The sequence below is a fragment of the Rhizobium mesosinicum genome (assembly GCF_019511345.1).
In the GTDB taxonomy this organism is placed as follows: Bacteria; Pseudomonadota; Alphaproteobacteria; order Rhizobiales; family Rhizobiaceae; genus Rhizobium; species Rhizobium mesosinicum.
The window spans coordinates 1-56,667 of the sequence record NZ_JAEUAK010000016.1 but is presented as its reverse complement, the minus strand read 5'-3'; the positions used below and the strand labels follow the sequence as shown (position 1 = coordinate 56,667).

The 56,667-nt window shown below is 60.3% G+C and carries 50 protein-coding genes and 3 pseudogenes (1 of these 53 only partly in view); 33 read left to right on the top strand and 20 right to left on the bottom strand.

Translation table 11 applies throughout. The features are described 5' to 3' along the window. From JNB85_RS28350 to JNB85_RS28315, 8 genes are all read left to right on the top strand, one after another. A protein-coding gene (locus JNB85_RS28350; protein ID WP_220337736.1) for a LysR family transcriptional regulator crosses the window boundary here: on the top strand, positions 1-680 show its 3' portion. 316 nt of this gene lie to the left of the window's left edge; 680 of the gene's 996 nt are visible here — the last part of the coding sequence; its start codon lies off the left edge, out of view; it ends in the stop codon at positions 678-680. Positions 681-716: 36 nt separating this feature from the next. Further along, positions 717-2,342: an ABC transporter substrate-binding protein gene (locus JNB85_RS28345; protein ID WP_220337735.1), complete on the top strand. Its 1,626-nt coding sequence runs from the start codon at positions 717-719 to the stop codon at positions 2,340-2,342. Positions 2,343-2,392: 50 nt separating this feature from the next. Then, positions 2,393-3,352, top strand: coding sequence for an ABC transporter permease (locus JNB85_RS28340; protein ID WP_220337734.1), 960 nt, complete (start codon positions 2,393-2,395; stop codon positions 3,350-3,352). A 7-nt stretch (positions 3,353-3,359) separates the two neighbouring features. After that, positions 3,360-4,205, top strand: coding sequence for an ABC transporter permease (locus JNB85_RS28335; protein WP_220337733.1), 846 nt, complete (start codon positions 3,360-3,362; stop codon positions 4,203-4,205). Then, positions 4,202-5,791, top strand: a complete 1,590-nt coding sequence (locus tag JNB85_RS28330) for a dipeptide ABC transporter ATP-binding protein (RefSeq protein ID WP_220337732.1) — start codon at positions 4,202-4,204, stop codon at positions 5,789-5,791. The genes JNB85_RS28335 and JNB85_RS28330 overlap by 4 nt, the downstream gene beginning before the upstream one ends. Before the next feature lie 96 nt (positions 5,792-5,887). Continuing rightward, positions 5,888-7,306, top strand: coding sequence for an aldehyde dehydrogenase family protein (locus JNB85_RS28325; protein WP_223216638.1), 1,419 nt, complete (start codon positions 5,888-5,890; stop codon positions 7,304-7,306). An 11-nt stretch (positions 7,307-7,317) separates the two neighbouring features. After that, positions 7,318-8,535 carry a mandelate racemase/muconate lactonizing enzyme family protein gene (locus JNB85_RS28320; RefSeq protein WP_220337730.1) on the top strand — a complete coding sequence of 406 codons (1,218 nt, stop codon included), beginning with the start codon at positions 7,318-7,320 and terminating at the stop codon, positions 8,533-8,535. 8 nt (positions 8,536-8,543) lie between these two features. Beyond that, positions 8,544-10,157 carry a GMC family oxidoreductase gene (locus JNB85_RS28315; RefSeq protein ID WP_220337729.1) on the top strand — a complete coding sequence of 538 codons (1,614 nt, stop codon included), beginning with the start codon at positions 8,544-8,546 and terminating at the stop codon, positions 10,155-10,157. A 10-nt stretch (positions 10,158-10,167) separates the two neighbouring features. Here JNB85_RS28315 and JNB85_RS28310 read toward each other — a convergent pair whose 3' ends face one another. Further along, positions 10,168-10,644: a cupin domain-containing protein gene (locus tag JNB85_RS28310; protein ID WP_220337728.1), complete on the bottom strand. Its 477-nt coding sequence runs from the start codon at positions 10,642-10,644 to the stop codon at positions 10,168-10,170. 450 nt (positions 10,645-11,094) lie between these two features. Then, a pseudogene (locus JNB85_RS28305) lies at positions 11,095-11,300 on the bottom strand (TIM barrel protein); the annotation flags it as partial. A gap of 180 nt (positions 11,301-11,480) precedes the next feature. Between JNB85_RS28305 and JNB85_RS28300 the strand changes: the two are divergent. Further along, positions 11,481-12,269, top strand: a complete 789-nt coding sequence (locus tag JNB85_RS28300) for an SDR family NAD(P)-dependent oxidoreductase (protein ID WP_220337727.1) — start codon at positions 11,481-11,483, stop codon at positions 12,267-12,269. 210 nt (positions 12,270-12,479) lie between these two features. Further along, positions 12,480-12,941, top strand: a complete 462-nt coding sequence (locus JNB85_RS28295) for an RrF2 family transcriptional regulator (protein WP_220337726.1) — start codon at positions 12,480-12,482, stop codon at positions 12,939-12,941. Positions 12,942-13,002: 61 nt separating this feature from the next. On the opposite strand, the gene JNB85_RS28290 is transcribed toward JNB85_RS28295, so the two are convergent. Continuing rightward, the gene (locus JNB85_RS28290) at positions 13,003-14,127 is read right to left on the bottom strand and encodes an acyl-CoA dehydrogenase family protein (protein WP_220337725.1); all 1,125 of its coding nucleotides are present in this window, start codon (positions 14,125-14,127) and stop codon (positions 13,003-13,005) included. Between the two features lie 162 nt (positions 14,128-14,289). Here JNB85_RS28290 and JNB85_RS28285 point away from each other — a divergent pair, with 162 nt between their 5' ends. Beyond that, positions 14,290-15,066: a metallophosphoesterase gene (locus JNB85_RS28285; RefSeq protein ID WP_220337724.1), complete on the top strand. Its 777-nt coding sequence runs from the start codon at positions 14,290-14,292 to the stop codon at positions 15,064-15,066. Positions 15,067-15,163: 97 nt separating this feature from the next. On the opposite strand, the gene JNB85_RS28280 is transcribed toward JNB85_RS28285, so the two are convergent. Both JNB85_RS28280 and JNB85_RS28275 read right to left on the bottom strand, forming a co-directional pair. Next, positions 15,164-18,343, bottom strand: a complete 3,180-nt coding sequence (locus JNB85_RS28280; protein WP_220337723.1) for an efflux RND transporter permease subunit — start codon at positions 18,341-18,343, stop codon at positions 15,164-15,166. Beyond that, a complete protein-coding gene (locus JNB85_RS28275; RefSeq protein WP_220337722.1) occupies positions 18,340-19,515 on the bottom strand; it encodes an efflux RND transporter periplasmic adaptor subunit in 1,176 nt (391 codons plus the stop codon). Before JNB85_RS28275 ends, JNB85_RS28280 begins: the two co-directional genes overlap by 4 nt. A gap of 490 nt (positions 19,516-20,005) precedes the next feature. On the opposite strand from JNB85_RS28275, the gene JNB85_RS28270 reads away from it, so the two are divergent. Genes JNB85_RS28270 through JNB85_RS28260 form a run of 3 tightly spaced genes read left to right on the top strand, consistent with a single transcriptional unit; the run spans position 20,006 to position 23,233 of the window. Then, complete coding sequence (locus tag JNB85_RS28270; protein ID WP_220337721.1) at positions 20,006-20,470, top strand: MarR family winged helix-turn-helix transcriptional regulator; 465 nt, start codon at positions 20,006-20,008, stop codon at positions 20,468-20,470. Then, positions 20,463-21,686 (top strand): HlyD family secretion protein, encoded by a 1,224-nt coding sequence (locus JNB85_RS28265; RefSeq protein WP_220337720.1) that lies wholly within the window; start codon positions 20,463-20,465, stop codon positions 21,684-21,686. Before JNB85_RS28270 ends, JNB85_RS28265 begins: the two co-directional genes overlap by 8 nt. A 5-nt stretch (positions 21,687-21,691) precedes the next feature. After that, on the top strand, positions 21,692-23,233 hold the full coding sequence (locus JNB85_RS28260) for a DHA2 family efflux MFS transporter permease subunit (protein WP_220337719.1): 1,542 nt from the start codon (positions 21,692-21,694) through the stop codon (positions 23,231-23,233). Positions 23,234-23,248: 15 nt separating this feature from the next. On the opposite strand, the gene JNB85_RS28255 is transcribed toward JNB85_RS28260, so the two are convergent. The 3 genes from JNB85_RS28255 to JNB85_RS28245 form a co-directional block, all read right to left on the bottom strand. Beyond that, entirely contained in the window at positions 23,249-23,845 is a 597-nt protein-coding gene (locus tag JNB85_RS28255; protein ID WP_420852301.1) for a DNA-3-methyladenine glycosylase, read from the bottom strand. 87 nt (positions 23,846-23,932) lie between these two features. Beyond that, positions 23,933-24,247 (bottom strand): hypothetical protein, encoded by a 315-nt coding sequence (locus tag JNB85_RS28250; RefSeq protein WP_220337718.1) that lies wholly within the window; start codon positions 24,245-24,247, stop codon positions 23,933-23,935. A gap of 19 nt (positions 24,248-24,266) precedes the next feature. After that, positions 24,267-25,181 carry a LysR family transcriptional regulator gene (locus JNB85_RS28245; RefSeq protein WP_220337717.1) on the bottom strand — a complete coding sequence of 305 codons (915 nt, stop codon included), beginning with the start codon at positions 25,179-25,181 and terminating at the stop codon, positions 24,267-24,269. 119 nt (positions 25,182-25,300) lie between these two features. On the opposite strand from JNB85_RS28245, the gene JNB85_RS28240 reads away from it, so the two are divergent. Together JNB85_RS28240 and JNB85_RS28235 are read left to right on the top strand one after the other, a co-directional pair. Next, a complete protein-coding gene (locus tag JNB85_RS28240; RefSeq protein ID WP_220337716.1) occupies positions 25,301-26,041 on the top strand; it encodes an SDR family oxidoreductase in 741 nt (246 codons plus the stop codon). A 101-nt stretch (positions 26,042-26,142) separates the two neighbouring features. Next, on the top strand, positions 26,143-27,045 hold the full coding sequence (locus JNB85_RS28235) for an SDR family oxidoreductase (protein WP_220337715.1): 903 nt from the start codon (positions 26,143-26,145) through the stop codon (positions 27,043-27,045). 240 nt (positions 27,046-27,285) lie between these two features. Here JNB85_RS28235 and JNB85_RS28230 read toward each other — a convergent pair whose 3' ends face one another. Continuing rightward, positions 27,286-28,197 carry a LysR family transcriptional regulator gene (locus tag JNB85_RS28230; protein WP_220337714.1) on the bottom strand — a complete coding sequence of 304 codons (912 nt, stop codon included), beginning with the start codon at positions 28,195-28,197 and terminating at the stop codon, positions 27,286-27,288. A gap of 164 nt (positions 28,198-28,361) precedes the next feature. Between JNB85_RS28230 and JNB85_RS28225 the strand changes: the two genes are divergently transcribed. The 5 genes and pseudogenes from JNB85_RS28225 to JNB85_RS28205 all read left to right on the top strand — a co-directional run bounded on the left by JNB85_RS28225 (position 28,362) and on the right by JNB85_RS28205 (position 37,648). Continuing rightward, positions 28,362-29,174 carry an alpha/beta hydrolase fold domain-containing protein gene (locus JNB85_RS28225; RefSeq protein WP_220337713.1) on the top strand — a complete coding sequence of 271 codons (813 nt, stop codon included), beginning with the start codon at positions 28,362-28,364 and terminating at the stop codon, positions 29,172-29,174. Between the two features lie 47 nt (positions 29,175-29,221). After that, on the top strand, positions 29,222-30,412 hold the full coding sequence (locus tag JNB85_RS28220; protein ID WP_220337712.1) for an efflux RND transporter periplasmic adaptor subunit: 1,191 nt from the start codon (positions 29,222-29,224) through the stop codon (positions 30,410-30,412). Positions 30,413-30,533: 121 nt separating this feature from the next. Continuing rightward, entirely contained in the window at positions 30,534-33,731 is a 3,198-nt protein-coding gene (locus JNB85_RS28215) for an efflux RND transporter permease subunit (protein WP_220337711.1), read from the top strand. Positions 33,732-33,902: 171 nt separating this feature from the next. After that, positions 33,903-35,687: an IlvD/Edd family dehydratase gene (locus JNB85_RS28210; protein WP_220337710.1), complete on the top strand. Its 1,785-nt coding sequence runs from the start codon at positions 33,903-33,905 to the stop codon at positions 35,685-35,687. 114 nt (positions 35,688-35,801) lie between these two features. Continuing rightward, positions 35,802-37,648 (top strand): annotated as a pseudogene (locus tag JNB85_RS28205) (putative bifunctional diguanylate cyclase/phosphodiesterase). A gap of 66 nt (positions 37,649-37,714) precedes the next feature. On the opposite strand, the gene JNB85_RS28200 reads toward JNB85_RS28205, so the two are convergent. The 3 genes from JNB85_RS28200 to JNB85_RS28190 form a co-directional block, all read right to left on the bottom strand. Further along, the gene (locus JNB85_RS28200; protein ID WP_112562863.1) at positions 37,715-37,915 is read right to left on the bottom strand and encodes a KTSC domain-containing protein; all 201 of its coding nucleotides are present in this window, start codon (positions 37,913-37,915) and stop codon (positions 37,715-37,717) included. A gap of 298 nt (positions 37,916-38,213) precedes the next feature. Then, complete coding sequence (locus tag JNB85_RS28195) at positions 38,214-39,053, bottom strand: DUF6030 family protein (protein WP_220337709.1); 840 nt, start codon at positions 39,051-39,053, stop codon at positions 38,214-38,216. A 126-nt stretch (positions 39,054-39,179) separates the two neighbouring features. After that, positions 39,180-39,389 (bottom strand): KTSC domain-containing protein, encoded by a 210-nt coding sequence (locus JNB85_RS28190; RefSeq protein ID WP_220337708.1) that lies wholly within the window; start codon positions 39,387-39,389, stop codon positions 39,180-39,182. A 264-nt stretch (positions 39,390-39,653) separates the two neighbouring features. Here JNB85_RS28190 and JNB85_RS28185 point away from each other — a divergent pair, with 264 nt between their 5' ends. Further along, positions 39,654-39,992, top strand: a complete 339-nt coding sequence (locus JNB85_RS28185) for a hypothetical protein (RefSeq protein ID WP_220337707.1) — start codon at positions 39,654-39,656, stop codon at positions 39,990-39,992. A gap of 267 nt (positions 39,993-40,259) precedes the next feature. Continuing rightward, positions 40,260-41,108 carry a GNAT family N-acetyltransferase gene (locus JNB85_RS28180; RefSeq protein ID WP_220337706.1) on the top strand — a complete coding sequence of 283 codons (849 nt, stop codon included), beginning with the start codon at positions 40,260-40,262 and terminating at the stop codon, positions 41,106-41,108. Here the strand turns inward: JNB85_RS28180 and JNB85_RS28175 are convergent. Then, positions 41,105-42,022, bottom strand: coding sequence for a DMT family transporter (locus JNB85_RS28175; RefSeq protein ID WP_220337705.1), 918 nt, complete (start codon positions 42,020-42,022; stop codon positions 41,105-41,107). The two genes, JNB85_RS28180 and JNB85_RS28175, sit on opposite strands and share 4 nt — an antisense overlap. Before the next feature lie 188 nt (positions 42,023-42,210). Here JNB85_RS28175 and JNB85_RS28170 point away from each other — a divergent pair, with 188 nt between their 5' ends. Then, positions 42,211-43,509 (top strand): adenylosuccinate synthase, encoded by a 1,299-nt coding sequence (locus JNB85_RS28170; protein WP_220337704.1) that lies wholly within the window; start codon positions 42,211-42,213, stop codon positions 43,507-43,509. A 60-nt stretch (positions 43,510-43,569) separates the two neighbouring features. Next, on the top strand, positions 43,570-45,936 hold the full coding sequence (locus JNB85_RS28165) for a hypothetical protein (protein ID WP_220337703.1): 2,367 nt from the start codon (positions 43,570-43,572) through the stop codon (positions 45,934-45,936). A gap of 84 nt (positions 45,937-46,020) precedes the next feature. On the opposite strand, the gene rpoH is transcribed toward JNB85_RS28165, so the two are convergent. Continuing rightward, positions 46,021-46,929: an RNA polymerase sigma factor RpoH gene (gene rpoH / locus JNB85_RS28160; protein ID WP_183741582.1), complete on the bottom strand. Its 909-nt coding sequence runs from the start codon at positions 46,927-46,929 to the stop codon at positions 46,021-46,023. A 270-nt stretch (positions 46,930-47,199) separates the two neighbouring features. Between rpoH and JNB85_RS28155 the strand changes: the two genes are divergently transcribed. After that, positions 47,200-47,361 (top strand): entericidin, encoded by a 162-nt coding sequence (locus JNB85_RS28155; protein WP_220337702.1) that lies wholly within the window; start codon positions 47,200-47,202, stop codon positions 47,359-47,361. Positions 47,362-47,373: 12 nt separating this feature from the next. Here the strand turns inward: JNB85_RS28155 and JNB85_RS28150 are convergent, their stop codons facing one another. After that, a complete protein-coding gene (locus JNB85_RS28150) occupies positions 47,374-48,399 on the bottom strand; it encodes an RluA family pseudouridine synthase (RefSeq protein ID WP_220337701.1) in 1,026 nt (341 codons plus the stop codon). Between the two features lie 42 nt (positions 48,400-48,441). On the opposite strand from JNB85_RS28150, the gene JNB85_RS28145 reads away from it, so the two are divergent. Then, positions 48,442-48,834 (top strand): hypothetical protein, encoded by a 393-nt coding sequence (locus tag JNB85_RS28145; RefSeq protein ID WP_220337700.1) that lies wholly within the window; start codon positions 48,442-48,444, stop codon positions 48,832-48,834. Positions 48,835-48,841: 7 nt separating this feature from the next. After that, a complete protein-coding gene (locus tag JNB85_RS28140; protein WP_220337699.1) occupies positions 48,842-49,666 on the top strand; it encodes a TrmH family RNA methyltransferase in 825 nt (274 codons plus the stop codon). A gap of 6 nt (positions 49,667-49,672) precedes the next feature. On the opposite strand, the gene JNB85_RS28135 is transcribed toward JNB85_RS28140, so the two are convergent. Then, a complete protein-coding gene (locus tag JNB85_RS28135) occupies positions 49,673-50,833 on the bottom strand; it encodes a coiled-coil domain-containing protein (RefSeq protein WP_220337698.1) in 1,161 nt (386 codons plus the stop codon). Between the two features lie 129 nt (positions 50,834-50,962). Continuing rightward, on the bottom strand, positions 50,963-51,553 hold the full coding sequence (locus JNB85_RS28130; RefSeq protein ID WP_183741570.1) for a DUF1134 domain-containing protein: 591 nt from the start codon (positions 51,551-51,553) through the stop codon (positions 50,963-50,965). 181 nt (positions 51,554-51,734) lie between these two features. Between JNB85_RS28130 and chpT the strand changes: the two genes are divergently transcribed. Together chpT and JNB85_RS28120 are read left to right on the top strand one after the other, a co-directional pair. After that, entirely contained in the window at positions 51,735-52,382 is a 648-nt protein-coding gene (gene chpT, locus JNB85_RS28125; protein WP_220337697.1) for a histidine phosphotransferase ChpT, read from the top strand. Between the two features lie 111 nt (positions 52,383-52,493). Beyond that, positions 52,494-52,856: a response regulator gene (locus JNB85_RS28120; protein WP_112562834.1), complete on the top strand. Its 363-nt coding sequence runs from the start codon at positions 52,494-52,496 to the stop codon at positions 52,854-52,856. A 124-nt stretch (positions 52,857-52,980) separates the two neighbouring features. Here JNB85_RS28120 and ctrA read toward each other — a convergent pair whose 3' ends face one another. Further along, a complete protein-coding gene (gene ctrA, locus JNB85_RS28115) occupies positions 52,981-53,682 on the bottom strand; it encodes a response regulator transcription factor CtrA (RefSeq protein WP_007815188.1) in 702 nt (233 codons plus the stop codon). A gap of 435 nt (positions 53,683-54,117) precedes the next feature. On the opposite strand from ctrA, the gene JNB85_RS28110 reads away from it, so the two are divergent. Next, complete coding sequence (locus JNB85_RS28110) at positions 54,118-54,468, top strand: hypothetical protein (RefSeq protein ID WP_007815190.1); 351 nt, start codon at positions 54,118-54,120, stop codon at positions 54,466-54,468. 116 nt (positions 54,469-54,584) lie between these two features. On the opposite strand, the gene JNB85_RS28105 is transcribed toward JNB85_RS28110, so the two are convergent. Further along, complete coding sequence (locus JNB85_RS28105; RefSeq protein ID WP_220337696.1) at positions 54,585-54,863, bottom strand: GNAT family N-acetyltransferase; 279 nt, start codon at positions 54,861-54,863, stop codon at positions 54,585-54,587. Between the two features lie 102 nt (positions 54,864-54,965). On the opposite strand from JNB85_RS28105, the pseudogene JNB85_RS30855 reads away from it, so the two are divergent. After that, positions 54,966-55,385, top strand: a pseudogene (locus JNB85_RS30855) (paraquat-inducible protein A). A 20-nt stretch (positions 55,386-55,405) separates the two neighbouring features. Here JNB85_RS30855 and sciP read toward each other — a convergent pair. Then, a complete protein-coding gene (gene sciP / locus JNB85_RS28100; protein WP_007533628.1) occupies positions 55,406-55,681 on the bottom strand; it encodes a CtrA inhibitor SciP in 276 nt (91 codons plus the stop codon). A 399-nt stretch (positions 55,682-56,080) separates the two neighbouring features. Between sciP and JNB85_RS28095 the strand changes: the two genes are divergently transcribed. Continuing rightward, positions 56,081-56,667, top strand: a 587-nt coding sequence (locus JNB85_RS28095; protein ID WP_220337695.1) for an autoinducer binding domain-containing protein, incomplete at its 3' end; no start/stop codon positions are given.

Sequence of the window (56,667 nt, the reverse complement as noted above, 5' to 3'; positions counted from 1 at the left end):
AGCAGCGCCAGCGCAGGCTGCGCATAAATCTGCCGCCGAGCTTTGCGATGAAGCTCACCGTGCCGCTGCTCACCGATTTCCGGCGCAGCTTCCCGGACGTGTTGCTGGAGGTTTCGACGCCCTACGGGGTGCCGGACAGCGAATTCGATGTAGCGGTCGTCTATACGCGGCCGGCCGTGGATGAATGGATCACCGACCTTCTCTGGGAGGAGCGGCCGACGATCCTGTGCCATCCCCATCTGGTCCGGGGAGGGGTTTCGGATATTGCACCTTTCATCGCCGCAAACGAAATCATCCACATCAAGATCGTCGATATGCAGCCCTACCTGACCTGGCAGCGCTTCCTTGTGCAGAACGGCCTCGGAGGGGTTTCCGTGGCGCGGGGCGTGACATTCGACAGCGCCAGTCTTGGGGTTCAGTACGCCTTGTCGGGGCAGGGCCTGGTGCTGGCGGACCCAGCGCTGTTTCGAGAGGAAATAGAAAGCGGACGCCTGGTTGCGCCTGTCACCGCACATTATTACGAAGGCTTCGGCTATTACCTGAAGACCGATGCGGAAGGGCTGGTGGATCCTCTGATAGCAGGATTTCGATCCTGGATCATCAGTCGCTTCAGCAATCGTATGGTGAACGAGGGTGAAAAGCCCGCCCTGCGCATCGTGTCTGGCACAGAGGGTGTCTGATAGCGACCATACTGCCATTCAAGGAGGAGGCAGATCATGACCGAATTGAAAACCAACAGCGGCAATCCGCTGCATCCCTCGGTGCCGGAACTGTGCGAACAGGTTCGTGCCGGCAAGATCGATCGCCGCGGTTTCCTGCGTGCCGTCGCATGGCTTGGTGTGACGGCGGCCTCCGCCAGCGCCTTCCTTGGTGAGAGCAAGCCGGCACTTGCCGAGGAAACGCCCGCGGATGGCGGCACGCTGCGTTTCGGCTGCCAGATCCAGGAACTGACCGATCCGATGATGACCAGCTGGATCGAGGCCTCGAACCTCTATCGCAACAGCCTGGAATTCCTGACTTTCGTCGATGCCGACAATGTCACCCATCCCTATCTCGCCAAGAGCTGGACACCGTCTGTCGATCTCAAGACCTGGGATTTCGAGCTCGACGAACGCGCCAAGTGGTCGAACGGCGATGCCTTCACACCTGAGGACGTGATCTTCAACATCCAGCGCTGGATCGCGCCTGACTCCCAGTCTTCCAACAAGACCGCCTTCTCGGCCGTCGAGAAGGTCGAAAAGACCGGCGACCATGCGGTTCGCATCACGCTGTCGCGCGCCGTTTCCTCGCTGCCCGAACAGCTTTATTCCTACACCTGCCCGATGCTGCATCGTGACTTCGTCAAGGGAGGCGCCAACTGGCCGGCCAATCCTGTTGGTACCGGTCCCTTCAAGCTGGACGCTTATGAAGTCGGCCGTCAGGCCGTCTTTTCCAAGCGCGCCGATTACTGGGGCACACCTGCTCATCTCGACGGCATCCAGTACATCGACCTCGGCACCGATATCACCACGCATCTCGCTGCCCTTTCGAGCGGCCAGATTGATATCATCTATCGCGCAACAATCGCCGAATACGATCTCATGAAGTCGCTGCCGAATATCCAGATCCTGACCGGCAAGGCCGCGCACACGCTCGTCATGCGCATGCAGTCCGACCAGAAGCCGTTCGACGATATTCGCGTGCGCAAGGCCGTGCAGCTTGCCGCCGACAACAAGCAGATGCTCGACGTCGCCTATCGCGGTGAGGGCGAAGTTGGCGCCAACTTCCACGTCTCTCCGGTTCAGCCCGATTACTACGCGCTGCCGGCGGTTGGTCGCGATGTCGAGAAGGCCAAGGCCCTGCTCGCCGAAGCCGGCCACCAGGATGGTCTCGATCTCGAACTGACGCTCGGCAATACCCAGGGTGCCTGGGAACAGGACACCGCACAGGTGCTGCAGCAGAACCTTGCCGAAGCCGGCATCCGTCTGAAGCTCAACGTGCTGCCAGCCTCGCAGTACTGGCCGATCTGGGACAAGGTTCCTTTCGGCCTCACCTATTGGGCGCATCGACCGCTCGGTGCCATGACGCTCGATCTGGCCTATCGCTCCGGCGGTGCCTGGAACGAGAGCCATCTTGCCAGCAAGGAGTTCGACGCGGCGCTCGACAAGGCGCTGGCCGTCGTCGATCCGGGCAAACGTCCCGAAGCCATGAAGGATGTGCAGCAGATCCTGCAGGATTCCGCCGTCATCATTCAACCCTACTGGCCGAACCGCTTCAGCGCCGCAGCCACCACCGTCCGCGGCTTCCAGCTTCATCCGGCGGATTATTTCCGCATGGACGGCGTCTGGCTCGCCAAGGCTTGATCTTCGGCGGGGCCGCCAGGCGCGGCCCCGCCCCGGAAAAGAGGTGGTTCGTGACCGTTTTCCTTTTCATTCTTCGTAAACTGGTAAGCGCACTTGCGGTGATGTTCACCGTGTCGCTGCTCGTTTACCTGGCGCTGGAGGTCAATGTCGGCGATGTCGCCGTCAAGGTCCTTGGCCAGTTCTCGACACCGGCCCAGCGCGCCCAGTGGCTGACGGCCAACGGTTACGACGATCCTTTCATCATCCGTTACGGTCGCTGGCTCTGGTCCTTCGTGACCGGCGACTGGGGCATGTCCACATACTATCGTGCGCCAGTTTCGCAGCTGATCCCGAATCGCCTTGCTGCCTCTGGCATACTTGCGGGTGGTGCGTTGTTGTTCATCGTGCCTATCGGCCTGTTTGCGGGCATAATTGCTGGCATGCGGCCGGGTTCGCTGCTTGATCGCGTTGTCTCCTTCATAGCGATTGCCACGACCTCTATCCCGGATTTTGCCTCCGCTGTGTTCTTCTCGGCCGTCTTCGTGTTCTGGCTGCACTGGCTGCCTGGCGCCAGCACTATGCTGACCGGTTTTTCGCTGCAGCAGATCATTCTGCCGATTCTGGTGCTCGGCTTCTATTCGACCGGCTATCTGGCGCGCGTCACCCGCGCCTCGATGATCGAAGTCATGGGAACGCATTACGTTCGCACGGCACGGCTGAAGGGTGCGAGCACAGCGCGGATCGTCTGGCGCCATGCACTGCGCAATGCGCTGATCACGCCAGTTACGGTGATCATGCTGCAGTTTCCCTGGCTTCTGTCCGGCGTCATCGTCGTAGAGGTCTTCTATGCCTATAAAGGCTTCGGCACGCTTCTCTATGACGCCGCGCTCAACAGCGACATCCGCCTCGTCGAAGCTTGCGCAATGGTGAGCGTCGTGGTCGTCGTTGCCACACAGATCCTCTCCGACCTAGCCTATGGCTGGCTCAATCCCCGCGTCTCGCTGCTCGATGCAGCCAAGGGGCGGAAGTGAGGGCGCCATGCGGAAGGTTGTAAAACCCTATCTCTCCAATCCGGTCATCGTGATCGGCGGGTTCCTGACGATCGGCTGGCTGCTGGTGGCGATCTTCGCGCCGCTGCTCGCGCCCTTCGATCCGATCCGTACGCTGCTGCCGCTGGCAAAGCCGGGTACAGCGGCTCCAACGGGTGGCGTGTTCTGGCTTGGAACCGACAAGCTTGGTCGTGATATTCTCTCTCGCCTCATCTACGGCGCACGCACGGTCGTCATGTTCTCGACGCTTGCGACAGTCACGGCCTATGTGGTCGGTGTGGTGCTCGGGCTTGCCGCCGGCTATTGGCGCGGTTGGGGCGATGCGGTGCTGTCCTACGTTGCCAATGTGGTGCTCTCCTTCCCGGTACTGGTGCTCTATATCGTTATCATCGTCGTGGTCGGTTCATCGCCTTTCAATATCGTGCTTGCTGTGACTTTCGGCAGTGCGCCGGCGATCTTCCGTATCGTGCGTGGCATCACTATCGATGTGGCGAGCCGCGATTATGTGGCGGCGGCAGTGACGCAGGGCGAAAGCACCTGGCGCATCATGCTCTTCGATATCCTGCCTAACGCCAGCGGGCCGCTTGCAGTCGATTTCTGCCTGCGTCTCGGCTACACGGCGATCACCATCGGCACGCTCGGCTTCCTCGGCCTCGGCCTGCCGCCACCGACGCCGGATTGGGGCACGATGGTGAATGAAGGCCGCGCCATGGCGATCGCCTTCCCGCATCTCGTCATTTTCCCGTGCCTTGCGATCTCGTCGCTGATGCTGGGCTTGAGCCTGCTGGCGGACGGATTGCGGGAAGTCTCGGAAGCGCAGGGGAGGCGCGCATGAGCAGCAACGAAAACCAGCCGATCCTCCGGGTCGAAAATCTGAGCGTCGCCCTGCCGAAAGGCGCCGACCGGCCCTATGCCGTGAAAGCCGCAAGTTTCGATCTGAAGCCGCGGGAGATCCTCTGCATCGTCGGCGAGTCCGGTTCGGGCAAGTCGGTGCTGTCGAGTGCGCTGATGGGCGCGGTGCCCGAGGGTCTGAAGATTGCCGACGGCAAAGTGGTGCTCGGTGATACCAATCTCGTCGGCCTCTCCGAGCGGGCGTTTCGCGCTATCAGGGGGAGCGACATTGCGATGATCTTTCAGGAGCCGATTGCCTCGCTCAATCCGGCGATGACAGTTTCCGCGCAGGTCGAGGAAGTCTTTGAACTGCATTCGGATTTCGATGCCGCCGAGCGCAAGAGACGCGCTCTCGCACTGGTCGAATCCATGCATCTGCCGAACCCCGATCGTATCCTGCAAGCCTATCCGCATGAGCTTTCCGGCGGTCAGTGCCAGCGTGTCGTCATCGCCATGGCGCTTGCGATGAACCCGCGCGTGCTGATCGCCGACGAGCCGACGACCGCACTCGACGTGACGACGCAGGCGCAGGTTCTGAAGCTGATGCGTGAACTGCGCGATGTGCACGGTCATGGTATCATCTTTATCACCCATGACTTCGGTGTGGTTGCCGATATTGCCGACCGCGTGGCGGTTATGCGCCATGGCGAAATCGTCGAGATCGGCGAGGCAAAGCAGGTGCTGACGGCTCCAAACCATCCCTACACCAAGGAGCTTATCGCTGCCGTTCCGAGCCTGACGCCGTATGGCCGTCCGGCGGTGCAGACCGGCGAGCTGCCGGTGCTTGCGGTGCACGATCTACAGCATTCCTACGGCAGCGTTCAGGTCTTGAAGCATGTGGAGCTCAGCCTGTTGCCGGGCCGTGTGGTCTCCATCGTCGGCGAATCCGGTTGCGGCAAGTCAACGCTTGCCAAGGCGATGATCCGGCTGATCGAGCCGAAGGGCGGCCGGGTGGAAGTCGCGGGTGCGGATCTTCTCGGCCTTTCGCCGGCGCCGTTGCGTGCGCGGCGGCGGTCGATCCAGATGATTTTCCAGGATCCGTTCGGTTCGCTCAATCCGCGCCGCCGCGTCGGGCCGATGATCGCCCGTTCCGCCATGCTTGCAGGTGTCGAGGCAGGGGAGGCACGCCGCCGCGCGGAAGAGCTGCTTAATCTGGTCGGTCTGCAGAAGAGCGCCTATTGGCGCAAGCCGTCTGCGTTCTCAGGCGGTCAGCGCCAGCGCATCGGTATTGCCCGGGCGCTTGCGATGCGGCCGGATGTGCTGATCGCGGATGAGAGCGTTTCGGCGCTCGACGTCTCCGTGCAGGCGCAGGTGCTGAAACTGCTTCGCGAGCTGCAGGAGAAGCTTCAGCTCGCCATCGTCTTCATCACCCACGACCTGCGTGTCGCCGCCCAGATTAGCGACGAGATCGTGGTGATGCAGAAGGGGGAGATCGTCGAGCGGGGCAGTGCGGCCCAGGTGCTGCAGGCGCCGACGCACCCCTATACGAGAACACTTCTCGACGCGGCGCCGGGCCGCAGCACGTTCTAGCCGCCGCTTTCGGGCGTCGGCACCCCGTTTCGTTTCAACGCATGGCCGACTTGAGCCGGCATGTGTGGAGTGAGCTATTGTCCAGAGGATGTCGTCATGACGGATTATCGCAATTTTATCGCCGGAGAATTCCGGTCTTCCGGCCCGCTGGTGCCGGTGCTCAATCCAGCAACCGAAGTCGCTTTTGCTAAGGTGCCGTCGGCGACTGCTGCTGAAGCGATCGAGGCTGTCGAGGCAGCAGCGAAGGCGCAGAAGGAATGGCGGGCGCTGCCGGCAATTGCGCGCGGAGACGCGTTGCGCAAGCTCGCTGCCGCCATCGAACGGCGCGCTGAAAAGATCGGTGCAGCGCTCGCGCAGGAATCCGGAAAGAGCCTTGCCGATGCGACCGGCGAGGCGATCTATGGCGCAGAGCTGATGCGTTATCACGCCGAATGGGCGCGGCGTATCGAGGGCGAAATCATTCCGAGCGACAATGCCAACGAGACGCTGCTCCTGAAGCGCGAAGCGATCGGTGTCGTCGCCTGCCTGATCCCCTTCAACTTCCCGATCTACACGCTGGTGCGCAAGATCGCGCCGGCGCTCATCGCGGGCAATGCCGTGGTCGTGCGTCCCAGCAATTCGACGCCGACATCGGCCTTCGCGATTGCCGAAGCCGTGGCTGAGGCAGGGTTGCCTGCTGGGCTCATCAATATCCTCACCATGTCGCATGAAGTCGCGGCGACGCTCTGCACCCATCCTAAGGTCGGGATGATCACGCTGACCGGCAGCCTGCAGGCTGGCCGCGTCGTGCTCGACTATTGCAAGGCGAACATCGCGAAGCCGTCGCTGGAACTCGGCGGCAAGACGCCTGTCATAATCGAGCCGGATGCGGACCTCGATGCCGTTGCCGCACAGCTTGTCGCCGCCAAGACCAATCATTGCGGCCAGCTCTGCACCGCGCCGGAGCGCGTCTATGTGCATCGTTCGATCCATGACGCGCTGCTTGACAAGCTGAAGGCGGGTTTTGCCGCACGGGCCTTCGGCGACCGCTCGGTCGATGCGTCACGCGTCGGGCCGCTCGCCACGAAGTCTGCGCAGACGAATGTGCACAAGGCCGTCCTGAAGGCGGCGGAGCAGGACGCACGCATCGAGGCCGGCGGCATCCTGCCCGAAGGTCCCGGCTTCTTCTATCCGCCGACGCTGCTATCCAATTGCCGTCAGGACATGGAGATCATCGCCGAGGAGATCTTTGGGCCGGTGATGCCGATCGTCGCTTACGATAAGACCGAGGAGGCGCTCGCGCTCGCCAATGATCACCAGTTTGGCCTGAGCTCGGTGCTCTTCACCGACAATCACCGCACGATCATGCGGTTTTCCGATGCGATCGAGGCCGGCGAATTCTACGTCAACCGTTTCCCGGCCGATCCCTATCAGGGCTATCACGCCGGCTGGAAGCGCTCCGGTCTCGGCGGCGATGACGGTAAACACGGCATGCTCGAATTCACCCAGACGCGCCTCGTCATACTCAAGCATTGAGGATCACGGCCATGCAGATCGCTTCGCTTTCCACCCATGTCGTCGCCGTCCCGCCGCCGCATATCGGCGGCATGTACTGGATCTTTGTGCGGCTAACAACGGCTGACGGTATAGAGGGCGTCGGAGAGGTCTATTCGACCGCCTTCCATCCGCAGGCGCTCGTGCCGCTGATCGAGGATGTCTTCCAGCGTTACCTGCTCGGCCATGATCCGCACGACGTAGAGCGCTTCTGGCGGCTTGCCTATTCGAGCGGTTTTACCCAGCGGCCGGATCCGACGATGATGGGTATCGTCTCCGGCCTGGAGATCGCCTGCTGGGACATTATCGGCAAGGCCGCGGGCAAGCCGGTGCACAAGCTGATCGGCGGGCGGGTTCACGAGAAGCTGCGCGCCTATACCTATCTCTATCCGAAAAATGCTGCCGGCGAGTACGATTATAACGATCCGGATCTCGCCGCCGAATGCGCGGTGAAAATGGTCGAAATGGGCTTTACCGCCGTGAAGTTCGATCCGGCCGGTCCCTATACGGCCTATTCCGGTCATCAGCTTTCGCTCGGCGTCATGGACCGCTGCGAGGAATTCTGCGCCAGGATTCGTGCGGCTGTCGGCAGCAGCGCCGATCTGCTCTTCGGCACGCATGGGCAGATGGTGCCGTCCTCGGCGATCCGGCTGGCGCAGCGGCTGGAGAAATATGATCCGCTCTGGTTCGAAGAGCCGGTGCCTCCCGGCCAGGAAGAGGCGATGGCAGAGGTCGCCCGCAAGACCTCGATCCCGATTTCGACGGGCGAAAGGCTGACGACGAAATACGAGTTCCAGCGTGTGCTGGAAACGGGTGCGGCCTCGATCCTGCAGATGAACGTGGCGCGTGCCGGCGGTATTCTGGAATCCAAGAAGATCGCCGGCATGGCCGAAGCGCATTACGCGCAGATCGCGCCACATCTCTACAATGGTCCGATCGGCGCTGCGGCCAGCATCCAGCTCGCCGCATCTTCGCCGAATTTCCTGATCCACGAAGCGATTGTCGATTTCTCGGGCTTCTATGCCGAAATCCTGAAGACGCCGCTGCGCTTCGATGACGGTTATCTGATCCCGTCAAATGAACCGGGACTGGGCGTGGAGATCAACCTCGATGTCGTCGCAAAACACTCGCCTTACGAAGGGCAGCGACTGCATCTGCAAATGGATGACAAGCCCGCCGACGTGAAGGCATTCGCGCCGGCCCGCGGCTGAGAACGAAGATGACGACATACGATTACATCATCGTCGGCGCCGGCTCGGCCGGCTGCATTCTCGCCGCACGCCTTAGCGAGAGCGGCAGGCACAACGTGCTGCTGATCGAAGCCGGCGGCAATGACAGCTCCCCGTGGTTCCGCGTACCGGTTGGCTATGCGCGTTCCTATTACGATCCGAAGGTCAACTGGATGTATTGGAGCGAGCCGGAGGCTGCGCTCAATGGCCGGCGCATCTACGCGCCGCGCGGCAAGGTGCAGGGCGGTTCCGGCTCTATCAATGCGATGATCTTCGTGCGCGGTGCGGCCGACGATTTCGACGACTGGAAGGCTGCCGGCAATCTCGGCTGGGGCTATGACGACGTGCTGCCCTTCTTCCGCAAGCTGGAGACGCATGCGGGCGGCGAGAGCAAATATCACGGCGGTGGTGGGCCGATCCATGTGACGCCGATGCGCGGCCAATCGCATGCGATTACTGACCGTTTCCTTGAGGCGTGTGCCGAGCTGCAGCTGCCGCTGAATGCGGATTTCAATGGTGAGAGCATCGAGGGCGCCGGCATCTATGACATCAATACGCGAAAAGGCGTGCGCTCGTCCTCTTCGCTTGCCTATCTGCGGCCGGCGCTCGGGCGGCCCAATCTTGCGATCCTGCGCAATAGCCGGGTGCGCCGGGTGATTGTCGATACGGAAGCTCGGGCGACCGGGGTCGAGGTGATCGGGCCGGGTGGCGTCACCGGCTATTCGGTGCGGCAGGAGGTCATCCTCTCGGCCGGCGCTGTCGATACACCGAAGCTGCTGCAGCTTTCTGGCATTGGCGACGGCGCGCATCTGCAGTCTCTCGGCATTCCGCTCGTCAGGCATCTGCCGGCGGTCGGCGAGAATCTGCAGGATCATCTCTGCGCCAGCTTCTATTACCGCTCCGCCGTGCCGACGCTGAATGACGAACTCGGCACGATCTTCGGGCAGGCGCGGCAGGCCTTGCGTTATATCCTGACGCGACGGGGGCCGCTGGCGCTCAGCGTCAATCAGGCGGGCGCTTTCCTGCGCGGCAGCCCGGAGGAGGAGCGGCCGAATATCCAACTGTACTTCAACCCGCTCTCCTACCGCATTCCGACCGATCCCAAGGCTGGGCTGAAGCCGGAGCCCTATTCGGGCTTCCTGCTGGCCTTCAATTCCTGCCGGCCGACGAGCCGCGGCAGTGTCAGCATCGTCTCGCCCGAGTTGACGGATGTGCCGCAAATCCGGCCGAACTATCTCGGCACCGTCCATGACGAGGAAGAGGTCATTCAGGGCAGCCGGCTGGTGCGCCGGATCATGGAAGCGCCGGCTCTGCGGTCGATCACCAAAGCCGAGATGCCGCCTTCGGCAGAGGCTCGCACGGACGAGGAGTTGCTGACCTACTTCCGCGGCAATTCCGGTTCGATCTATCACCTCTGCGGATCGGCTGCGATGGGTCCGGATGCCACGACGTCGGTGGTCGATGCGTCGCTAAAGGTGCATGGCATAAGTGGGTTGCGGATCGTCGATGCCTCGGTCTTCCCGAATATCACGGCGGGCAATATCAATGCGCCGACGATGATGGTGGCGGAGAAGGGTGCGGCGATGATCCTTGCCGCTGCATGAGAACTTGAACCTAGTGGCGGTGAATCGGGTCGATCCAGGCCACGTTTTCGGGTTTCTCGATCGGTTCGATATCGAGATTCACGACGACCGGTTCCTGGCCTGAGCGCACGACCACGCATTCCAGCGTCTCGTCGCGGTTGGCGTTGATTTCCTGATGCGGCACGAAGGGTGGCACATAGATGAAATCGCCGGGGCCGGCTTCGGCGGTGAATTCCAGGTTTTCGCCCCAGCGCATGCGGGCCTTGCCTTTCACCACGTAGATGATGCTCTCGAGATCGCCGTGGTGATGGGCGCCGGTCTTGGCGTTGGCGTTAATCGTTACCGTGCCGGCCCAGATCTTTTCGGCGCCGGCGCGCGCGTTGTTGATGGCGGTTGCTCGGCTCATGCCCGGGGTCTGCGCCGTATTCGGATCAAGCGCATTGCCGGGGATGACCTTCACGCCATGTTCGCGCCAGTCGATATGCTTGTGGTCGTGATCGTCGCTCATGCCGCTCCTCCTGCTTTCGAACTCAATCTAGGCAAGGGGGGACCGGTGGCCAAGGGTCGCCTCTCGGATTCGTTGCCGGCAATGGCCCGCTTCCCTTGGGGTAGGCAGTAGCGAGCCTTCCTCGAAGCGCGGTCCGAAGCTGGAGAAAACATAATGTTTGCCGAAGCCGATTGCGGTCCGCAGGGATGAAGAGCCAATCGGAGCCGGCGGCATTTCAAGCTGCGCCTGCCATTCAAGCTGGCTCTGAGGCGAAAGGTGGCGTTGGCACGGTTTCAATGCCACGAAGGTGGGTGACAGCAAGTCTCCGATAGCGAAGATGCGCTATTACGCCATTGGCTTCGTAGGCGCTCCGTATAGAGCCAACATTTCGAGACGATTGGCATCATAGCCGTATTCCGCCAGCCGGGCCGGCCAACAACCGGAGTTCGGAGCGACGGCTTCATGTCACGCTCAGGTCCGATAGGGTTTCATCCAGCCAAGCCCTTCGCTGGTGCCGGCCTTGGGTTTGTATTCGCAGCCGACCCAGCCGTCGTAGCCGAGACGGTCGAGTTCGGAGAGGATGAAGCCGTAATTGATCTCACCCGTGCCGGGCTCGTTGCGGCCGGGATTGTCGGCGATCTGCACAGGGCAATCCGGTCCTTCAACCTTATGAAGGTCGAATAAAAAAGCATGAAAACTCCTCCGCTATGCCTCCAGGCATGGGACAGATCGCGACCTGCGGCAAGAGGGATCAGCTAACGGCACCGATGATTTTCCGCCACGGCTTGACGGGCAGAACCAATGCCGGGAGAGTTGGCGGATCGGCCGGAGCTAAAGGCCGCATTCGGGAGGATTTCATGGATCTGGGATTGAAGGGAAAGACCGCCGTCATCACCGGTGGTTCGGTCGGTATCGGACTTGCCATCGCCGAAGGGCTGGCAGCGGAGGGCGCCAACCTGATTTTATCTGCGCGTGGACGCGAGCGGCTCGATGCTGAAGCTGTGCGCATCGCTGCAAAATATGGTGTCAGCGCCACTGCGGTCGAAAGCGATGTGGCGACCGTCGAAGGCACGGAGGCGATCATCGCGGCGGCAGCCGAACGTGGTGGAGCCGATATTCTCATCAACAATGCCGGCACCGGCTCCAACGAGACGGTCATGGAGGCGCCCGACGAGAAGTGGCAGGCGTATTTTGATCTGCATGTGATGGCCGCCGTGCGCCTTGCGCGAGGAATTGCGCCGCAGATGAAGAAGCGTGGCGGCGGCGTCATCCTTCACAACGCCTCGATCTGTGCTGTCCAGCCACTGTGGTACGAGCCGATTTACAATGTCACCAAGGCGGCGCTCATGATGTTTTCCAAGACGCTCTCCACCGAACTCGTCAAGGACAAGATTCGCGTCAACTGCGTCAACGCCGGCCTTATCCTGACGCCTGACTGGATCAAGACCGCCAAGCAACTCACGGCCGCAACCGGCGGCGACTGGGAGGGTTATCTGCAGAGCGTGGCGGATGAACATGCCTCGTCCAAGCGTTTCGGCACGCCGGAGGAGTTGGCGAATTTCTTCGTCTTCCTCTGCTCCGACCGGTCCAGCTATAGCATCGGCTCTACCTATTTCGTCGATGGCGGTATGCTGAAGACGGTCTAAATGCGATTTAACGGTTCTACGCCGTGGTCTGTGCGGGGCTGGCTCATTGCGGCTGCCAGACAGCGGAAGACTTGATCGGCGCGGTTTTCAGGCAACATAGAAGACCGAAATAACCTACTAAAAATGGTTATTTTGTTGTTTCTTCATGGTTCTGACTTTATTTCCCTGTTATTACGAAAGCATAGTGCCGCAAAGTGCAGGGCGATCCAGATGTTGACGAAAAAGGGAAAATACGGACTGAAGGCGCTGGTCGATCTGGCGCGGCTGGCGCCGGGCGAGACCGCCTTCATCAACGATATCGCTTCGCGCAACAATATCCCAAAGAAGTTCCTCGATACGATCCTGCTCGAACTGCGCAATGTCGGCATCCTGCGGTCGAAGAAGGGGCCGGGCGGCGGCTACTCACTTTCGCGGCCTGCGTCGGATATACGCATCGGTCACGTCATCCGTACGCTGGATGGGCCGCTTGCGCCGATCCGGTGTGCCAGTCGGACGGCTTATGAAGCCTGCGATGACTGCGCCGATCCGGAGACCTGTCAGGTGCGGCGCTCGATGACCGAGGTCCGGGACGCGATCGCCGCCATTCTCGACAACATGACGCTCGAACAGTTCGTTGCCGGCGGCGGCATCGAGACGGTCGAGGAAAAGCTTCCGATTTCCGCCGCGAGCTGATCCGGCTCCTGTTGTTTTCACACACTCCGCTCCAGCACAGCATATTGCTGCTGGGACTGCTTCAGCTTTCCCTGATTTTCAGAACATGGGCACCTGCCGCATCGAGCAGCGCCGCACGTAGGATTGCCATGTCGTGAATGCGGGCGTTGCGCCAGTGGCGGTCGAGGTTGAGTACGAGGCTGCCTGTCACGCTGCCTGCCAGTTCGAAGAGGGCATTCGCCGTATCCAACGCCACTTCGGTCGCGGCAAGGCAGACAGATGAGGCCGAGAAATAGGCTTCCGTCATGGCAGTTTCGGCGGGGCTGACCTGCGCGACATCGAGCTTGCGGCCTGCCTGTTCAAGCGCGCCTGTCGCGGTTTCAATGCGGATGGCGCGCTCGCCGATTTTGCCGAGGAGGCCATGGGAGGCCTTCGCCATGACGAGCAGGTCGGCAAAGGCGGCGCGGGCGATGCCGAGGCTGACGGCCGCCTGCAGCAGAAGTCCCAGGGATTTTTCCGTGGCGTAATCGTCAGACAAGGCGGCGGCAACAGTCCCGGCATTCACATGCAGCTTGCCAGCAACCAGCGTCGCCGTGCCGTTGGTGCGCAGGCCGAAGGCGTCCCAATCGTCTACCGCCTGCAGTTCATCGCTGTCGTGCTGAAGATAGAGAATTGCTCTGTGGCGGTCGGGATCGGTCGCTGCTGCGGCAATCCAGTCGGCGAAAAGAATGGCAGCTGCCTGTTCCGACCGGCCTGTCAGGCGAAAGCCGGAGCCCTCGGCAACGAGGCTTGCCTGATCGGCAAAACGGGTAGCAGCAAAACGGTCACCATCCAGCGCGCGGGTGAAAAGGGTGATCTTCAGCTCTTCCGAAGGCTGGCTGCGCAGCCCTTCCAGCACCCGGAAGTGAGATGCCAGCACGTTGCCGATCGAGGCGTCGCTTTCGGCGATGATGGCGACGATCTCAGCGAGCAAGATGTTTGAGATATCGATCCCGGTATATTCGGGGGGAACGGTGATTGCGGTAAGGCCGGATTGCGAGAGCATGTCGAGTTCGGCGTTCGGCATGAGGCGGGTGATATCCCGCTCGCTTGCCTGCTGGCGAAAGGCGGTGGCAAGCTCGCGGGCCGCGGAGACGGCTTCCTCCTCAGTCTCGATGCGGTGCGCCGGAGGACGCATATTGTCGCGCAGTTGCGATACGGTGCCCATCTGCCACTCTTTCCTAATGCTAAAAAAGTGCGTGATTGCATTGGCTTGCGTAAGGCCGCTTTTTCCACAAAAGCCCGGCTGGGCGAATTTTCTTACCAACTTGATCGCCTTGCCGTATGCTCTACTTATGGTTAAGGGACGGCGAACCGATCAGGAATAATGATGAGCGATTCTCTTGCACGAAGCCGCGAGGGTTCGAAGGCTGGACGTCAGCCGCGTCCGCGCGTGAGCATGGATATAGCTGACATCCCGACCTATGCCATCGGCGACGTGCATGGGCGTCTCGACCTGCTGCAGAAAGCGGAAGAGGCGATCGTACGCGACGCCGAGCATTTGCCGGGAACGAAACTCATCGTCATGCTCGGCGACTATATCGACCGTGGTCCGCAATCCGCACATGTCATCAGCCATCTCATGGATCCAGCGCCCGAAGGATTCGAACGCATCTGTCTTGCCGGCAACCATGAGATCGTCATGCTCGACTATATCGACGGCTGGGCATCCTATGACGACTGGATGACCATGGGTGCTGCTGAGCTTCTGCGATCCTACGGCCTCGATCCCGATCATCTGCCTCTCGTCTTCCGCTCGGGTGCGCAGCTCGACGCCTTTATCCGCCAGTCGCTGCCGCATACGCATATAGACTTCATCCGCTCTTTGCCGATCATGCTCGATACGCCCAACGTCGTCTTCGTGCATGCGGGCATCGACCCCCGCGTGCCGCTCGACGAGCAGGCCGACGACGACCTGGCCTTTATCCGCCAGCGCTTCCTGGAAAGTCCGCTGCCGCTGCCTAAGCTCGTTGTGCATGGTCACACGCCCGGCGACCAGCCGGATGTGCAACCGATGCGGCTGAACCTCGACACCCGCGCCTTCAAGAGCGGCAGGCTCTCCGTCGCCCGCTTCTGGCAGGGACAGGTTTATCTCTTCTCCACCTGAGCCTTAGAGTATCGGTTCCTTCGAAACACGAAATACTCTCTATTTGCTTCACGCAATTCCGGACGCAAAACCGGAATGCACTTCTGCTGGAATTGCTCTAGGCAGCATTCTCTTCTGCATCGACGCGAGCCTGGGCTTCCGCCGGCTTTTTACGCCAGCGGCGCAGCACGACGTAAAAGACCGGCGTCAGGAACAGGCCGAAGACTGTCACGCCCAGCATACCCGAGAACACGGCCGTGCCGAGCGATTGACGCATTTCGGCACCTGGGCCGGTGGCGATGGCAAGCGGTAGAACGCCGAAGATGAAGGCGAAGGCCGTCATCAGGATCGGGCGCAGGCGCAGATGACTCGCCTCGATTGCAGCATCAACGACGCTTTTTCCTTCTTCCTCCGCTTGTCTTGCAAATTCGACGATCAGGATCGCGTTCTTCGCCGCAAGGCCAATCAGGACGATCAGGCCGATCTGTGTCAGGACATTGTTGTCCATTCCCCTGAGCCACACGCCGATCAACGCGGCGAGCACCGCGAGCGGGACAATAAGGATGATCGCCAGAGGCAGGACCCAGCTTTCATATTGTGCCGCAAGCGCAAGGAAGACGAAAATGACAGACAGGGCGAAGATGTAGACGGCGGTATTCCCGGTGTGGGTTTCCTGATAGGCAAGCTCCGTCCATTCGAAGGTCGTGCCTGGCGGCAGGATCTCCCCCGCCAGCGCTTCCATCTTCTTGATCGCGTCGCCTGTCGATGTGCCGGGCGTCGGATTGCCCTGAAGCGGTACCGAGACATACATGTTGTAGCGCTGGACAAGTGCCGGACCGCTGGAATCCTGAATATCCATCAGAGTGCCAAGCGGAACCAGCGCGCCGGTTGCCGATCGAACCTTCAGTGCCAGGATGTCGTCCCTGTCCATGCGATATTGCCGGTCAGCCTGGGCGCGAACCTGATAAACGCGCCCGAACGCATTGAAGTCGTTCACATAGGCCACACCGAGATTAATGGAGAGCGCGTTGAAGATATTGGGGATCGGCACGTTCAGGAAACGTGCCTTGTCGCGGTCGATCGCCAGGAAATATTGTGGGCTTGCATCCGAAAATGTCGTGAAGACGCCTGTCAGACCCGGGGTCGTGGCCGCGGCACCCATCATCTGGCGGGCCAAACCAAGGACGCGCGTCATGTCAGCGTTTTCAAGATCCAAAATCTGCATCTTGAAGCCGCCGGAATTGCCGACGCCGCGCACCGATGGAGGCGGGATGGCAATGATGAAGGCTTCCTGTATGCTCTGCAGCTTGCCATAGAGCTCGCCGATGATCTTGTTGGCGGTTTCGCCGCCTTCCTCACGCTCGGCAAAGGATTTGAACGGGACGAAGACGACCCCGGCATTCGAGGCATTGGTGAAGGTCGCCCCGCTGAAACCGGCGAATTGCACGGCATTGCCGACGCCGGGTACCGTGCGGGCGATCTCGCCTACCTGTTTGACGACGGCATCGGTACGCGCCAGCGAGGCGCCGTCCGGAAGCTGGATGACGACGATCGCATAACCCTGGTCCATGGTCGGGATGAAACCGGAGGGAACCTTCTGGCCCATGTACCAGGTTGCGCCCAACAGGCCGGCGAAGACAATAAGCGAAGCTGTCAATCCTACCCAACTGCTGACGAGGTGCCGGACGATCCAGGAATAGCCCGAGCTCATTCGATCAAATCCGCCGTTGAAGCCGTTCGCAAGCCCGCTTCCCACCTGGGAAAAGATATTCTTGCGCTTGGCTTCGTGGTCATGGCTTTTCAGCAATATGCCTGCTAGCGCAGGCGAAAGGGTCAGCGAGTTCAATGCGGAAATCGCCGTCGTGACCGAGATCGTCACCGCGAACTGTTTATAGAATTGTCCGGAAATGCCGGGAATGAAGGCCGTCGGCACGAACACCGCGATCAAGACCAGCGAGATGGCGACGACGGCGGTTCCGACTTCGTCCATCGTGACGTGCGAGGCCTGTTTCGGGGTCATGCCGCGCGCCAGGTTTCGTTCGACGTTTTCCACCACCACGATCGCGTCGTCGACGACGATACCGATCGCCAGCACGAGACCGAACAAGGTGAGCATGTTGAGCGAGAAGCCGAAGGCGAGCAGGACGGCGAAAGTGCCGATCAGCGATACGGGGATGGCGATGATCGGAATGATCGCCGTTCGCCAGGATTGCAGGAAGACGAGGACGACGATCGCCACGAGGATCGCCGCTTCGGCGATGGTTCTGTAGACTTCATAGATCGAATCCGAGATGAATTCGGTCGTATCGTAGATGATACGGTACTCCAGACCCGGCGGGAAATTTTGAGACAGGTCCTTCATGATACCCTGGATCTGATGGGCCGTATCCAGCGCGTTGGTCCCCGGTCGAGCGAAGATGCCGAGAGCAACTGCGGGGTCGTTGTTGAGATAGCTGTTGGTGACGTAATCCTGTGCGCCGAGCTCGATACGGGCGACATCCTGCAAGTTTACAAGCCGGCCGCCGGCTGTCGATTTCACAATGACGTAGCGAAACTGGCGCACGTCCGAGAAGCGTCCGTCCGTGCGCACCGTATATTCAAAAGCATTCTTGCCGGTCACGGGCGGGGCGCCGATCTTGCCGCCTGACACCTGGACGTTCTGGTCTCTCAAGGCAGCAACGACGTCATCGGATGTCATTCCGTAGGCGGAGAGCTTTTCCGGATCCAGCCAGATTCTCATCGAATACTGGCGCTCGCCGAAGAGTTGCACATCGCCGACGCCGTCAAGGCGCACGAGAACGTCGCGTATGCGGTTACGAGCGTAGTTGGAGACATAGAGCTGGTCATAGCGGTGCGACGGGGACAAGAGGTGCACCACCATCATCAGGTCAGGCGAGCTCTTGTCGGTGGTCACGCCGAGCCGCTGGACTTCCTCGGGAAGACGGGGCAGGGCGATGGAAACGCGGTTCTGCACAAGAACCTGAACCTTGTCGAGATCGGTGCCGAGCTTGAAGGTAATCGTCAGCGACATGGCGCCGTCGGCGCTGGAATAGGAAGACATATACAGCATGTCTTCGACGCCGTTGATCTGCTGTTCGAGCGGGGTCGAAACCGTGTCGGCGATCGTCTGCGGATCGGCGCCCGGATAGGAGGTGCGCACGACGATAGTCGGAGGCGCGATCTCAGGATATTGGGAGACCGGCAATTGCGTATAGGCGATACTGCCGACCACGAGGAGAACGATGGAGATGACGGCCGCAAAGATCGGCCGGTCTACGAAGAAATGAGCAAATCTCATTGGCTGCTCTCCGCGCCGGCAGCTTCCGGCGGAGCATCTGTCCGCTCCTTCGGCAATTCGGTCATCTGGGGCGTGACCTTACCGCCGGGTCGGGCGCGTATCAGGCCATTGACGATGATCGTCTCGGTACCGTCGAGGCCTTCACGAATGACACGGTAGCCGTAGAGCCGCGGACCGGGCCTCACGGGCTTGGTCGAGACCGTGCCGTCTGCACCGACGACATAGACGACGCGCTCGTTCTGGTCCGAGCCTATTGCCTCGTCAGGGACGAGAATGGCTTGATAGGTGTTGGAGGCAGCGACCTGTATACGGCCGAAGAGGCCTGGCTGAAGGACGAGATCGGGATTGGGGAAGCGGGCGCGCAGACGAATGGTGCCGCTCTCATTGTCGATCCGGTTCTCGGCGAAATCGAGCTTTCCCTTGAACGGCTTGGCTGTGGGATCAGAGATCGTGACCGTGACGTCCAGTCCGCCGCCGCCCAGTTGGAGATCCTTGCCGAGTTTACGGGCCGTGTCGGCGAAATTCAGCAGCCGTCGCTCGTCGACGTCGAAATAGAAATCGATCGGGTCGAGGGAAACGATCGTCGTCAGCACGGTCTGGTCTGTCTGCACGAGGTTGCCGGCGGAGATCAGGCGCCGATCGATACGGCCACTCAGGGGCGCAACGATTTCGGTATATTCCATGTCGAGAGCTGCGCGATCGGCTGCGGCCTGCGCTCCGCGGACATTGGCCTCGGCCGAATCGAATTCGCGGCGGCGGTCGTCCAATGTCTGCGCCGACTGACTGCCGCTCGAAGCAAGGGACTGGGCGCGTTTATACTGGGCGTCGGCGAAGACCAGTGCCGATTTCGCCGCTTCGAGTGCCGCATTGGCCTGATTGAGGGCGGTTACGAACGGCCGCTGATCGATGACGAAGAGACGGTCCCCCTTCTTCACCAGAGCGCCGTCCGTAAAGTCGATTTCCTGCAGGTAGCCACCGACACGCGAGCGGACGGAGACCTCGTCGACAGGCTCGAAGCGGCCGATGAATTCGTCATTATCGACTACATCACGCACGACGGGTTTGGCGACCGTGACGGGCGGGGGAGCGGGTGCCTGCTGCGCCTCAGCGATAAGAGGTAAAAGAGCCGCAAAGCAGCCGAGCGCCAGTGTCTGTCGAAGCGAATAAGCCATTCCGGTCCCCCTTGCGGGCGGCCGAATGCAGCCGCCTGAACCTATGCTTGAGATAAGCTATTCATGTCTGCTGGAACGAAGGCATGAGCTTCGTCCTGAATCTGAATTCTACCCATGCTTGGCTGCCGGGAGATGACAGGTGAACGCCAGCACCTCGAAATCAACCGGAGGGAGAAAATTCTGCTTCCCCCTAACTCCATGAAGGCAGACTATAAACGGGAGAATCCAAAAATTGCAAATGCCAATTATCTGCATGGATTTGGAGTCCCTCAGACCCCGACGCTTGCGCTGATATGTCGCTTTACAGCGTTGCTGAGGCGAGTTTCGGCCACCACTGAACTTTTCGAAAAGCCGGATCGAAGGCTCTCCAGCGGGCTGCGGCATTTTGGCCGCAGATGCGGAATCTTGAGATTGCGTCTCTTGTGCTCTGCGCATGCTCAATATATGTATTTACATCATAAGGATGCTTATTACTAGCCGGCGAAGGTATATGACCAACAATCCAACACTCGGTTTTCTTCTGCACGACGTTGCCCGTCTGCTACGCAAGCGGTTCGAGCAGCGCGCAAAGGACCTTGGGCTGACGCGGTCTCAGTGGCAGACGCTTGCCTATCTCGCCAATAATGAGGGCATCCATCAGAGCGGGCTTGCCGAAATCCTCGAAATCGAGCCGATCACGCTGGTCCGCATCCTGGACAAGCTCGCCGAGCGCGGCCTGATCGAGCGCCGCCAGCACCCGACCGACCGACGCATCTGGCTGCTCTACATGCGTGAAGCAGCCCATCCGATTCTCGCCGAAATGCGAAAGATCGGCGATGTGACCCGCGGCGAGGCGCTGGAAAGCATAACACCCGAAGAGCGCGAGCAGCTTTTCCGTATCCTGTCCGTAATGAAGACGAACCTGGTGCAGGCGTGCCGGTCCCCGGTCGCCGAGAATGAGACGAAACATGGCTGATCAATCCCCGCTGCGCGTCGTCTCCGACGCGAATGCCAAGAACCCTCTCGAAGAAAAAGACATTCCCCAACAACCGGAAACGGTGGCAGAGGCGCCTTCATCCAATTCAGCGCCCGCGGCTGCCGCGGTGGCTGCGCCTGGCGGCAACAAGGTCCGCCGCCGGCGCAGCTTCACCCGACCCGTCCTCTTTGCCCTGCTGCCCGTGGCGCTCGTCGTCGGCGGCTACTACTATGTCAATGGCGGTCAGATCGTGTCGACCGACAATGCCTATATCCAGGCGGACATGGTGGGCATCACGACCGACGTTTCCGGTATCGTCGACAAGATCAACGTACATGAGAACGAGCAGGTCAAGGCGGGGCAGGTGCTTTTCAGCCTGCAGTCGGACGCCTTCAGGATAGCTCTCGATGGCGCCAAGGCACAGCTCGGGGCGCAGCGCAACCAGATCATGAACCTCAAGGCCAGCTACCAGCAGTCGCTCGCCGAGATCACGCAAGCTGAAGCCGATCTGCCCTATTACCAGGACCAGTTCGACCGGCAGCAGAACCTCGTCAACAACGGCAGCGCCACGCAGTCGGCCTATGACGAGGCCAAGCACAATCTCGAGGCCGCGCAGCAGAAGGTTTCCGTCGCCAAGGCGGAGGCAGCAACGACGCTTGCCCAGCTCGGCGGCAATGCCGACCAGCCGGTCGAAGAAAACCCGCTCTATCTGCAGGCCAAGTCGCAGGTCGACAACGCCCAACGCGAGCTCGATCACAGCATCGTCAAGGCGCCCTTCGACGGCATCGTGACCAACGTCAACGCGCTGCAGGTCGGCTCTTATCTTCAGGCTTCGCAGCAGGCCTTCTCGCTGGTTTCGACCTCGCATCTGTGGATCGCCGCAAGTCCGAAGGAAACCGAGCTTACTTACGTCAAGCCCGGCCAGTCGGTCGATATCTACGTCGACACCTATCCGGGCGTCCTATGGAAGGGCAAAGTCGAAAGCATCAGCCCGGCGTCGGGTTCTTCCTTCTCGCTGCTGCCGGCACAGAATACGACCGGCAACTGGGTAAAGGTCGTGCAGCGCATTCCGATGCGCGTCAGCATCGACGACTCTCAGGGCAAGCCGCCGCTTCGCGTCGGCATGAGCACGGTCGTCGATGTCGATACCGGCCACGCGCGCGGCCTGCCTGATTTCGTCAACAACCTTCTGGGCCACGGCAAAAGCCACGAGTAACGGCCATGAGTACTGCCCCTGCACCATCGGCAACGCCGGTTGCCAATCGCGGCGCGATCACGGCCTGCGTTATTCTCGCCGTCATCATGCAGGCGCTCGATACGACGATCGCCAATGTGGCGCTGCCCTATATTCAGGGCAGCGTTTCGGCTTCCGCCGACCAGATCAATTGGGTTTTGACCTCTTACATCGTCGCGGCGGCGATCATGACACCGCCATCGGGCTTCCTTGCCGCCAAGTTCGGCCGCAAGCGCGTGCTGCTGACGGCAATCGTCGGTTTCGTCGTCGCCTCCGTGCTTTGCGGTCTGGCGCAGTCGCTGCCGCAGATCGTTGCCTTCCGCCTGCTGCAGGGCCTGTTCGGGGCCTCGCTGGTTCCGCTTTCCCAGGGCATCCTCCTCGACATCTACTCGGTCGAGGAGCGCGGCTCGGCCATGGCCCTGTTCGGCGTCTCGGTCATGGTCGGGCCGGTTCTGGGTCCCGTCATCGGCGGCTGGCTGACCGACAATATCAGCTGGCGCTGGGTCTTCTACATCAACATTCCGATCGGTGCGCTCGCCTTTGCCGGCATCGTCATATTCGTCTCGGAGACGAAGAGGGATGCGCTCGCCAAGCTCGACTGGTTCGGTTTCGGGATGATGAGCCTGTTCATTGCCGCGCTCCAGCTCTTCCTCGACCGCGGCGAGCAGCTCGACTGGTTTTCTTCAGGTGAAATCATGATCGAAGCGATCGTCTGCGCCGCGGCTTTCTATCTGCTCCTGGTGCATACGCTGACGGCGGAGAAATCCTTCGTCAATCCGCGGCTGTTCCTCGACCAGAATTTCACCGTCAGCATGATCTTCATCTTCGTGATCGGCATCACCTATCTCGCCTCGCTGGCGCTGATGACACCCTATCTGCAGACGTTGATGGGCTACCCGGTCATCACGGCGGGCATCGTCATGGGACCGCGCGGCCTCGGCACCATGCTTTGCATGTTCATCGTCGGCCGGCTGATCGGCAAGGTGGATACGCGTTGGCTGCTGTTGCTCGGTCTCGGCCTGACGGCCTGGGCGATGTATGACATGACCGGCTGGACGCCCGACGTTTCGCAGTGGACGATCATCTCGGTCGGCTTCATCCAGGGCGCCGGCCTCGGCTTTCTCTTCGTGCCGCTGACGACGATCGCCTTTGCGACGCTGCCGGCACAGATGCGCGGTGATGGGACCGGCCTCTATAACCTGTCACGCAACATCGGGTCCTCGGTCGGCATCTCGATCGTCTCGGCACTGATCGTCGAAAACACGCAGAGCAATCATGAGTCGATCGCGGTCTATGTGACGCCGTTTAACAGAGCCTTCGATGCGACGGCAGCGCAGGGTCTCAGCCCGCTGACGGCGGTCGGCCGCGCGGCGCTTAACGACGTCATCACGTTGCAGTCGACAATCATTGCCTATATGGACGACTTCAAATTGCTGATGCTGATGTCGCTTGCCGTCATGCCGCTGGTCCTGCTGCTGCGCAAGCCGAAGGCTGCGCCCGCCATGGACCATAGCGCCGTCATGGAATGAGGTTGAAGGCTCCCATTAGCGGAACGGCTTGCTCAGATATCGCGATCCCTGAATGCCGAAGCGCCATGGTGCTTCGGCATTTTTCGTAATGCCGATCCGCTTGCCTGAGACGATGGGCACAGGAGCGGAGGGCGAGATCGCATAGGGTGGCCGGTCGAGCGTCCGGTCGTTGACGGAGATGTCGATGTCGAGTGCCTGGCAGAGTTTGCCTGGGCCGCTGCAGAGCTGGGTCAGCACATCGGTGCCGCGCCGCTCCATCATAGCCGGCAGGCCGTTTTCCGGCTCCAGCGCACGGATCAGCACCGCCGAGCCTGGTGTGCAGACGAAGTTCAGACACCAGTACATGCCATAGATGCGGTAGATATAGACATTACCTGGGCGGCCATACATGGCGCCGTTGCGCTTCGTCGGGCCGCGGAAACTGTGCGAGGCCTCGTCATCGGGGCAATAGGCCTCCGTCTCTGTGATCCGTCCGCCCGTGCCATTGACCGTCAGATGGCAACCGAGCAGGTCGCGGGCGACCTCGATCGCATCACGTTCGAAGAAATGGCGCAGGCTTTCCCCGGCAAGCGGGCCGGCGCCGAGCGCGCCATTGATCGTCTCTATGCTCATGGAGATTGGCGATAGCATTCCCATCGACGATCTGTCACCCGAACAATGTGCGTCTCATGATCTCGACAGTATCATTTTGGCACGGATTCAGTGGCCGGCATTGGGGTCGCGCATCGGAATGGAGGATACGGTGACGGAGACCGGATCGCTTGCCGGGAAGGAATCTTCGAGACCTTCGTTTAGTTCTTCCTCCAGCAGAGCGGCATCCTTGCCGCGGACGCTGTCGCCGTGCACGGTTTCGAGTGCCGAGCTCAAAATCGCCTTGGCTTTGGCGATGGCGTTGTCGTTCGTGAGCTCGGGGGCTTCGCGCAGCGTGACGGCAATCCGGTCCTCACCCTCTCCGCCGAACTCGACAACAAAGCCCTCGTCAGTCTGGTAGACCATGATATCGCTGAGTGGCATGACCGTTCCTCCGAAAGCGCTAATATGAGTGAACCGCGTTTTCGGCACTTTGTCGAGCGAAGACCTTTACCAGCCAGTCGATGAAGACACGGACGCGCGGCGAAAGCTGGCGGTTGCGCGGATAGAGCAGCGAGACCGGCGTCGGCGTGAGGGGAAAACCCGCAAGCACTTGGACGAGAGTCCCTGCAGCCAGATCCTGCTCGGCGTGGTAGCGTGGGATCTGGATCATGCCGAGACCCATGCGGGCAGCGGAAATGTAGCTTTCGGCGGCGTTGACGGTAACCGTCGCGGGAATGGTAATGTTGCGGATGCTTCCGTCAACGATGAATTCCAGGGGTATTGGGCCGGTGCTGCCGGTCGTGCGGAAGCCGACCATGCGATGCGAAGCCAGCCTGTCGGGATGTTCGGGCAGACCGAAAGCGGCGATATAGGACGGCGAGGCAAGGGTGATCTCTTCCAGCATGGTGACGCGCCGGGCGACCATGTCGCTGTCCTGCGGAGTACCGACACGCAGAACGCAATCGATGCCCTCGCGCACCAGATCCACCAGCCGGTCGCCCTCACTCATATAGAACTCTATATCAGGGTAGGCTTCCAGAAAGGACGGCAGGCTCGGCAGCACGAAATGGCGGGCGAGCGTGCCGTGTACGTCTACCCTCAGCAGGCCTTTCGGTTTGGCACCGGCAAAGGCACCCTCCGCGTCTTCGATATCGGCGAGGATCGACAGGCAACGCTGGTAGTATGCCTCGCCGTCGAGTGTCGGACTGACATGACGGGTGGTGCGCTGGAGCAGGCGCACGCCAAGACGCGCCTCAAGCTGCCTGACCGCGTCCGTAACGGTCGAGCGCGGGAGGCCGGTATCTTCGGCGGCAAGCGTGAAGCTGCGGCGCTCCACGACGCGAGAAAAGACCCGCATGGCATCGAATCTATCCATCTAATTTGTTCGTACTTCCCGGATAGTGATGCCGGATAATGGCTGATTATCCGCCAGACATAAAGGGGCATCTTCTCCTCATCGAAAGGCGCTGCGGCGCCGAAGCAAAGGAGAAGAAAATGTCTGCCAATCAAAACAAGGTCGCTCTCGTAACCGGCGCTTCCCGCGGCATCGGTGCTTCGATTGCTGAACGTCTCGCCAAGGACGGTTTCACCGTCGTCATCAACTATGCCGGCAACGCTGACCTTGCCGAAGAACTTGCCCAGAAGATCGAGAAGGCCGGCGGCAAGGCGCTGACAGCACAGGGCGATGTCGCCGATGCCGAGGCTGTGCGCCGCATGTTCGACGCTGCAGAGGCAGCCTTCGGCGGTGTCGACGTCCTCGTCAACAATGCCGGCATCATGCTGCTTTCCCGTCTCGCCGATGTCGATAACGCTACCTTCGATCGCCAGATCAACGTCAACCTCAGGGGCACGTTCAATACGCTGCGCGAGGCTGCCAAGCGCCTGCGTGACGGTGGCCGGGTCATCAACTTCTCAAGCTCGGTCGTCGGCCTGAAGCCGGAAACCTACAGTGTCTATGCCGCGACCAAGGCGGCCGTCGAGACGATGGGCGCCATCCTGTCAAAGGAGATGCGAGGCCGCCAGATCACCGTCAATACCGTCGCTCCCGGGCCGACGGCCACCGACCTCTTCCTCACCGGCAAGTCGGATGAACTGATCGACCGCCTTGCCAAGGCCAACCCGCTCGAGCGCCTCGGTACGCCGGAGGATATTGCCGGTGTCGTCGCCTTCCTCGCTGGCCCGGACGGTGCCTGGATCAACGGCCAGGTGCTGCGCGCCAACGGCGGCATGGTCTGACGCAAACGCGTGGTGGTGCCGTGCCGCCACGCTCCTCCCTCACATTCTTTCCATCAACCCCATTCGAATAGCCAGCCCCCCCGAATAGAAGGAATAGGATCATGAGCAAGCAAGTCATCGTCATCACCGGTGCTTCCAGCGGTTTCGGCGCCCTTTCCGCCCGCGCGCTCGCCAAGGAAGGCCACATCGTCTACGCATCGATGCGTGAAACCGAAGGCCGCAACCGGCCGCAGGTCGAGGCCGTCGAAGCCTTCTCCAAAGAAAACGGCGTCGATCTCAAGGCTGTCGAACTGGATGTCGCGTCCGATGCTTCGGTCGAAGCAGGCGTTGCCAAGGTAATTTCCGCCGAGGGGCACATCGATACGATTATCCATAACGCGGGTCATATGTCCTTCGGTCCGGCCGAGGCCTTCACGCCGGAGCAATATGCCGAGCTTTTCGATATCAACGTGTTGTCGACCCAGCGTGTGAACCGTGCTGTGTTGCCGCACTTGCGCAAACAGGGCAGGGGCCTCGTCGTCTGGGTTTCCTCCTCGAGCACCCGCGGCGGTACACCTCCCTACCTTGCTCCCTATTTCGCCGCCAAGGCTGCCATGGACTCGCTTGCCGTCTCCTATGCGAGTGAACTGACCCGTTGGGGTATCGAAACCGCAATCATCGTTCCCGGCGCCTTCACCACGGGCACAAACCACTTCGCCCATTCCGGTTCACCGGCCGATACGGCGCGCGCCGCCGAATATAATGAAGGTCCTTACAAGGGCCTCCCGGAACAGGCGCTGAAGGGTCTTGCTTCGCTCGAACCTCAGGATGCGGATGCCGCCGCCGTCGCGACGGCCATCGCCGATGTGGTGAACATGCCCTTCGGCAAGCGGCCGTTCCGCACCCATATCGATCCGTCGGAAGATGGGGCTGAGATCGTCAACGGCGTTGCCGACCGCGTTCGTGCCGAGCTCTTCCGCCGCATCGGCCTCCAGGATCTGCTGAAGCCCGTTGTCAGGAAATAACCGTCTGTAGCAAACTTGTGAACGGTCTGTTGGGTCCACCCCCTTATTATCTGGCGGAGCGCACCTATATCAAAATGGACGGAGGCGGACGGTATCTGCCGTCAGCCTCCCGACCTCCACTCCAGGCCTGCCGCGCCTTTTCCTGCGGCGCGTCAGGCCTCAAGTTTCAGACATCAGATCAAGGCCCGTGACGGTTATCCCTCCCATCACGGGCCGCTTTCTTTTGCGAATGATCCTTTGTCAGCGGGCATTCAGTTTCGCGTCCGCCAGCAGTTTCACCAGCCAGTCAACGAAGACGCGAACCTTGTTGCTGAGGTGCCGGTTCGGCGGGTAGACGACGTAGAGCGGCAGCGACTCGCGCGTCCACTCCGTCAGGGTCTGAACCAGCTCGCCCTTCGCAATTGGTTCACGCGCCATGAACACGGGGATTTGGGCAAGGCCGAGACCTGCGAGCGCTGCGGTCATGTAGGTACGGCTGTCGTTGACCGAGAGAATGTAGCGCGGATTGACCTCGACAACCTCGTTACCCTTGCGGAATTCGAACGGTACCGTACGATTGTTCTGAGCGCGGAAATAACTGACGGAATAATGTTCGGTTTCAAGCTCTTCCGGCCGCTGCGGCAGGCCAAATTTTTCCACATAGAGAGGCGCGGCGCAGGTGATCATCTCGATCTCCGAGACGCGCCTTGCAATGAGCGACTGATCGGCCGGCGTGCCAGCTCGCAGCGCGCAGTCGACGTTTTCAGCGAGATAATCGACGGTGCGGTCACCGACGCCGAGGTCTATGCGGATATCGGGATAGCGCTGATAGAAATCACAAAGCGCCGGCACCAGAATGGAATCGGCAAAGGCACCCGCCATCTCGACGCGCAGTCTGCCCGTGGGCAGGCTCTGTGAGTTTGAAAGACTGCCGTCCAATTCCTCGAGTTCTGAAATGATCTGCGCGGCGCGTTCGTAATAAAGAGCGCCATCGGTCGTCACCATGACTCGGCGTGTCGTGCGGTTGAGGAGCTTGGTGCGCAGGTGCGCTTCCAGCCCCTGAATGAGATTGGTCACCGTAGCCTTGGGCATGGCGAGCATGTCGGCGGCGCGGGTGAAATTGCCGGTCTCCACCACGCGGATGAAGACGCGCATAGCCGAGAGCTGATCCATCGGTTCAATTCCGCAGTTTGCGTTGCAACATTGTTCGGGATTTGGAATAGTGTTATCGCGATATCGCTTCTTATTCCCCACTTTGAATAACAATATCTTTTTGGTTCAAAATGCAAGAGGCGGGCGTTGCCCGTCGATCGCTAAGCAGCGAAGAGATAGAGACGATGGTGCCCGAGATCAAAGAGATGGTGCTGGAAAAGGTGGCCGCTGGCCCCGTTTCTGCGCGCGTCTATATGGGCGCCGATTTCGGCAAAGGGCCGCCGATCGTGCTCTATCTGCACGGCGGTGCGTTTCTCGACAGCGACCCCAAAGCCGATCGCCCGATCGCAAGCAGCCTCGCAAAGGCGGGTGCGATTGTCGTTTCCGCCGACTACAGTACTCTTTCGGGCAATGTCTTTCCCAAAGCGCTCGAAGTTTCCTTCTCGATCTTTTCCTACCTTGCCCTCAAGAAGGCCGGTCTCGGCGACCGTAAGTCGTTGCTTTTCGTTGCCGGCGAAGAGGCGGGTGGTAACGTCGCTGCCGGTGTTGCGTTGAAAGCGCGTGACCAGATGCCGGATGTGCTCGACGGCCAGATCCTGCTTTCTCCTCTTCTCGATCCTTTCATGGGTACGTCTTCGATCCGCAAGGCGGACAAAATCGGCATGCGCCAGCGCTGGACGGAAGGCTGGAGCCATTACCTGAGCGGCGGCGGCTGTCATCCCTATGCTGCGCCTTGTCTTTGCTCGCGGATTTCGGGCGTTGCACCGGCTCTGATTTTTACGGCGGAGGACGATCCGCTGCACGACGAAACCATCGGTTACGCCGCGCGCCTGAAGAAGGCAGGCGTTGGCGTGCGCCAGCATGTTCTTCCCGCCGGGACAGGCTGGCCTTCCATTTATGGCGGAAAATCTGAGGGAACTTCGACCTGGCAGGACAACGTCAGCCGCCACTTCGGGGATTTCCTTCAGGACGTGAGCGTTCAGCCACAATTGCATTGACGACGAACTGATTTTTTACGGCCATTTGGGCCGCAAGGAGAGTACCAATGACGTCCAAAAATAAACGCTGGGCCCTAGTGGGCGCTGGCCTGGGCCTCGCTGCGTCCGTTTCAGCAGCGGCCATCTTTTTCGAACTGCCGATGAGCGCAACCGCTACGGCCGCCTCCGAGCCTGCGCAGCCTCCGGCTGTGCCGGTAACGGTTGCTGTCGTCGCCAGCCGCGACGTGACGAACTGGGAGAGCTTCTCCGGTCGTCTGGAAGCCATTGATCGCGTGCAGGTCCGTCCTCGCGTTGGGGGTGCGATCCAATCTGTGCACTTCCGCGAAGGCGCTTTGGTGAAACAGGGCGACCTGTTGTTTACCATCGATCCTGCTCCCTATCAGGCGGCGGTCTCGCAGGCACAGGGTCAGGTCGCGTCGGCCGAAGCCAAAGTCAGCCTGGCGCAGACCGAGCTCGATCGCGGCCGCCGTCTCTCGGATAACCGAACGATCTCCCAGAGCGATCTCGACCAGCGTCAGAGCACGCTGGCCGAAGCCCGGGCGAGCTTACGCTCTGCGCAGGCCGCGCTGCAGTCCGCTCAACTCGATCTTGACTATACACAGGTACGTGCTCCGGTTTCCGGGCGTATCGGCAAGATCGAGGTCACGGCCGGCAACATTGTCGCTGCCGGTTCGGCTTCGCCCGAGTTGACGACGTTGGTCTCCGTCGATCCCATCTATGCAAGCTTCAATGCAAGCGAAGAGATGGTCACTAAGGCACTCTCGCAGCTTCCAGCAACCGACGCAGCACTGCCGGCCGTCGAGCAGATCCCGGTTGAAATCGGCACGCTTGCCGACGACGGGACGCCGATCAAGGGCAAGCTTCAGCTCGTTGACAACGAGGTTGACGCCGCAAGCGGCACGATTGCAGTGCGGGCCGTATTCGACAATCCCGGTGGCAGGCTGATCCCCGGCCAGTTCGTGCGTGTGCGGATGGGCCAGCCGAAGGCGGAGAACAAGATCGTCATCAGTGACCGCGCTGTCGGAACCGACCAGGACAAGAAGTTCGTCTTCGTCGTCGACGGTGAGAACAAGGTCAACTACCGGCAGATCAAGCTCGGTTCGCTGTTCGATGGCCAGCGCGTGGTCGAAGGGGGCCTCGAAGTCGGAGACAAAATTGTCGTCAACGGCCTTCAGCGTATCCGTCCGGGTGCAGTCGTAGCACCCCAGATGGAAGAGAAGGTCGCGACTGCTCAGTAAGAGTTGAGCCTCCTTCCCTCGGGGAGGCGGCCGTTACACGAGATAACATGACCTGCCGGTGCGCCTTCAAGCCGCCGGCGAGGGACTTTGCATCCATGTTCACCCCGGAGAGGGCGTTAAAATGAACATATCCAGATTCTTTATCGACCGCCCGGTCTTTGCCGGTGTTCTTTCGGTCCTCACCGTGGTCGCCGGCCTCATCTGCCTCCGGGCGCTGCCGATCTCCGAATATCCCGAGGTCGTGCCGCCGTCTATCGTCGTGCATGCCACCTATCCCGGCGCAAACCCGTCCGTTATCGCCGAAACGGTAGCCACGCCGCTCGAAGAACAGATCAATGGCGTTGAGGGCATGCTCTACATGGCGAGCCAGGCGACGTCTGATGGCGCCTTGAACGTCACCGTCACCTTCAAGCTCGGCACCGACCCTGACAAGGCGCAGCAGCTCGTGCAGAACCGCGTGTCGCAGGCCGAACCCCGCCTGCCAGCGGAAGTTCGCGCGCTCGGCATCACAACGGTCAAGAGTTCGCCTAATTTCATCGTGGTCGTGAACCTCGTCTCTGATGGAGACAGCCATGACATCACCTATCTGCGCAACTATGCGACACTGAACATCAAGGACCGGCTCGCCCGTATCGCCGGTGTCGGTCAGGTGCAGGTCTTCGGCGCCGGCGACTATTCAATGCGCGTGTGGATCGATCCGCAGAAGGCCGCCGAGCATAATCTTGCCGCAAGTGACATCAGCAACGCGATCAGCTCGCAAAACGTTCAGGCGGCTGCCGGCATCATTGGCGCTTCGCCCAGTCAGCCGGGCGTCGATCTTCAGCTCAACGTAAATGCCCAGGGTCGTCTGCGCACGCCGGAAGAATTCGGCAACATCATCGTCAAGACGGGCGCCAATGGCGAGATCACCCGTCTGCGCGACGTTGCCCGCATTGAACTCGGCGCCGCCGACTACACGCTGCGCTCGCTGCTCGACGGCAAGCCGGCTGTCGCGGTCGCCGTTCTCCAGGCGCCGGGTTCGAACGCCATCGAGATCGCCGACAATGTCCGCGCGACCATGGATCAGTTGCAGCTCGCCATGCCGTCAGGTGTGAAGTACGAGATCGTCTACGATACGACGAAGTTCGTTCGCTCCTCGATCGAAAAGGTGATCGATACGCTGCTCGAAGCCATCGCGCTCGTCGTTCTCGTCGTCATCCTGTTCCTGCAGACATGGCGTGCCTCGATCATCCCGCTGATTGCCGTTCCGGTATCCATCATCGGTACATTCGCGGTCATGTATATGTTCGGCTTCTCGATCAATGCACTCAGCCTTTTCGGCTTGGTGCTAGCGATCGGTATCGTCGTGGACGATGCGATCGTCGTCGTTGAAAACGTCGAACGCAACATCGAGGCCGGACTTAGTCCGCGCCAGGCGACGTACAAGGCCATGAAGGAAGTCTCCGGTCCGATCATCGCAATCGCGCTGGTGCTTGTCGCGGTCTTCGTCCCGCTCGCCTTCATCTCCGGCCTGTCGGGTCAGTTCTATCGCCAGTTCGCACTGACGATCGCGATCTCGACGGTCATTTCCGCATTCAACTCGCTGACGCTATCTCCGGCGCTTGCCGCTCTTCTGCTGAAGGGGCACCATGCACCGAAGGACTGGCTGACGCGGTTCATGGACGCGATCTTCGGCTGGTTCTTCCGCGGCTTCAACCGCGCTTTCGGTGCCGGTTCGAATGCCTATGGCAAGAGCATTGGCGGTCTGGTATCGCGCAAGAGCATCGTCATGGTGGTCTACCTTGCGCTTGTCGGTGCGACCTACAGCATCTTCAATACGGTTCCCGGCGGCTTCGTGCCGTCGCAGGACAAGCAGTATCTGATCGGCTTTGCCCAGCTGCCGGATGCCGCAAGTCTCGACCGCACGGAAGACGTCATCAAGCGCATGACCGACATCGCCCTGAAGCAGCCGGGCGTAGCTAATGCGATCGCCTTCCCGGGCCTATCGATCAACGGCTTCACCAACTCGTCGAATGCCGGCATCGTCTTCGTGACGCTGAAGGATTTCGAGGAGCGCAAGACGCCTGATCTTTCGGGTGGGGCAATTGCCATGGCCCTGAACCAGAAGTTCGGCGCCATCCAGGATGCCTTCATCGCCATGTTCCCGCCGCCGCCGGTCAATGGTCTCGGTACGACGGGTGGTTTCAAGCTGCAGATCGAGGATCGTGCAGGTCTCGGTAACCAGGCGCTCGACGAAGCCACCAAGGCCGTGCTTGCCAAGGCCTATCAGACGCCTGAACTTGCCGGCCTGTTCTCCAGCTTCCAGATCAACGTGCCGCAGCTCTATGCCGACCTCGACCGCGCCAAGGCCGAGCAGCTTGGGGTTTCCGTCACCGACGTCTTCCAGACGCTGCAGATCTATCTCGGTTCGCTCTATGTGAACGACTTTAATGCCTTCGGCCGCACCTACAGCGTCCGGGTGCAGGCCGATGCCAAGTTCCGCGCCCAGCCGGAAGATATCGGTCAGTTGAAGGTTCGCTCGGCATCGGGCCAGATGATCCCGCTTGCAGCCCTGCTGAAGGTGGATGCCAGCACCGGTCCGGAGCGTGCGAACCGCTATAACGGCTTCCTCGCTGCCGATATCAACGGCGGTCCGGCGCCGGGCTTCTCGTCCGGCCAGGCTCAGGCGGCGATTGAGAAGATCCTGCATGAAACGCTGCCATCGGGCATCGACTTCGAGTGGACGGACCTGACCTATCAGCAGATCCTTGCTGGTAACTCCAGCGTCGTCGTCTTCCCGCTGGCCCTGCTGCTCGTCTTCCTGGTGCTCGCTGCCCAGTACGAGAGCCTGACGTTGCCGCTCGCGATCATCATGATCGTGCCAATGGGTGTTCTGGCCGCCTTGACTGGTGTCTGGCTCACCGGTGGAGACAACAACATCTTCACGCAGATCGGCCTTGTCGTGCTTGTCGGTCTCTCGGCCAAGAACGCGATCCTGATCGTGGAATTTGCCCGCGAACTGGAGTTCGAAGGCAGGACGCCGCGTGAAGCCGCAATCGAAGCCAGCCGCCTGCGTCTGCGCCCGATCCTCATGACCTCCATGGCCTTCATCATGGGCGTCGTGCCGCTTGTCACCTCGACCGGCGCGGGTTCGGAAATGCGCGCCGCCATGGGTATCGCGGTCTTCTCGGGCATGATCGGCGTGACGTTCTTCGGCATCTTCATGACGCCGGTGTTCTATGTGCTTCTGCGCCGGATGACGGGCAACCGTCCGCTTGTCCAGCACAACGACAATCATCCGCAGGACGAGGACGATCATATGAAGGTCGCTGCGGAGTAACTTCTCCTTTGTCGGGTAAATCGGGCGGGGACCTTGGTCCTCGCCCGTTTCGTTTTGGGGATGCGACAAAAATGCGTTACGTCCGTCAAAACGGTTGCATGCTGGGGCGAGGGGGATATCAAGGGCAGGCAACAATTCGGGAGAGCTGGAATGCCCGACCGGGAGGAAGAAATGACCGATAGCAAGACCGCCAAGCGACGCCTGCGTTCACAGGACTGGTTCGACAATCCTGACCATATCGACATGACGGCGCTCTACCTGGAGCGCTTCATGAATTACGGGGTGACGCCCGAGGAGTTGCGGTCCGGCAAGCCGATCATCGGCATTGCCCAGAGCGGCAGCGATCTGACGCCCTGCAATCGCGTCCACATCGAGTTGGCAAAGCGCGTGCGTGATGGCATCCGCGACGCTGGCGGCATCCCGATCGAATTTCCGACGCACCCGATCTTCGAGAACTGCAAGCGCCCGACGGCAGCACTCGATCGCAATCTCGCCTATCTCGGCCTTGTCGAAATCCTCTACGGCTATCCGCTCGACGGCGTCGTGCTGACGACCGGCTGCGACAAGACCACACCTTCGGCGATCATGGCGGCTTCGACGGTCGATATTCCGGCGATCGTTCTCTCCGGTGGGCCGATGCTCGACGGCTGGCACGAGGGCAAACTTGCCGGCTCCGGTATGGCGATCTGGCAGTCGCGCCGGAAGCTCGCGGCAGGTGAGATCGATGAAGAAGAATTCCTGCAGACGGCGCTCGATTCGGCACCCTCCGTCGGCCATTGCAACACGATGGGCACGGCCTCGACCATGAATGCGCTGGCCGAGGCGCTCGGTCTGTCGCTGACGGGCTGCGGCAATATTCCTGCCGCCTATCGCGAGCGCGGCCAGATGGCCTATCGTACCGGCCGGCGTGCCGTCGAGATCGTATTCGAGGATCTGAAGCCGTCGGATATCCTGACGCGGGAAGCCTTCCTCAATGCCATCAAGACCAATTCTGCGATTGGAGGATCGACGAACGCCCAACCGCATCTTGCCGCCATGGCGAAACATGCAGGCGTCGAGCTGTACCCCGAGGATTGGCAGTTGCACGGTTTCGACATTCCACTGCTGGCGAATGTGCAGCCGGCGGGTGTCTATCTCGGCGAGAAGTTCCATCGCGCCGGCGGTACCCCTGCCGTCATGTGGGAATTGCTGCAGGCCGGCAAGCTCGACGGTGACTGTCGCACGGTCACCGGCAAGACCATGGCAGAGAATTTGCGGGGGCGTGAGTCAAGGGACCGCGACGTCATCAAGCCTTATAGCGAGCCTTTGAAGGAGCGTGCGGGCTTCCTCGTGCTCAAGGGCAATCTCTTCGATTTCGCCATCATGAAGATGAGTGTCGTATCCGAGGATTTTCGCAAGCGCTACCTGCAGGAGCCGGGCCGGGAAGGTGTCTTCGAGGGCAAGGCTGTCGTTTTCGATGGTTCGGAGGATTACCACAAGCGCATCAATGATCCGGAGCTCGGTATCGACGAGAATACGATCCTCGCCATTCGTGGTGCCGGTCCGCTCGGCTGGCCGGGCTCTGCGGAAGTGGTCAACATGCAGCCCCCGGATCATATCTTGAAGCGCGGCATCAAGAGCCTGCCGACGATCGGTGACGGGCGCCAGTCCGGCACTTCTGACAGTCCCTCGATCCTCAATGCCTCGCCGGAAAGTGCGGCAGGCGGGGGGCTGGCATGGCTCAGGACCGGCGACATCATTCGCATCGATTTCAATCAGGGGCGTTGCGATATGCTGGTTGATGAGGTTGAAATCGAGCGCCGCAAGGGCGATGGAATCCCGCTGGTGCCTGATGATGCGACGCCGTGGCAGCGAATCTATCGCAAGACGGTGACGCAGCTGTCAGATGGTGCGGTGATCGACGGCGCGGTCGACTTCAGGCAGATTGCCAGGAACCCACCGCGACACAATCATTGATTAAAACAATACTGATCGAAAAGAAGGCAGTCGTAACGATCGGTTCACCTAGTAACTAGTTCGGTACTTACGAAAAGGCTTCATTAATGAGGCTTGCGACTATATTATGAATTCTTGCAGGCTTCGAAGGCTGAAACGAATTGCCCGAGAATAGACCAACGCGATCAGAGAGAGAGTTCCAGGATCTTCTTCGGCGACTGGAGCTGGCGCTTGATGCTTCGCAAATTGGTGTGTGGGAGCACAGCATCAATAAGGATTCTATTCTCTGGGATGCACAGATGCACCGTCTCTACGGCACCGGCCAGACAAATCGAGAGGTGTCTACGCGTGTCTGGTCGAACGCCATACATCCTGACGATAGGGAGCAGGCCGAGCGGGATTTCGAAAAAGCGGTTGCCGCCCGCGGCGCCTATAATTCTCAGTTTCGCATCATTCTGCCAAGCGGCGAGATCCGCTATCTGCGCTCACGTGCGCATTTCTATGTCGATGAGGAGGGCACTCCCTCCTTCATCGGTGCCGAATGGGACGTGACATCCGATGTGCTGCTCAATGCCGAGCTTGGCAAGCAGAAGATGATGGCCGAGGCCCGGGCGCTGGCGCTTGAAGAAAGCAATGCCCGGATCGAGCATGTCGCCAATCATGATTATCTGACCGGCATGCCGAACCGGCGCCTGCTCGACAGGCGGCTGGCAGCGCTGCTGGCGGACAAGAGTGTGTCGACGCTTGCCGTTCTGCATCTCGATCTCGACCAGTTCAAACAGATCAACGACAGCCACGGTCACGCAGCTGGCGATGCTGTGTTGCGCACCGCATCGCTCAGAATAGCCGCAGCCATTCCCTCGGATGGTATGGCCGCCCGTGTTGGTGGCGACGATTTCGTCATCGTGCTCATCAATTTCGCTGGCCTCGATGCGCTGAAGGCGATCGTCGAGGATGTGCAGCGGCGACTGCGGAAGAAAATCCGCTTCGGACAGGAGATGCTGCAATCCGGTGCGTCGATCGGTGTATCCTGGAGCAGCGATAAAAGGGCACGCAACCTGCTCGCCGAATCCGATCTGGCTCTCTATCAGGCAAAAAAGCTCGGACGCAACCGCATCGAATTCTTCAGCCGACAGCTTCAGGACGACTTGCGCGGCAAGCGTCGCCTGGCCGAGGATCTCGCCCAAGCCCTAGAGCAGGGCGAGATCATTCCCTACTATCAAGTGCAGCTCGATGCGCGCACCCGCGAGATTACCGGGCTGGAAGCGCTGGCGCGCTGGAACCATTCGGAGAAAGGCGTGCTTGCGCCAGGCTTGTTTCTGCGCCTTGCGGATGAATACGGGCTTTCGGCGGAGATCGATGCCGCTGTCCTGCAGCGCGCGCTTGAAGATCGCGTCACATGGCTGGCGATGGGCTGCCACGTGCCGCGCATCGCCGTGAACATTTCGCCTGGGCGTCTTACCGACCCCGCTTTGCTGGACAAGCTGCGCCGATTGGCTATCCCGCCGGGCGCCATCGTCTTCGAGCTGGTAGAAACGATCTTCCTGGACGATTGCGACGAGAAATTCCTCGTCAACATCGACCTGATCAAGCAGATGGGCATTGATATCGAGATCGACGATTTCGGCTCCGGCCATGCTTCGCTCATCGGCCTTGTACGGCTGAAGCCGAAACGCCTCAAGATCGATCGCCAACTCGTCACCGATGTGGTGGAATCGGCCGAGCAGCGGCGCGTCGTCGGGTCGATCGTCGAGATCGCCAAGGCACTCGATGTGGAGGTGATTGCAGAAGGGGTGGAAACCGAAGCCCATGCCGTGACGCTGTCGTGGCTCGGCTGCGACAGCCTGCAAGGTTTCGCGCTTGGCTATCCCTCCAGCGCCGCCGATACGGCCCGCCTTCTCGCATCGACCGGCCACGACGGCAAATCCCCAAGTGTGGCGGCTGAGATTGGGGCTGAAGTTTTGTCGATGAATGGAATGTGAGGCCGATTTCGGTTCAACGATACGCTCGGTACCGACACGGCACGCCTTGGGTGCGTGCCGTATTTCTCAGGTAGTGCGGAAGCGGCCCCGGATCTGGCTCATGTAGAAGTCGCCAGGAGATGCTGCTGCGGTCAGTCCGACGACGATGCCTTCGGGGACATCCTCGTAATGACGGCGTTGGCCGTTGGTCAGATAGAGCGTGAGATGTCTAGTCTCGCGCTCGTAATCGATCGCTTCGATGAGTTTGGACTGAAGTCTAGTTTCCATCCGGTACTCCCCGATGTGTTTCGCGCGACAGAGGTGGCTGCTGGATACGACGAGCGGTTCAAGGCAGGCTCAAAGCTAATCTCTGGTCGATTCGAGTCAAGGATCGAAAGGGTTGAGCCGCACCTATTTTGAGTTAAATGCGTCTGAAGTTTGACGCGCTAGATTATCGGCCATCGCCATGAAAATGGAGTACGCCCTCCAATGGGCGCAAGCACTTCCAACCTGATCGCTCGCTGGTCGGTGCGATTAGGTCGGATGCGGGGCAGGCGGCCGCCACAACTCGTTGTCAGCGAAGTGATCAGGCGCGTCGCCAGAAGATGAATTCCGGCACTTGCCAGGAGGGATCGGGCGCGGGCAACCAGGTCTTCGGGGAAAAGTAATCCTTCGTGCGGCGCTGTTGGGCGGAGTTCTCCTGAAGCAGGAGCGTGAAGTTGAAGGCGCCCGGCCGCGAATATTCCTGGGTGAAGTTGATGAGGACACCGAAGCCTTCCTCCTTCACATCCTTAAGATTGCGGATTGCCGTCAGGGCATCATGGAAATCCAGCCACGCCGGTTGCGTCAGCATGGTTTCGAAGATGCGCACTATGGCCGGATCAAGCTGGCCGTTACTGTCGGTCGCGGGACCGACGAGCTTCACGCGCATGCTTGTAATCATGCCTCTGCCATTGCCGCGCACCACGAGGAAGAGCGAGCTGACGACATGCTCCTTCTCCTTCTTGTAGACATGTTCGTAGGAACATTCGAACGTATCGGAATTGAAGGCCGTTTCCGCCCATTCGCTGGTTTCCACGCCGGCTGAGCGCAGCGCCTCGCACATGACAGGGCCAGAAATCCGCCAGGTGCGCAGGAAAGCGCTTGCAAGCGCCGGCTGCGGCAGATCGAGCGTGCGCGGCGCGATCTTGATGCTGACGGGTTCAGTGCGGCGGAAGATCTTAGGCGGCGGAGGAGGCGGAGGTGCCGCGGGCGGAAATAGTTCTATGCCGAAGGAGCGAGCCAGCGACTTCAGATGCCGCATGTCATTCGACAGCAGCACAGTTGCCCCGACAATTGAAACGGACAGAACAATCAGCAACCACATGACGGCGCGGCCGTTTCGCGGCTGCGGCGCCAGTTTCATGTTCTGATCGGACGACGGCATCGTCAGTTCGCGAGACCTCGGACAATGAAAGTCATCATTTATAAGGCTCGCGTTGATGTGGCAATCGATCTCGACCGGAGCAAGGCACAATAGATTAAGCCGCTCCGATGCAGCGATCGAAGTCTGTCAGGCCGCGATACGGCGATACCGTGTTCTGATCCGGTCGATATAATACTGGCCCGGAGAGGGCGCCGCCACCATGGTGCTGACGTCGTCGGCCGGTACCCCGTCGAACAGGCGCTCTTCGCCGTTGCGGAAACGGATGCGCAAGCGCCCGTCTTCCTGGCTGAAATAGACGTTCTGGATAATCCGGGATTTAACTGGAACTTCGTGCATTGTTTTTTGTCCCTGTTTCGTTTTGCGGCACCTTAAAAGTAAGGATGCGAAAATACCGTCAAGGCGTATGGTAAAGATTGTTTTCTGTCGGAACAGAGACAGTCTAAAAAATCGCGTTTCAATAAAATTGTACAGATCGACTTAAAAAGCCTGCAAATACCGGCATGTAGAGTGACCCTCATGAAAGCGGCCGGGCATGGACAGATGCAACCGTCGCTACGGCCAGGCGGAAATCGCCGACCGACCGGAAACGGGGATTTTAAGATGAGCAGACTTCCTCTCGCCGCCGCACTCGCGATCACAATATCGGCTGCAAGTCAGCCGGCCTTTGCCTTCGGCCCGGGCGGCTTCGGCCGCGATCTCATATACACCTCGGCCATCGGCCATCTGCCCGAGGAGCCGTTGACAACGAGCGCCGGTTTCGTTCGCCCGAACGTGCCCTTTGCTCTGCGGGCTCCGGTACAGGTGGAAAGCAGGGTCCCTGAGCTCAGGGCCTATTCCCAGCAGCTGACCATCGTCGTCAGCTTCGTTTTCGACAGCGTTCTCAGCCAGGCTGCCCAGACCATCGGTACTGCCGAAGCGCTGGGTTCATTTCTGCGCTAGGGTTTAAATACTAGATACTGCAGTCTTTCGATTTGCACTCGCCGGAAGGATCCTGCGGGCGCAGTAATTTTCTTGAGATTGCAATTACATTGTTTCATGGTAAGGCGGGATCGAAGTTCTTTTGCATTGCATTTCAAACGACGATACGCATCGTTCAAGCCGTGAACGCGAGTTCATCATGACCGGTCTGAGCGCCGGGGCAATCGTCTTGACGATTGCTTGGCGCATGGCGGAATGGACTAGCGGGTTTCAATCTGGGAAGGTTGCATGAATTCGGAATTTGCCGTTCGTTCCATGCGGCCAGGCGAACTGGAGCTCGCGCTGGAATGGGCACGCCAGGAAGGCTGGAATCCCGGCCTCGACGATGCGATCGCATTCCACGAAGCCGATCCTTCCGGATTTTTTGTCGGTGCCATCGGTGAGGTGCCGGTCGGTTCTATCTCCGTCGTCAAATATGGCGACAATTTCGCCTTTCTCGGTCTTTATATCGTGCATCCCGAGTTCCGCGGCCGGGGCTTCGGCAAGGCGATCTGGAATGCCGGCATCGCTTCGGCAGGAGACCGTACGATCGGCCTCGATGGCGTTGCGGCCCAGCAGGCAGCCTATCGCAGAGCCGGTTTCGAGCTTGCCTATCGCACGATCCGCTATGGCGGCGTGCCGGCATCGGTGCCGCAATCGTCACTCGCCGCGCAGCCGGTTCCGGATGCGCGGCTCGAAGGTCTGCTGCGCTATGACAGCAGTATCTTTCCGCAGCCCCGTGCCGCTTTCCTTGCTGCCTGGTGCACGGCCCGCAAGGGGCGCAGCTCGCTCGTCGTGCGCAGGAGCGGCAAGATCCGCGGTTACGGCACGATCCGCCGCTGTTATGAGGGCTACAAGATCGGCCCGCTTTTTGCCGGCGACGCCGATAGCGCTGCGGCCCTTCTGGCGGGCCTCATTCCGCAGGCACACGGCGCGTCGATCTATATCGATATCCCGGCGGCCAATGCCGAGGCGATTGCACTTGCAGAAAGCGTAGGGCTCGAACCAGTCATGGAAACCGCGCGTATGTATCGCGGTCCGGCGCCGGAAACCCCGCTGAAAAACGTCTATGGCGTGACGACGCTGGAGCTTGGTTAGTCGACAGGCGAAGCGGCCACGGTGGTCGCAGCCGACTTCGGCCGCCCCTTTTCGGCGATGGCGATGCCGCCGAGGGTCAGCACCAAGGCAATCATGTGGAAAAGCTGCAGGGTTTCGCCGAGCAGGGCGACGGACAGCAGCGTGCCGAAAACCGGGACGAGGTTGATGAACAGGCCGGCGCGATTGGCGCCGATCTCCTCGACGCCCCGGATATAGAGTATCTGCGCCAGCAGGGAGGCGAATATTGCCGTGTAGAAGGCAATCGCCCAGCCTTCGCCATCCGGCCATTGAGCCGCGCCGCGGGAGGCTTCCCAAAGAAGCGGCGGCAAGGCAGTCAGGGCCGCGCCGAGTGCCGGGATCGCCATCAGCGTGCGCCAGTCGACGATGGGCTTCCATCTGAGGAAAATCGTATAGACGGCATAGGCGGCGACGGCGATCAGCATCAACGCATCGCCGCGGTTCAGACTAAGCTGCAGCAGAGTTTCGAGATCGCCATGCGCTGCCGTCAACGCCACGCCGACAAGCGTCATGCCGAAGCCAACGACCTGGGCCAGCGAAACGCCGGTGCGGAAAAAAACGAAATTCAGCAGGAAGATCAGCATGGGAATGCCGGCCTGTTCGATCGCGACATTGATCGCCGTCGTGTATTGGACGGCCGAATAGAGCATCGCGTTGAAAGTCGTGTAGCCGATGACGCCATAGAAGAAGAGGAGAGGCAGATTCTTGCGCACCACCGGCCAGTCCTTCCGCAACTGCGGCAGTGAAATGGCGGCGATCAGTACGACGGCCAGGAACCAGCGCAGGAAGGTCAGCATCATCGGGCTGACATGGCCGAGTGCCAGCTTGCCTGCGACAGCATTGCCGCCCCAGCAGAGAGTTGCAACGACGAGGCAGATATAGGCTGTAGCTTGCAAGTTGCTTTTCCCGTCTTTGGCGTCTCTGGCAGGCTTTTTATGACCGGCTTTAGCCTGCCGGCGGCTGATTTGTCACGTAAAAAGCCGAATCTGCTGTGACAACAGGGTCGCTTTCCCAAAAACAAAGCTTTATAGATGCGCGGGTTTGAGCAGGTGTGCGGTTCTCCGCCGGTAACAGGAAGAGTTTGATGACGAACGTGGTCGTGGTCGGTTCGCAGTGGGGCGACGAAGGCAAGGGCAAGATTGTCGATTGGCTTTCAGAGCGCGCCGATATTGTTGTGCGCTATCAGGGCGGACACAATGCGGGCCATACGCTCGTCATCGACGGCACGAGCTACAAGCTCTCGCTGCTGCCTTCCGGCGTCGTGCGCCCCGGCAAGATGGCGGTTATCGGCAACGGTGTTGTGGTCGATCCGCATGCGTTGATCGCCGAGATCGGCCGGCTGGAAGCACAGGGCGTGAAGGTGACGCCTGAGAACCTGCGCATCGCCGACAACGCGACCCTCATCCTTTCTCTGCACCGCGAGCTCGATGCCTACCGCGAAGATGCAGCTTCCAACAGCGGCACCAAGATTGGCACGACACGCCGCGGCATCGGCCCGGCCTATGAAGACAAGGTCGGCCGCCGCGCCGTCCGCGTCATGGACCTTGCGGACCTCGAAGCCCTACCGGGCAAGGTCGACCGCATTTTGACACACCACAACGCACTCCGCCGCGGCCTCGGCGTGGCCGAAGTCAGCCACCAGACGATCATGGACGAGCTGACCTCGATTGCCGACCGCGTGCTGCCCTTCCGCGATACGGTCTGGCTGTTCCTCGACAAGCAGCGCCGCAAGGGCGCCCGCATCCTTTTCGAAGGTGCGCAGGGCAGCCTGCTCGATATCGATCATGGCACCTATCCCTTCGTGACCTCGTCCAACACCGTAGCCGGCCAGGCCGCTGCCGGTTCGGGCATGGGGCCGGGTTCGCTCGGCTATATCCTCGGCATCACCAAGGCCTATACGACGCGAGTCGGCGAAGGTCCGTTCCCGACCGAGTTGACGGACGAGATCGGTCAGTTCCTCGGTGAGAAGGGCCATGAGTTCGGCACGGTGACGGGCCGCAAGCGCCGTTGCGGCTGGTTTGACGCCGCGCTGGTGCGCCAGTCGGTCGCCACCAACGGCATCAGCGGCATCGCGCTCACCAAGCTCGATGTGCTCGATGGTCTCGACGAACTGAAGATATGCGTCGGCTACATGCTCGACGGCGAGCAGATCGACCATCTTCCGGCAAGCCAGGCGGCTCAGGCTCGTGTCGAGCCGATCTACGTCACGCTGGAAGGCTGGAAGGAATCGACGGTCGGCGCTCGCAGCTGGGCGGATCTGCCGGCGCAGGCGATCAAGTATGTTCGCCAGGTCGAAGAGCTGATCGGCGCGCCTGTCGCGCTTCTTTCCACCAGCCCCGAGCGTGACGACACCATACTTGTGACCGATCCGTTTGAGGATTAATGTCGCGGGTCACCTAAGGCGACCGTTCGGGAGTATGCCGGACTTCTTGAGAAAGTACTGATGGCGGATTTTATTGCAGTTATTCGGCGGGCAGTCGACGGCCTGTCTGAAAATACGCCCGAGATGCGGGTGAAGGTCTACGAGCGTGCACGCGGCGCGGTGCAGCGGCAGCTCGAGAACATGAAGCCGCGTCCGCCGGAAGCCATGCTGCAACGCCAGCTCGACAAGCTCGAGGCCGCAATCCGCGAAGTCGAGGGCGAACACTCGGAAGCCGTGCCTGTCGAGGAACCGATCGCAGCCGCTCCCGAACCAAAAGTCCACGAGGAGCCTGCGCTGGAGCATGAGCCTGCAGCAGAGACGGCCCCTGTTGCCGAGGCACCTGACCACGAAAGTCATGAGCAAGAGGATGTGGAGCATCCGGTCTACGAGCAGCCTGCTGAGGCCGAAGAGGTCGTTCAAGAGGCCGTTCCCGCCGAAGAGGCGGTGCCCGAGCATGCTGAATGGCATCCGCCCCATGAGGAGGAAGCGCCTACAGAAGAATGGCGCGCGCCGGAGCAGGCCGAAGTTCATGCCGAGCCCGAGAGCGCTCATGAGCCCGGGGAGGAATATTATCCGGAAGAACCGCGGCCGGAGGAGGTCGCTGCCGAGCCGGTAGCCGAATCCGCCCATGAGGTGGAGGAAGAGCTTCAGCGCGAAGAGGACCATCAGCCGATTCCACGCGGCATTGACCGTGCGTCCAATCGGCTCGTCGAGCCGATGGCCGATTTCGAACAGCAATCGCAGCCGCAAACCAGCGACTTCATCGAGCATGCGCGCGAAGAGCCGGTCGCAATGGATGCGGCGGCGCATTTCGATCGCATGTGGTCCGAACCGGTTGCCGAGACGCCAGCTCCTATACCGCAGGAAGCCGAGACTGAATGGGCGCGGGAAGAACTCCATTCCTTTGCCGAGGCCGCGCCCGCCGTCCCCGCCGACGCTTCGGCACGCGCTTTCGATGAGGTTTCGACGCTCGCAAACAGCGCTTCGCCGGCAGTCATGCCGGCCGCCAAGGAAAACTTCTCCTGGGAGGCGGCCGCTTTCGACGATCTGCCGCCGATCGAGGCCGGCACGGGCAAGAAGACACCAGCTGCCGCGCATTTCGACGATGTTGATATCTTTGCGGAAGTGCATGCCGGCAATGGTTCCGGTTCTGCGACACCCCCACCGACAGCTCCCAGTGAGGGCTGGCGTGAGGCGCGTGCGCTGCGCGGCTATGACCGGCCCAACGCTGTCACCGATGACGACGACAGCAATCCGCCGATGGATCTGGACCAGATCGTCGCTTCCAAGCTGCAGGGCAAGAACTTTCGCATGGAGCCGAAACGCCGCCGCTTCGGCATCGGCACGATTCTCGCGATCCTCGTGACGCTGGGCATTCTTGGCGGTGGCGCATATGCCGGCTGGATGAACCGCGAAGCTGTCATGGAAATGGTCAACGGTCTCGTCAGCTCCGCACCGTCGCAGGCCGTGCGCGACGATCCGGCGACGTCTCCGGCGCAGCAGAACAGCGCGCCGGCTGCGAGCCAGCCAACAGATCAGAGTGCCGCCAGCCCGCCGGCGCGGCCGAACCAGGAAGTTGCCTCGCTGGACGGATCGGCGGCCAATGCCAAGTTCACCCAGCGGCTGCTTGCCGATGGCACCGAGGTCGATAACGGCCCGGCAGCAGTGCCGGGAACGCCGACGGCGGAAGGCAAGTCGGTTGCCGAGCAGAACGTCGCTGCAGCCGATAGCAGCACGCCGAGCGTCCAATCCGATGCCGCGCCTGCCGAAAACCTGACGCCGAATGGCCCGGTTGCGGCACCCGCGGCGCAGAACACGCCTGTCGGTGCCACAGAAAAGATGTTCCTCTACGAAGAGCGGATTGGTGAAAGCTCTCCAACGGCAATCGAAGGATCGGTTGTCTGGACCGTGCAGCATGAAGCCGGGCAGGGCGGCCGCCAGGAAGCTACGGTGCAGGGCAACGTCACCGTGCCGGAGCGCAATCTTTCGGCTCTCCTGACCTTCAAACGCAATTCCGACCCGTCGCTGCCGGCAAGCCATCTCGTGGAAATCGTCTTCTCGGTTCCGCCGAATTTCGAAGGCGGCAGCATCGACAGCGTCCAACGCATCTCGATGAAGCGCACGGAACAGGACCGCGGCGATCCGTTGATCGCGGTGCCGGCCAAGATTACCGACGATTTCCACATGATCGCGCTCAACGATTATCCGGACGCGCGCAAGGCCAACCTGGACCTGCTTGCCACGCGCGACTGGATCGACGTTCCGATCACCTATCGCAACGGCCGCCGGGCGCTGCTGACCATGCAGAAGGGTGCCACTGGGGGGAATGCCTTCGGTACGGCGATCAAGGAATGGATGGCGCTAGGAGATCTCTCGACCAGCCAGTAAGGCCGGGTCCGGAGCCCCGAGAAATCATGCATAAGAAAAGGCGGGCCGCAAGGACCCGCCTTTTTCATATCATGAGACAACGGCTTATGCTGTGGCTTCGACCACACGCACGGCCTTGGCACGCTCCAGCGCTTCCTTGCGAACCGCATCCTGCACCTTTTCAAAGGCGCGGACTTCAATCTGGCGGACACGCTCGCGGCTGATATCGAACTCGGCTGAAAGGTCTTCCAGTGTCACCGGATCTTCAGCAAGGCGGCGAGCCTCGAAGATGCGGCGTTCGCGATCGTTCAGCACGCTCATGGCCTTCGACAGCATACGGCGACGCGTATCGAGCTCATCCTGCTCGATCAGCACGTCTTCCTGGCTGTCGTGGTCGTCCACGAGCCAGTCCTGCCACTGGCCGCTGTCGCCTTCGGAGGCCTTGATTGGGGCGTTCAGCGATGCGTCGCCGGAAAGGCGGCGGTTCATCGAAACGACCTCTTCCTCAGAGACGTTCAGCTTGGTGGCGATTTCGGTGACGTGCTCCGGCTTCAGGTCGCCCTCATCGATAGCCTGGATACGGCCCTTCAGGCGGCGCAAGTTGAAAAATAGCCGCTTCTGATTGGCGGTCGTGCCCATCTTTACCAAGGACCACGAACGCAGGATATATTCCTGGATCGAAGCCTTGATCCACCACATGGCGTATGTGGCAAGGCGGAAACCGCGTTCCGGATCGAACTTCTTGACGGCCTGCATGAGGCCGACGTTACCTTCGGAAACGACTTCGCCGATCGGCAGGCCGTAGCCGCGATAGCCCATGGCAATCTTCGCGACGAGGCGAAGGTGGCTGGTGACGAGCCTGTGTGCGGCGTCGCGATCACCGTGCTCGGAGTAACGCTTGGCGAGCATGTACTCTTCCTGCGGCTCCAGCATCGGGAATTTGCGGATTTCGTCGAGATAACGATTGAGACCGGCTTCGCCGGCGGTAATGGACGGCAAGTTATTTCGGGCCATGATTGCACCCTCCTTATATGGATTCCGGTTCCCGATGGAACGCGCCCTCGCGTTAAAGGCAAACCGGGACATGCGGCTCTCTCCAAGCCCGCAGTAAGTCCATTTACAGATAAGTATGGCGAAACAGGGATTCAAGGCCGCTTCGGCGTTCACGAGAGCGTTATCCGGCTTTTGCCAGAGCCAACCAGAGGCATTGATTTTATTGGCGGCTGCCGCATTTTTCCAGTGGCGGCGGTACTCTTGCCCAGCCGCTTTCACGAGGGGAACCAGATGATCAGACCAGCCCTTGCCGCCATCCTGCTGCTTTCAATTTCGGCCGCTCTTTCGTCCTGCGGAAATACCGCGAGGGGCCTGGCGCAGGACGGGCGCGACACCAGCCACGCTCTCGACAATGCCACTCATCGGGTCCTGGGCGCCGGCGCCAAGAAATAGCGAAGGCTGATCTCAGCTTCGCAGCGCCTCGGCAAGCTCCACCATATCAACCGGTAGCGGCACTTCGAAATGCATCACTTCGCCGGTGCGGGGATGCTCGAACTGCAGCATGTAGGCATGCAGCGCCTGTCGGTCGAAAGCCTTGACGACCTTACCGGCCTCGTCGGGCAGAAGATTGGCCTTGGTCTTGAAGCCGGCGCCATACACGGTATCACCCAGCAGCGGATGGCCGATATAGGCCATATGGACACGGATCTGATGCGTGCGGCCGGTTTCCAGGTGGCATTCGACGAGCGAGGCAAGCGCGCTGGCATCCGGGCTTTCATGGAAGCGCTCGAGCACTTCGTAATGGGTGATCGCCTCGTCGGCACTCTCGTTTTCGGGGCGCTTGACGGCACGGCGGGTGCGGTCGCCGGTGGCGCGGCCGAGCGGGGCGTCGATCGTGCCCGAGAGAGAGCGCGGACGACCCCAGACGATCGCCTGATAGGCGCGTTCCAGCGGCATGGTGCGACCATGGTCGGCGAACTGCAGCGAGAGATGGCGATGTGCCATATCGTTCTTCGCGACGACCATGACACCGGTCGTATCCTTGTCGAGGCGGTGAACGATGCCAGGGCGGCGCACGCCGCCGATGCCGGAGAGGGTGTCGCCGCAATGGTGGATAAGCGCGTTGACGAGCGTACCGGTCCAGTTGCCGGGACCGGGATGGACGACGAGACCAGCCGGCTTGGAGATGACGATGACGTCATCATCCTCGTAGAGGATATCGAGCGGAATGTCCTCGCCCTTTGGCGCCGGGTCTTCCGGTTCAGGCAGGATGATCTCGTAGCTTTCGCCGGCTCGCACCTTCTTTTGGGGATCGGTAATCGGCGCGCCTTTCAAAAAGACTTGCCCATCCTTGATTAGCGCCTTGATGCGGCTGCGGGAAAATTCCTCGCCGACCTGCGCGGTCAGCCAGGCGTCGAGGCGGCCTTCGGCTGTCTCATCGGCGGTCAGGACTTTTCTATTGTCATCTGCTTGTTTAAAGGGGTCGCTCAAGACGCTTCTTCTCCGACGTATTTTTAGAACGGGACGCCATAGATGACGAAATTCGAGCCAGCCGACGACGAGCAGGAAGAAAAGCCTCTTGATCCGGCTATGGAAAATGTCCGGCGCAAGATGGTTCGCCTGCAGATCGTCTCGGGCGCCATCATGTTCGTGAGCCTTATGGCGGTCTTCGGCGCTGTTGTCTACAAGGTGACGCGTACCGAGCCTTCGCAGACTGCAACGTCCGCAGGCTCTTCCGGTGTTCCCTCCGACGCGCCGGTGAATTCGACGGCCTCGCTGCCGCTCGGCTTCAAGATCGAGCAGACATCGCTTTCGGGCGGACAGATCCTGTTTTACGGCACGGCGGTCGATGGCAAGCGCAAAGCCCTAGTCTTCGATATCAAAGCGGGGCGCATCGTGGCTGACATCACGTTGTCGGGCAATTGAGGCCGGCATGGCCGGACAGCCCCTCACGATCGAAACCTCGGACGATCTGCGGATCGCGGAATTTCGCGATATTCGCGAGCGCGACCTGACGGGCCGGCAGAGCCGCTTCATCGCCGAGGGTACTGTCGTGCTGCGCATGCTCGCCGATGCACATGCGGCAGGTAGAGGATTTTCAGCCGAGAAGATCTTGCTGCTCCGCAATCGGCTCGACGGCGTGGCGGAGATACTGGACCGCTTTCCGAAAGACGTCCCCGTTTATGTGGCCGACGCCGATGTTCTCGATGGTATCGTCGGCTTCAACATGCATCGCGGCGTGCTTGCGCTCGGCCGCCGCGAGCAGGCGACGGAAGCCATGCTTCTCGATGCGCTACCCCAGGAGGCGTTGGTTCTCGTCGGCTGCGGCATTTCTAATCACGACAATGCCGGGTCGATGTTCCGCAACGCCGCGGCCTTCAAGGCGGATGCTATCCTTCTTGATGAGACCTGCTGCGATCCGCTCTACCGCAAGGCACTGCGCGTTTCGGTCGGCTCGGTCCTGAGCATGCCCTACCATCGCGGCGGCGATGCGCTCGCTCTTCTCTCTGGTCTTGCCGAGCGCGGCTTTGCAATCTGGACGCTTTCGCCCCGCGGCGAGACCGATATCCGGCAGATACCGGCCTCCAATCGCATGGCGCTCGTCGTCGGCACAGAGGGCGAGGGGCTGCCGGAGGCGGTGCTTTCCCGTTTCCGCAGTGCGCGCATTCCGCAATCTGATGGGCTGGACAGTCTCAACGTGGCGACGGCGACGGGCATTGCGCTCTTTGCCATATCTTCGGTGATGGCACGGATCTGACGAGGGTCAGCGCTGCGGATCGGCGATGATCGCAGCTGCGCGGTCAGCGAGGTTCACGCGGTCGTTCGGTCCTTTCTTCTCCCCGCCTTCAGGCAGGAGGGACCGGATCGGAGAAGATGAGCCTTCCTTGAGCGCAGTGAGGGCCACGACGCTGGCGGCGATCGAGGTGATTTCCTCGCGAAGGGCGCCATCACGACCGGTGTTGTTTCTTGCCTTCTGCAGGTGGTCGGCAAGTGCCGCACTGCGCCGGCGCGCATTGTCGCTCATCTGCTCTGTGATAGCAGCGAGATCAAGTTCAGAGGTTTCTGCTTCGTTGGTTGTGTCGGCGCCGAGATCGACAATAGCTTTGGAGAGGCCGGCATCACGCAGGACCTTGGCGGCCTTGCGAAGTTCGGCATTTGCAGCCTTCAGCTGATCCTTCAGTTTGGCGATTTCCTGCTGCCGGCGGCCGAGCAGAGCTTCCTTGTCCGCGGCAGAGGCGGCCTCACGGGCGGCTCTGTCTTCCAGGCGAATGACCATGTGCTGCTGCTGGCTGAGCTTCTGTTCGGCGTCCTTAGCGCGCTTCTGCAGTACGGTAACGTCCTGGCGCATCGTATCGCGTTCGTCGCGCAGGGCATTGGCGCGGAACTTCAGGTTCTCGGCCTCGGTTTCACGGGCGGCAAGGTCGATCTTCAGGTTGTTGGCCTGTTCCGTGATCTTGGCAAGCCGCGCCCGCAGCGTTTCCAACTCGCTATCCTTGTTGGAGCCGGCCTGTTCGGCAATATGCAGGCTCGTCTTCAACTGGCTGATATAGTTCTCGTCCTTGCGCAAATGGGAGCGCTGCTCGGCGGCTTCTACCTGCATTTCGCCGATCTGTGCGCGTGCCTCATTGAGTTCAGAGGCAAGCCTGCCGGCATCGACGGCGAGTGCGTCGTGGCGAAGCTGCAGGGAGAGCGACTTCTCGCGTTCGCGGTGCAGGTCCTGTGCGGTGCGGGCGTTTTCAGCGGCGTAGAGTGCGCGCGCCATGTCCTTCTGCGCCCGCACTTCCTGCGGGCTCAGCGGCATCGTCGCCTTGAGGCGGTTTTCCGTATACCAGACGATGCGGCGATGGACGGCGGGCGAAACCAGAAAGACGAGAAAGGCCGCGGTCAGGAAGCCCAATCCGAACAAAAGAGCATATTCGATCACGGCACGGCCATCGATACAAAGGTTGATACGGGTCAGTCCAGTTGATTAAGCACGCAGGGCGCACATCGGCAAGGCTGCGGGCACCGGCAAGACCATATTCCCAAGGATAGTAGCGCCGATTTCAGCTTTTCAAAAGGGGTTCCAGGTCGGGTTCGGAGTGACCTTAAGATAGCCGACATTGATGCCGAGGCGGGCGCCGATACCGGTGCGGATCGGAACGACGAGAACATTGTTGTTCTTCAGAAGCGTCATGCCGAAGCCGGCAATGACATAGGCCGAGCCGCTGACGCCGCCGAAACGCGCATAGATAGAGTCGATGGACGGCAGGTCGTAGACCAGCATCATGACGCGGGAGCCCTGGCCACCATAGTCGATGCCGAGAGATGGACCCTGCCAGTAAAGCGGATGCTCGCCAGCATTCTTCGTATTGAGCTGGCCTTCGCCATAAGTGAGGCCGGCAATGAAGGCGCCTCCACCTTCCTGACCGAGAATATAACCGTTCGGCAGGCCGTATTTCTGGAAGGCGCTTTCGACGACCTTGGCGAGGCCGCCACTGGTTTCGCCGAAGAAGGAATGACCGGCATCGACGATTTCCTGCATCGTGTACTGGCCGTTGTTCTGCTGGGCTGCGGCCTGTCCGGTAACGATTACCGACGATACCATGATAGCGGTCAGCAACCTGCAGAAGCCGATAAATCTTCCCAGAAATTGGAGGCGCATGATGTCATCCATTCATCATTGTCGGGGGCATTGGCATTTGATGCATTTTGCGCCGATCGTCTTAACAATCGGTTTACCAAATATGGTGTCATTATGGCGGCGAGTACGGTCGCAAACTTCGCGCAATTTTGATCAGGCACACTACCGGGTGGAATGACACTGCCGCCCTCAGGAGACGATGATGTCCAAGAACCCGAATCTCACTCTGTCCGGCCCGGACCTGGCAGCACTTCTTTGCAGTCGTGTGTGTCATGATGTGATCTCACCCGTCGGCGCGATCAACAACGGCCTGGAGCTTCTCGACGAGGGCGGAGCAGATTCGGACGCGATGGATCTTATCCGCACGAGCGCCCTCAATGCTTCGGTCCGTCTCAAATTCGCCCGCCTTGCCTTTGGCGCATCCGGTTCCGTCGGCGCCTCGATCGATACCGGCGAGGCCGAACGTGCAGCCAAGGACTTCGCGATGGCCGAAAAGAAGACCGAGGTAACCTGGAACGGTCCGCGCGCGATCGTCGCCAAGAACAGGGTCAAGCTGCTCCTGAACCTATTCCTGGTCGCATATTCTTCCATTCCGCGTGGCGGCAATCTGGATATCACGCTGGAAAATCCGGAATTCGATGCAAGCTTCAAGCTCGTCGCCAAGGGCAAGCTGATGCGCGTGCCGCCGAAATTCGTCGAAATCGCCACCGGTACCGTCGAAGAGGCGATCGATGCGCATTCGATCCAGCCTTACTATACCGTACTGCTGGCCGAAGAATGCGGCATGGTTCTGGATCACGCGGTTAGCGCCGAAGAGATCGTCTTCACCGCCAAGATCGCTGCCGCGTAATTCACCGATTGCTGATCGAAGCAGCGGTGGTAACGATTCTTTAGCCTGATCAACCTATGCTCGAAGGTTAGAGAAGGCCCTCGACGGAGACAGCGAGGGGTCAGGAGCGCCATGCAGAGATTCATGATCACCGACAGTTCGGACATCGTTCGCAAGGTCGGCAAGCGAATCCTTTCCGAACTCGATTTTCTGGTCAGCGAAGCTTCGAACGCCGAGGAGGCGCTGCAACGCTGCCAGGCCGAACTTCCCGAATATCTGATCGTCGATTCAGGCATGGAGGGAGCGCTCGATCTCATCGCCGCCATCCGCGCCATGGACGGCGGCAAAGAGGTGAAGATCTATTATTGCGTCATCGAGGCCGACCTGAAGAAACTGATGGCCGGTAAGCGGGCAGGGGCCACCGACTTCCTGCTGAAGCCCTTCGACCGCAAGATACTCACCGCCGTGTTCGGAAATCGCGCAATCGCCGCCTGAGCAGTCGCGCAAATCGTCGACGTGAGCCGTCCTTCTGGGCGGCTTTCATTTTGGAGATGGCGGCGCCAAAACAAAAATCCCGCCACGCAGGCGGGATTTTTAGGATAAGGGGATTTCCGGCGGATCAGGCGGTTTCGGCGTATTCGGCGCCATCGGGTTCGCGCAGCACATAGCCACGTCCCCAGACGGTTTCGATATAGTTGGCGCCGCCGGCAGCATTTGCGAGCTTCTTGCGCAGCTTGCAGATGAAGACGTCGATGATCTTCAGTTCCGGCTCGTCCATACCGCCATAGAGGTGGTTCAGGAACATTTCCTTGGTGAGCGTGGTGCCCTTGCGGAGCGAGAGAAGCTCCAGCATCTGATATTCTTTGCCCGTCAGGTGAACACGCTGGCCGCCGACTTCGACTGTCTTGGCGTCGAGGTTGACGATGAGCTCGCCCGTGATGATGACCGACTGGGCATGGCCCTTGGACCGGCGGACAATGGCGTGGATACGGGCGACGAGTTCGTCCTTGTGGAACGGCTTGGTCATGTAGTCGTCGGCGCCGAAGCCGAGGCCACGAACCTTGTCTTCGATGCCGGCCATGCCCGAGAGGATGAGGATCGGCGTCTTGACCTTCGACAGGCGCAGAGTGCGCAGCACTTCGTATCCGGACATGTCGGGAAGGTTCAGATCGAGAAGGATGATATCGTAGTCATACAACTTGCCCAGATCCACGCCTTCTTCGCCGAGATCTGTCGTATACACATTAAAACTCTCAGATTTGAGCATCAGTTCGATGCTCTGCGCCGTGGCGCTGTCATCCTCGATGAGTAGTACCCGCATAATTATCCCCTTTACCGCCGCCGAAAGGTGGCATGGCCCCCTACGCGATACCGAATAAGCTACGTGATTTGGAAGCTGCCACGAAATGGTTAACAAATTCTAATTCACTCTGGCAAGGAATATCGAATTTATTAAATAATTTTTCCATTTCTCTGTTTTCCAATGAGAATCCCAGAACTCGCTTCTCAACTTTCACATTAAGAAATCAAGCTAAGTGATTCATCCGACTCGCTAATGAAAAGGTTCGGGTTCCTGTCCTGGCATTTACCGAGCCTTAAATCATCGGGCCTATCATTAACGATGCCCGTAAACGAAAGGTTACCAGCGGTAGGTTTTTGTTAATATCGCAGGAAATTTTTCGGCAAACCGTGTCAAAGCGGCGCGCAAGGGCGGTTTCTAGTTGAGCCGGGGTCTCGCATCACGGGAGTAATGCGTATGAAGTCGCGTGAGAGCCTCGTTCGCCTGAAAGAGTTTCAGGTTAACGAAAAACGTCGTCAGTTGCAGCAGTTGCAGATGATGATGTCAGAATTTGAACGGATGACGAAGGACCTGGAGAGCCAGATCGTCGTTGAGGAAAAGAAGTCCGGTATTTCCGATCCGAATCACTTTGCATATCCGACCTTCGCGAAGGCCGCACGTCAGCGCGCCGACAATCTTCAGGTTTCGATCAAGGAACTGAAGGTTCAGGAGGAGGCGCTGGAACTGGCGCTCGAGGAAATGCAGGCGGAATATGCCAGGGCAACGGCGCTCGAAGAGCGTGACGGCGCAGTTCGCGTCCGGGCCTGATGAATGTTGCAGGCGCCGGTCCCGGCGCCTTGGGGGATAACCACAGAAGCCATGCATGACGGGCGCGGTGTCCGTCATGCATGGCTTTTGGTGTTTCTATCGTCTGGCGGATGTTCTCAATTCACCACGTCGTTCCATTCCGGATGGCGCTGCGCCTGTGATTTGAAGAAGGGGCACAGCGGGATGATCTTCCAGCCGCCCTCGCGAGCTGCCTCGACCGCATGAAGAGCGAGCGCCTGGCCGACGCCCTTGCCGCGTAAAGCATCCGGGACGCCTGTATGATCGATGATGATGAGTTTCGGCGATGTGCGGGAATAGGTCATTTCCGCTTCATGGCCTTCCAGCGCCGCAACATAGCGGCCGCCGGAAGTGGTTTCCTCAATTCTGATATCCATCTTTATCTCCTGACGAATTTGAATATGTGATCGGGAACGTGACATGGCGGCGTCGGCATGCCAACCGTGGCGGCAGGAGACAGTGTGTTCAAGCGGAGGGGATTGAACGGGCTCTCGGTGGTCCGGCTCGTGCTATTGGCGGCGGCACCGTTTCTTCTGGCGCCTGGCCTCGCGCTGCCGCTCATTTCGCTTCGAGAGGTTCTGGTTTTTCGATGAGACGCCGTCACCGCTGGAAATCGTGTCATCACTCTGAAATGGGTGAGTGGCCGGGTGCGACACTGGTTACGCAATCGTAGTGGCGGTTTTGAAAGTGACCGGAATCGCGGCTTAGTCCATGGCTGCCGACGGCACCGGCAGCCTGTTTTATCGCACCGTCGTACCGCGTCGTGATGGTGATTGCGACATCGATCGCTGGGACCTGCGAACAGGTTTACGCAGACCGGCATGCGGTGTTGCGCGGCCTCGGCAATGATTTCGGGCCTTCTTCATTCCCTCAAGGGAAATGCGTCCGGCCCGAAATAATCAACTGGAATGGAGCGGGATCAGTGGCGGTACTGCTGGATGCGCGTGGTGCGCAGGCCGGCGAGACCGTGGCTGTTGATAGACGACTGCCAAGAAAGGAATTCTTCGACAGTGAGCGTGTAACGCTCACAAGCTTCTTCCAAGCTCAACAAGCCACCGCGAACAGCCGCGACAACCTCTGCCTTCCGGCGGATGACCCAGCGCCGCGTATTCGGCGGCGGAAGATCCGCAATCGTCAGGGGGCTGCCATCGGGGCCGATGACATATTTCACTCGGGGACGTATCATTTCGGTCATTGGACTCTCTACACAACGCAAGACCACGGGCGCCACTCTAACTTGCCACATTTAAAAATTGCCTAAACGCATCGTAAGACTTTGATAACAACTTTAGACGCTGCCCGAGGGGCCTGATTTGCGGAACCCTGCCGCTACGTCAATTTGATGCGGCTGCATGGGAGCCATGCGGAATAAATGTTAGATGTTTCCCCCGGACAATCTTATAAGCGCTGCAACATAAGGATGAGCGCAAAGACTTCGTCTTCGTTCTTCTCGCAGCATCATGAAGATTGCCGTTTGAATGCTTCGTATCCTTCGGATGCGGGGCACATGGCGTCTTTCCTGATCGTCCGGCGCGTCCGATCCGCGGCTGGTTGCGAGGCCGAGTCGAAGCCAGGCCCTTGAAGGAACGAGACAATGAACAGACGTGAACGCGCAGTCCGCGACTGCGCCGATAATACCGCATTTTCAGCGTTCAGCGCCTGTTCCGCGGGCATTTCCGCTGTCGAGGGTGCAAGCCGCCTAGACGAGCTGACGAAAGCCGCCGGGTTCGAATTCCACCTGTTTTCCGTATTCCCGCGCGGGGACCGGACGGCCTTTCTCGAAAACAAAGTGATCAGCAACTGGCCGCAGAGCCTCGTCAACTTTTACGAGGAGGCGGACCTCTTCTATTGTAGTAAGCTGGTCGCCGCCATGAAGCGCACGATCATGCCTGTCTTCTGCGAAGAGGGGCCTTTTGGCGGCACTGCAGCGAATCAGGAAAACCGCCGTCTGAACGCGATGTTTCAGATGCACGGGCTGAAGCAAACGTTCGCTTTCGCGCTCCACGACGCTGACCTGAAACAATACATCTTCGCGTTTTCGGGTTCGGGCGGCGTGCCCAGCCGCGAGGCGGCGATGGCGCTGGTTTATGGCTGCATGGAGCTTTTAGACAGGCTGGCGAGCGCAGAAAAGCCGGACGACCGGCCATCGGAAAGCCTGACCCGGCGGGAGATCGAATGCCT

Excerpts from the sequence above, each read along its gene's own strand:
- JNB85_RS28325 (WP_223216638.1), top strand. The coding sequence starts at position 5,888 with ATGACGGATTATCGCAATTTTATCGCCGGAGAATTCCGGTCTTCCGGC.
- JNB85_RS28215 (WP_220337711.1), top strand. The coding sequence starts at position 30,534 with ATGAACATATCCAGATTCTTTATCGACCGCCCGGTCTTTGCCGGTGTT.
- JNB85_RS28240 (WP_220337716.1), top strand. The coding sequence starts at position 25,301 with ATGTCTGCCAATCAAAACAAGGTCGCTCTCGTAACCGGCGCTTCCCGC.
- JNB85_RS28230 (WP_220337714.1), bottom strand. The coding sequence starts at position 28,197 with ATGGATCAGCTCTCGGCTATGCGCGTCTTCATCCGCGTGGTGGAGACC.
- sciP (WP_007533628.1), bottom strand. The coding sequence starts at position 55,681 with ATGACCGAAATGATACGTCCCCGAGTGAAATATGTCATCGGCCCCGAT.
- JNB85_RS28275 (WP_220337722.1), bottom strand. The coding sequence starts at position 19,515 with ATGGCTTATTCGCTTCGACAGACACTGGCGCTCGGCTGCTTTGCGGCT.
- JNB85_RS28155 (WP_220337702.1), top strand. The coding sequence starts at position 47,200 with ATGATCAGACCAGCCCTTGCCGCCATCCTGCTGCTTTCAATTTCGGCC.
- JNB85_RS28195 (WP_220337709.1), bottom strand. The coding sequence starts at position 39,053 with ATGCCGTCGTCCGATCAGAACATGAAACTGGCGCCGCAGCCGCGAAAC.
- JNB85_RS28220 (WP_220337712.1), top strand. The coding sequence starts at position 29,222 with ATGACGTCCAAAAATAAACGCTGGGCCCTAGTGGGCGCTGGCCTGGGC.
- JNB85_RS28265 (WP_220337720.1), top strand. The coding sequence starts at position 20,463 with ATGGCTGATCAATCCCCGCTGCGCGTCGTCTCCGACGCGAATGCCAAG.
- JNB85_RS28210 (WP_220337710.1), top strand. The coding sequence starts at position 33,903 with ATGACCGATAGCAAGACCGCCAAGCGACGCCTGCGTTCACAGGACTGG.
- JNB85_RS28170 (WP_220337704.1), top strand. The coding sequence starts at position 42,211 with ATGACGAACGTGGTCGTGGTCGGTTCGCAGTGGGGCGACGAAGGCAAG.
- JNB85_RS28285 (WP_220337724.1), top strand. The coding sequence starts at position 14,290 with ATGAGCGATTCTCTTGCACGAAGCCGCGAGGGTTCGAAGGCTGGACGT.
- JNB85_RS28200 (WP_112562863.1), bottom strand. The coding sequence starts at position 37,915 with ATGGAAACTAGACTTCAGTCCAAACTCATCGAAGCGATCGATTACGAG.
- JNB85_RS28320 (WP_220337730.1), top strand. The coding sequence starts at position 7,318 with ATGCAGATCGCTTCGCTTTCCACCCATGTCGTCGCCGTCCCGCCGCCG.
- JNB85_RS28185 (WP_220337707.1), top strand. The coding sequence starts at position 39,654 with ATGAGCAGACTTCCTCTCGCCGCCGCACTCGCGATCACAATATCGGCT.
- JNB85_RS28130 (WP_183741570.1), bottom strand. The coding sequence starts at position 51,553 with ATGCGCCTCCAATTTCTGGGAAGATTTATCGGCTTCTGCAGGTTGCTG.
- JNB85_RS28315 (WP_220337729.1), top strand. The coding sequence starts at position 8,544 with ATGACGACATACGATTACATCATCGTCGGCGCCGGCTCGGCCGGCTGC.
- JNB85_RS28165 (WP_220337703.1), top strand. The coding sequence starts at position 43,570 with ATGGCGGATTTTATTGCAGTTATTCGGCGGGCAGTCGACGGCCTGTCT.
- JNB85_RS28245 (WP_220337717.1), bottom strand. The coding sequence starts at position 25,181 with ATGGATAGATTCGATGCCATGCGGGTCTTTTCTCGCGTCGTGGAGCGC.
- JNB85_RS28310 (WP_220337728.1), bottom strand. The coding sequence starts at position 10,644 with ATGAGCGACGATCACGACCACAAGCATATCGACTGGCGCGAACATGGC.
- JNB85_RS28110 (WP_007815190.1), top strand. The coding sequence starts at position 54,118 with ATGAAGTCGCGTGAGAGCCTCGTTCGCCTGAAAGAGTTTCAGGTTAAC.
- JNB85_RS28335 (WP_220337733.1), top strand. The coding sequence starts at position 3,360 with ATGCGGAAGGTTGTAAAACCCTATCTCTCCAATCCGGTCATCGTGATC.
- JNB85_RS28180 (WP_220337706.1), top strand. The coding sequence starts at position 40,260 with ATGAATTCGGAATTTGCCGTTCGTTCCATGCGGCCAGGCGAACTGGAG.
- JNB85_RS28260 (WP_220337719.1), top strand. The coding sequence starts at position 21,692 with ATGAGTACTGCCCCTGCACCATCGGCAACGCCGGTTGCCAATCGCGGC.
- JNB85_RS28255 (WP_420852301.1), bottom strand. The coding sequence starts at position 23,845 with ATGAGCATAGAGACGATCAATGGCGCGCTCGGCGCCGGCCCGCTTGCC.
- JNB85_RS28225 (WP_220337713.1), top strand. The coding sequence starts at position 28,362 with ATGGTGCCCGAGATCAAAGAGATGGTGCTGGAAAAGGTGGCCGCTGGC.
- JNB85_RS28250 (WP_220337718.1), bottom strand. The coding sequence starts at position 24,247 with ATGCCACTCAGCGATATCATGGTCTACCAGACTGACGAGGGCTTTGTT.
- JNB85_RS28105 (WP_220337696.1), bottom strand. The coding sequence starts at position 54,863 with ATGGATATCAGAATTGAGGAAACCACTTCCGGCGGCCGCTATGTTGCG.
- JNB85_RS28145 (WP_220337700.1), top strand. The coding sequence starts at position 48,442 with ATGACGAAATTCGAGCCAGCCGACGACGAGCAGGAAGAAAAGCCTCTT.
- JNB85_RS28120 (WP_112562834.1), top strand. The coding sequence starts at position 52,494 with ATGCAGAGATTCATGATCACCGACAGTTCGGACATCGTTCGCAAGGTC.
- JNB85_RS28330 (WP_220337732.1), top strand. The coding sequence starts at position 4,202 with ATGAGCAGCAACGAAAACCAGCCGATCCTCCGGGTCGAAAATCTGAGC.
- JNB85_RS28140 (WP_220337699.1), top strand. The coding sequence starts at position 48,842 with ATGGCCGGACAGCCCCTCACGATCGAAACCTCGGACGATCTGCGGATC.
- chpT (WP_220337697.1), top strand. The coding sequence starts at position 51,735 with ATGTCCAAGAACCCGAATCTCACTCTGTCCGGCCCGGACCTGGCAGCA.
- JNB85_RS28300 (WP_220337727.1), top strand. The coding sequence starts at position 11,481 with ATGGATCTGGGATTGAAGGGAAAGACCGCCGTCATCACCGGTGGTTCG.
- JNB85_RS28270 (WP_220337721.1), top strand. The coding sequence starts at position 20,006 with ATGACCAACAATCCAACACTCGGTTTTCTTCTGCACGACGTTGCCCGT.
- rpoH (WP_183741582.1), bottom strand. The coding sequence starts at position 46,929 with ATGGCCCGAAATAACTTGCCGTCCATTACCGCCGGCGAAGCCGGTCTC.
- JNB85_RS28190 (WP_220337708.1), bottom strand. The coding sequence starts at position 39,389 with ATGCACGAAGTTCCAGTTAAATCCCGGATTATCCAGAACGTCTATTTC.
- JNB85_RS28280 (WP_220337723.1), bottom strand. The coding sequence starts at position 18,343 with ATGAGATTTGCTCATTTCTTCGTAGACCGGCCGATCTTTGCGGCCGTC.
- JNB85_RS28290 (WP_220337725.1), bottom strand. The coding sequence starts at position 14,127 with ATGGGCACCGTATCGCAACTGCGCGACAATATGCGTCCTCCGGCGCAC.
- JNB85_RS28235 (WP_220337715.1), top strand. The coding sequence starts at position 26,143 with ATGAGCAAGCAAGTCATCGTCATCACCGGTGCTTCCAGCGGTTTCGGC.
- ctrA (WP_007815188.1), bottom strand. The coding sequence starts at position 53,682 with ATGCGGGTACTACTCATCGAGGATGACAGCGCCACGGCGCAGAGCATC.
- JNB85_RS28345 (WP_220337735.1), top strand. The coding sequence starts at position 717 with ATGACCGAATTGAAAACCAACAGCGGCAATCCGCTGCATCCCTCGGTG.
- JNB85_RS28295 (WP_220337726.1), top strand. The coding sequence starts at position 12,480 with ATGTTGACGAAAAAGGGAAAATACGGACTGAAGGCGCTGGTCGATCTG.